Source organism: Mucilaginibacter sp. (genome assembly GCF_965201005.1).
Lineage (GTDB): Bacteria > Bacteroidota > Bacteroidia > Sphingobacteriales > Sphingobacteriaceae > Mucilaginibacter_A.
Map to the genome: position 1 here is coordinate 2,304,405 of NZ_OZ241747.1, position 57,671 is coordinate 2,362,075.

Below are 57,671 nucleotides of genomic sequence, written 5' to 3' on the forward strand. Positions count from 1 at the left end.
AATTTTAAACTGATTCTGGCTTACTATATTTGCTGCCGATGAATTTGTTCAACCAGGTCAAGTTTTTACTGCGGAAGGAAATCCTGCTCGAATGGCGTGCTAAATACGCTTTCAACGGTGTGCTGCTTTACGTGGTCTCTACTGTTTTTGTGTGCTATATTTCGTTCAATTTATCACCGGGCTTCAGCCAAAACCAGGGTTATCCAATTGTATGGAACGTACTTTTCTGGATTATTTTATTGTTTGCTTCTGTTAATGCCATTGCCAAAAGTTTTATGCAGGAAAACAGCAACCGGCTTTTATATTACTACACCATCGCCAGTGCAAAAGCCATTATCCTGGCCAAAATAATTTATAACTGTTTACTGATGATGCTGTTGAGTACGATGGCTTTAATCGTTTATTTATTGTTTTTTACAAATAATTTAGGCGATCCGTTGTGTTATTATCTGGCCGTTTTAAGCGGCAGCATCAGTTTTTCGATGGTTTTTACCATGCTTTCGGCCATCGCTTCCAAAGCCGGGAACAACGGCACACTAATGGCGGTTTTGTGTTTCCCGATCATCATTCCGGTTATTTTGGTTTTGGTCCGTTTCTCCAAAAACGCCATGGACGGTTTGGACAGAAGTGCCAGTCAGCACGATATTATTGTGCTGGCGGGCATCAATGCCATTGTGGTTGCAACTTCACTGATCCTGTTTCCATATTTGTGGCGCGACTGATGCTTCTTTTACCGGTATAAATTAGTCGTCATCATCTTTTTTCTTCTTCTCCAAAATCACAAAAGCACTGCGGCGCGGCGCGGGCATCACGGCATTTTCGCCTTTTACGGCTTTCCAAACTACATCGTTCAGCTCCAAATCCGGCACAGCATCTTCTTTTGCCAGATTAAAAGTTGCAGAGCGTTCGGCACTTTTGTTCCAGGCCACATTTCGTTTTTGGAGATCAACTTGCGCAGCTTTAGCTTGATACAGAGAAAAATCCGGCTTGGCAGAAAAACAGCTGAACAACGGCACGGCCGCGGCATCGTACTGGCTCATCGGCGGCAAACCCAGTATCAGTTCCATTGTGCGCAAAATGCCGGAAGTGGAATACATGGTATGGTTTACAGAACCCTTTTTGATGTACGGACTAATCACAAAAGCTGGCGAACGGTGCGCATCTACATGATCAGAACCATTTTGCGCATCATCTTCCAGCACAAAAATCACAGATTCTTTCCAGATCGGGCTTTCTGCGATGTGCTCAACCAGTTTGCCCAAAGCCAGATCATTATCGCCCAAAGCCGAAATAACACTGATGGCCCCTTTGCGCTGTCCGCTGGTATGGTCATTGCTTAAACGGATGCTGCTGAACTGCGGCACGGCATTTTTTTGCAGTAAAGAATCAAAATCATGCGCCCAGATCCGCTCGCGTTCAACATCCGGAATACTTAAATCAAAATCCGGCGAAGCATTGCAAATGTGATTTTCCAACGCTTTGATATTCGCTTTTCCATCGCCTGCAAACTCGCCGTAGCTGCGGTAAGTGATGCCGGCGCGCTGACAATAATCCCAGATAAAACCTTTTTTCGGAAAAGCTGCCGGCCGCGTTCCTTCAAAATCATAATTGCCGCCACGGCCGCCGTAACTGGTTGGCCAGGTTTTCTCCACAAAATCCGTGGCATACGCGGCCGTGCTCCAGTTATGTCCGTCGGCACTCACTTCGGCATCTACATAAAAGTTGTCCAGCAGCACAAATTCGCGCGCCAAAGCATGATGGTTTGGAGTGATTTTTTCGGGGAAAATGCACAGGCTGGTATCGCCGTTCCCTTCTTTCATATCGCCCAAAACCTGATCGTAAGTGCGGTTTTCTTTGATGATGTAAAAAACGTGTTTGATGGGCGAGTTTTGTTTAGCATTGCGCGGAATCGGGTTTCCTGCTTCGCCTAAAGCTTCTTTTTCTACCTTTTTATTATAAGGCGTGTTGGCATAAACCCGGCGCGAATATTTTTTAAGCTGAACTTCGTTCGGTATTGGGATAAACGACAGAGTCCCTGTAAACAAACCGCCAATATATTCCGATCCTTTTGCGGCCTTGGCACCTGTCTGGTATCCGCTGTCGTCTGCTTTTACAATTGGTTTTGGCCCGTTTGGATTGGGCAGGGAAGAAAAACCTTTTCCGTTGGCCACTAAAATCGTTTTTCCCAAAACTTTCACATTGGTTGGATACCAGCCCGTTGGGATAAAGCCTTTAGAAAAACTTTTCCCCGGTTTGGAAACATCAAAAACAGCCAGACAGTTATTGTCCGCGTTGGCAATGTACAGTGTTTTTTCATCCGCAGAAAGTGCCAGCCCATTTGTGGTAGAACCGGTTAAAGCATCCGGGTACAAAGCTGCCGAAACCGTTTCGATCACTTTATTGGTTTTGGTGTTGATGATGGAAACCGAATTGTCATTTGCATTGGCCACAAACAAATACATACTGTTTTTACTGCGGATAATTTCGTTCGGGTGGTTTCCGGTGGCAATGGTTGCCGTGATTTTTTGGGTCGAAGTGTTGTAAACTGCAACTGCACTGCCGCCCCAAAGCGTGATGTACAATTGCTTTTTATCCGCAGAAAGCAGGCAGCTATATGCCTCGTGGCCCAATGCTGTTTTTACCAGGGTTTTTTTGCTGCGGAGATCAATTTCGTACAGCGAATTATCTTCTTTGGTAACCGCATATAGTTTTCCGGCGGCATCATCAAGCTCGATCCCGGTAGCACAGATTTTATTTTTTGGCCATTTCCGACCTAAAAAAATTGTATCCGGCGTGCCTAATTTTTGCTGACTGACCGGATAATTTAAAATCCAGTTGTCATTTCCGCCGGAAGCAAAAAGGTGCTTTTCATCCGCAGAAAACTTTAAACCGTACCAGGATTTCGGGATCACTTTCTCGTCGAGCAGCCTCTCGGTTTTCGGGTCGATGAGCTGGATGGTTTGTGTACTTTGCCCGTTGTTGGTTACGGCAAGCAGTTTTTTTGAAGCAGAAAGCTGCATGTTCAGTGGCAAATCGCCCAGCGGGATACTTTTTCCGGCGGGCGAAAGTTTCCAGCCGTTGGGCAGCAACACCGTTGGCAGATTTGGATTGTCTGTTGGCATTTGTGCGAACACTTTTCCGGCAAAAAACAACAAAACCACACTTATTTTAACAAGATTTTTCACGGCAGAAAGATTTGAAAACAAATATAGTCAAAGCGTTTTTGTATTGCTTAAAAGGCCGAAAACTTAACAAAACCTTAATCTTCAGGATATTGGCCGATGCTTCTTTTACCGTATAAATTTTGGTGTTTGGTTTAATTTCATCCTAAACATTGGTTCCTTCTTCCTGAACAAAACACTATTTTTGCCGTAAGGATTGCAAATCCGGTTTTTCATTTATGTTCCAGTCCCAAACTTTGTTTCAACAGGCAACACAATTGTTGCAGCAACTGATCGCCACTCCTTCTTTCAGTAAAGAAGAAAACGTTACCGCAGAAATCATCAACCGTTTTCTGACAGAACACGGCGTGCAAACAAACCGGAAAATGAACAACATTTGGGCCTGGAACCGGCATTTTGATCCGGCAAAGCCAACAATTTTGCTCAATTCGCACCACGATACCGTGAAGCCAAATTCCGGTTACACGCGCGATCCTTTTGATGCAAAAATCGAAGACGGCAAACTTTTTGGCCTGGGCAGCAATGATGCCGGCGGTTGCCTGGTTTCGCTGCTTGCTGTTTTTATCCACTATTTTTCGGCAGAAAACCTGAAATATAATTTTTGTTTGGCCGCTACTGCGGAAGAAGAAATTTCGGGCAACAATGGTTTGGAACTGATCCTTCCGGAACTTGGGAAACTGGAGTTTGGCATTGTGGGCGAACCTACACAAATGCAGCTTGCCATTGCCGAACGCGGTTTAATGGTTTTAGATTGCACTGCTTTTGGACGCGCCGGGCACGCCGCGCGCGAAGAAGGCGAAAACGCCATTTACAAAGCTTTGAAGGATATTGAATGGTTCAGAAATTACCGTTTTCCGCAGGAATCGGAAGTTTTCGGGCCGATCAAAATGTCGGTCACCATCATTAATGCCGGTTCGCAGCACAACGTGGTGCCTGCCACCTGCACTTTTACAGTGGATGTGCGCGTAACCGACGCTTACCGCAACGAAGAAGTTTTGGAGATGATCCGCCAGCACGTTGATTGCGAAGTGAAACCGCGTTCTATCCGCCTGAAACCCTCGTCCATCCCAAAAGACCATAAAATGATACAAGCCGGAATTGCCTTAGGCAGAAGCATTTACGGCTCTCCTACCACTTCAGATCAATCACTTTTGGATATTCCATCTGTGAAGCTTGGCCCCGGCGATTCCGGCCGTTCGCACATGGCGGATGAATATATTTATGTAGATGAAATCCGGGAAGGCGTTGAACTATACATCAAAATGCTGGATCAGTTGGTTTTGTAGAAAAGTTTATGGCCGGTGGTCTGTGGGTTATTTTCCTGAAAAAACATCGATAAAAACAGTATCAGGATTTCCAAAAAAACGATTCTAAAAAATTATGAAAATCTGGCAAAAAAATATTTCAGTCAATCAGTTAGTCGAAAATTTTACGGTTGGCCGTGATCGGGAGTTTGACCTGCAACTGGCCGCTTTTGATGTTTTGGGTTCCCTCGCCCACACGCAAATGCTAAAAAGTATCGGTTTGATGAGTGCCGGAGATTTGGTGTTGGTGCAGCAGGAATTAAAATCGATTTACCGGGAAATTGAAGCTGGGGATTTCAGTATTTCTGCGGAAGTGGAAGACGTGCATTCGCAGATCGAATGGCTGTTGACGCAGCGCATTGGCGATGCCGGCAAAAAAATACACAGCGGAAGATCGCGCAACGATCAGGTTTTGGTTGATCTGAAACTGTTTTTCCGCCATGAACTGGAAGAAATTGTAACACAAGTAAAAACCCTTTTTGATCTGCTGATCCAACTCAGCAATCAGCATAAAAACGTGTTACTACCGGGTTATACACATTTGCAAATTGCCATGCCGTCGTCATTCGGTCTGTGGTTTGGCGCTTATGCCGAAAGTTTGACAGACGATCTGGAAATGATTTTGGCCGCTTACAAAATCAGCAATAAAAACCCGCTGGGCGCGGCGGCCGGTTATGGTTCGTCATTTCCGTTGAACCGGACTTTAACCACCAGATTATTAGGTTTTGAAAGCCTGAACTATAACGTGGTTTATGCGTTGATGGGTCGCGGAAAAACAGAGCGGATTATTGCCCAGGCCATATCTTCTGTCTCGGCAACGCTGGCCAAAATGGCGATGGACCAATGTTTATATTTAAGTCAGAATTTTGCTTTTGTGAGCTATCCCGATCAGCTGACAACTGGTTCCAGCATTATGCCACATAAAAAAAACCCGGACGTTTGGGAAATCATGCGCGGAAAATGCAACCGGATCCAGGCTTTGCCCAATGATGTTGCCTTGATGACGGCCAATTTGCCTTCCGGTTATTTCCGGGATTTACAATTGCTGAAAGAACTGCTTTTTCCGGCTTTCGCAGATTTGAAAGATTGTTTGCAGATGGCCACGTTCATGCTCGAAAATATATCGGTAAAAGAAGCAATCCTGGAAGATGACCGCTATAAATATCTGTTCAGCGTAGAAGAAACTAACCGGCGCGTTTTAAGTGGCATACCCTTCCGCGAAGCTTACAAACAAATTGGTGCCGAAATCGAGAATGCTTCTTTTAGCCCTGAAAAAACAGTGAACCATACGCATGAAGGCAGCATTGGCAATTTATGCAACGAGGAAATAACGGAATGTATGGACGAACTGCTGGAGCAATTCCCGTTCAAAAAAGTACAGAAAGCAATCGAAAACCTGTTGAAATAATCATGAAAGGACAAAACAGAAGCGATATTTTTCCGGGTTTGGAAGTAGATATCATCCTGAAGAAGGATCAGCGCAGCGGCAAAAAGACCAGAGGTTTTGTAAAAGATTTGCTCACAAGTTCTGCTTTTCACTCCCGCGGGATAAAAGTGCGGCTTGAAGACGGGCAGGTTGGACGCGTGCTTGAGATTGTGGAGGAAGATTGAGACATTTTTTAAAAAATTATTTGTTTTCATTTTGAAAACTTTTTGTACATTTCAACTATATTTTGTAAATGAATGTAATAACAAAAAGAACCATACTTTATTATATAACCAAATATCCAATGGCTAAAACAGCATTGTTAACTTGGTTAGAAGAATTTAGTAGTTGTGCATTTATTAATCCAAATCAGTTAAAAGAAGTTTATGGTAACGCAAGTATCTTAATCAACCAAAGAGTTATTTTTAATATTAAAGGGAATGATTTCAGATTAACTACCGCGATCAATTTTAAAACTCAAGCCGTTTATATTATTTGGTTTGGTACACACAAAGAATATGATAAAATTGATGCAAACACTATTAAATACATTATAATCAACAATAATTAATTATGCAAAACTGGAAAGTTATTAAATCTGAACCTGATTATCAGCAGGCATTAGAACGCACGATTGAAATTTTTCATGCAGAGCCTGAATCTCCTGATTTTGAAGAATTAGAGCTTTTGCTTGTTTTAGTAAAGGATTATGAAGATAAAAACATTGTTATCCCAAGATTAGACCCGCTCGAGGTGGTTAAACTTAAAATGCAGGAAAAAGGAATTAAGGTTAAAGATTTGGAAAATATTATTGGTAGTAAAGGCCATGTTTCTCTTATTCTATCCGGTAAAAGAGAAATAACATTAAAAATGGCCAAAGCTTTACATTCCTTTTTAGGCATTCCGGCTCATATTTTTTTGTCTGGAAATGTAGCTTAGATAACAGCAATTCTTATCCCATAAAAAAAGCTGCTTCCTTATCAGAAGCAGCTTTTTTAACGATTAATGAATTTTATATCTTGGATTAGATAACTTGTACATTTACCGCGTTCAGGCCTTTTTTGCCACGCTCAACATCGTATTTCACTTTGTCGTTTTCACGGATTTGATCAATCAAACCGGATGAATGAACGAATACATCTTCTTCGCCGGAATTTTCCGGGATAATGAATCCGAATCCTTTTGTTTCGTTAAAAAATTTAACTGTACCTTCTTTTTGCATTGTAATTTTATTTATAATGCCGCTAAGGTAAAGATTTAATTCGGAATATCGTTATTATTATTTTACCATAAAGCTTACTAAATAATCTCCCCAAAGCATGTCCACTTTCCCGCTTTTATCAACGGTATAGGTTACTTTTTCTGCAAAAGACGGTGCCTTTTTACCTTTCACATCAACTTTTAAAGCATCTTCGCCTTTATTTTTTTCATAGTCAAAAGCACCCCATGTTTTCCATGTTTTGTTAAAAATCAGTGTCCATACATTTCCGTTTTTAATGGTAAAAAAAGCATATTTTCCGGCCGGAAGTGCTTTTCCGTTGATTTTAACGTTTTTATCAACCACAAAACTGGTTGCTTCGTTTGCACCTGTACGCCAAACTTTGCCTTCCATCGGCTCAAGGTCTTTACCAATGGTACGGCCTTTTACAGATGGGCGACTGTAATCAATTTCCACATTTACGCCGCTGTTGGTAGTGGTTTTTACAGTGTCCGGCAAACTTGGGCGCGGCCCTTTGTTGGTTTGTGCGTTGGCAGAATAAGTAGTAAATAAAGCACCTGCAAACAGGCACATCAATAATTTTTTCATGGTTTTTTATTTTTTTTGCTGAAACGAAGATGCAGAAAAATTGCGGATGAAAATATTTTATATGGAAATAGCAAACCCATCAGCCTGAAATTTACCTTGTAAAAGAAGTATTACACAAATAGTGTAATTGTTTGTTGCAAAACTTATTGCTTTGTTACCGTGTTCCAAAGAAACTATAAATAATCCCATCATGAAAAAAACCACTATAAAAACAGCATTTGTAGCGGCTGCAATCTCAGGTTCTGCCCTGTTTTTTGCGGCCAAGCCAATTTCTCCACAAACAAATAAAAACTTAAAAGTTGCGGACGACAGCGGTTTAAAACTTCCGGCCGGTTTTTCTGCCTTGATCGTAGCCGATAATTTAGGCCAGGCGCGCCATCTTGCCGTAACCAGTTCCGGCGATGTTTATGTAAAACTGAACCGGCCAAAAAACGGCAAAGGTATTTTAATGCTGCATGATAAAAACGGTGATGGCAAAGCCGATGACATCACCGGTTTTGGCAATTATGGCGGCACCGGCATGGCCATCAAAAATGGTTATTTGTATGCTTCTTCGGATGAAAACGTGTACCGCTATAAATTAGATAACAAGCAGCACGTTATTGACGGGGCAAAACCGGAAGAAATTGTGAAAGGTTTGCTTGCCCGCCATGAGCACGAAAGTAAATCCATCACGCTGGACAATGCCGGAAACATTTATGTAAACGTTGGCGCATACTCCAATTCATGTCAGGAAAAAGACCGTCAGAAAGGATCAATGGGCATGAAACCTTGTCCGATCCTGGATTCTGCAGGTGGCATTTGGCAGTTTAAAGCAGATAAATTAAACCAAACTTATGGCACAGGCACGCATTACGCCACGGGTTTGCGCAACGTGGTTGGTTTGGATTGGAACCAGCAGGACAACCAGCTTTTTGTGATGCAGCACGGCCGTGATCAGCTGCATGATATTTTTCCGGATTTATATACCGTTCAGCAATCTGCCGTTTTGCCCGCCGAGTGTATGTATGCCATCAAAAAAGGGGATGATGCTGGCTGGCCGTATTTGTATTATGACGAATTTCAGAAGAAAAAAATCCTGATGCCGGAATATGGCGGCGACGGCAAAAAAGAAGGTTCGGCAAAAGCGATCAGTCCGGTTATTGCCTTTCCGGGCCATTTGGCACCAAACGGATTGCTGTTTTATACCGGAAACCAGTTTCCGGCCAGGTACAAAAATGGTGCTTTCATCGCATTTCATGGTTCCTGGAACCGCGCGCCCGAACCGCAGGCAGGTTATTACGTGGTTTTTGTTCCGTTTGAAAATGGCAAACCGGCCAGCGATAAATGGGAAGTTTTTGCAGATAATTTTTCAGGCGGACCGGAAAAAACAAAATCCGGCCGTGCAGACCATCGCCCATGCGGTTTGGCGCAAGGCCCGGATGGTTCGATTTATGTTTCGGATGATTCTAAAGGGACAATTTACAAAATCAGTTACAACAAATAATTTATGTCGATCAAAAAAATATTCCTGATACTGTTTTTAGCACCTATTTCTTTGTGCGCCGTAGCGCAAATCAAAAAAAAGCCATCCCATAAACCGGTTGCTGCAGCCGCGATTGTTGATAAAGCTTCCGTAGCAAACGGGTTGATCGTTTTTACCCAAAATTGTGTTTCCTGTCATCAGGCGGATGGCGGCGGCGTTCCTCACATGAACCCGCCGCTGATCAAAACGCCCTGGGTTTTGGGCGATCAGACGCGCCTGATCAATATTGTTTTAAACGGTTTTAAAGAAGATGTAGAAATCAACGGCGACCGCTACTCTAATGTGATGCCTGCTTTCAACTATTTAAAAGATCAGGAAATTGCCGATGTGCTGACTTACGTCCGCAATAATTTTGGCAACAAAGCTTCGGCCGTTACTGTCAAAAAAGTTACGGCAACCCGCGCGGCAAAGAGCAAGTGAAATTTATACCGGTAAAAGAAGCATCAGAACACCACTGTTTGTAATGCTTCTTTTACCGGTATTTTTTACGTCTTGACCTAAATATTTCTATAACTTTCAATTATATATTTCATTTTTACAGGATGATAAAACAACCGATCATCACCGTAAAAAACCTGGTTAAAAAGTACGGTAATTTTGTGGCCGTCAACCAAATCAGTTTTGAAGTTTATGAAGGGGAAATATTTGGTTTGCTTGGCCCGAACGGTGCCGGAAAAACCACTACTTTAGAAATTTTAGAAACCCTGCGCGATAAAACTTCCGGAGAGGTTTTGGTAGATGGTTTTTCGGTTGATCACAATGCCGCTGACATTAAAAAACGGATTGGTGTGCAATTGCAGGCCGCAGGATATTATCCAAATTTGAACTTGACGGAGCTGATCGAACTGTTTTCCGGCCTGTATGGCGTTGCCGTTTCTCCGATGGAAATGCTATCAAAAGTTTCGCTTACAGATAAAGCAAAAGCGAGATATAAAGAGCTTTCCGGCGGACAAAAACAGCGTTTTTCCATCGCCACAACGTTGATCAACAACCCGCGGATTGTGTTTTTAGATGAGCCGACAACCGGTTTGGACCCGCAGGCACGCCGCAATTTATGGGATTTGATCCGCAATATACGTGATGCCGGAACAACGGTTGTCATCACCACACATTATATGGATGAAGCCGAAGTTTTATGCGATCGGGTGGCTTTTGTAGATGCCGGGAAAATTATTGGAATTGATACGCCCGATCATTTTATCGATCAATTGGTTTCTTCCGGTTTTGAACGGGAAAAGCAAGTAAAAAGTGCCAACTTGGAAGATGTATTCATCAATCTGACCGGAAAAGAACTGCGGGAAATGTGATCCTGATTTCAACCGATGCTTCTTTTATCTACCTTAATTTCATCTTCACCTTATGAATCAACCTCAACCCTACAGCAACGTAAAAGCTACACTGGCAATGGCAAAAGCCAGTTTCCGGTCTATTTTGCGCAGTCCGTCGTCCGTAGTTTTTACGCTGGCTTTTCCACTGATTTTTATCCTGGTTTTTGGTTTTATCGGTGGCGGCGGGATTACAGTCGATGTTGGTATCGCGAAAGACAACAATCAGCAAAACCCAATTTATAAAGCCCTGAAAAGTACCAAAGTGATTCATCTGGTGGAAACCGAATCTGCCGATGAAATGAAAAAAGACTTGGAAAAAGGCCGTCTGGATGGCATCATTAGCATCCAAAACAACGCCGGAAAACTGCCTGCTTACATTATTAATGTACAATACACCAAAGCTTCGCTGGAAAAAGGAAATATTCTAAAATCACTTTTAAACAATATTTTTTACCAGATAAATTTACATACGCCCAATGCGCCGCCACCGGTTGCAGAGCTGCGGGAAGTTACCGTGCAAGGCCGCGAGTACAAAACCATCGACTTTATTTTGCCGGGGCAATTAGGCTTTTCTTTGCTGAGTACGGGCGTGTTCGGTACGGCTTTCGTGTTTTTAAGCCTGCGGATTACACTGGTGATCAAACGCTTTTTTGCCACGCCGGTGCAGCGTTTCAGTATTGTTTTGGGTGAAGCTTTGGCGCGCATCACTTTTGCGCTGATTGGTGCTTTAATTATCATCCTGATCGGGCATTTTGCATTCGGTTTTACACTGATCCACGGTTTTATAACAGTAGTCAACATGCTCATTTTGGCAACCATTGGTATCATTGTTTTTATGGGGTTTGGATTTGTGATCTCCGGTATTGCCAAAAACGAAACTTCTGTGCCGCCAATTGCCAATATTGTTACGCTGCCACAATTCCTGCTTTCAGGCACATTTTTTTCGATCAGTGCTTTTCCCTCCTGGCTGCAGCCCATCAGCAAAGCGTTGCCTTTAACCTATTTAAACGATGCCATGCGAAAAGTGGCGTTTGAAGGTGCTGGTTTGTTGGATGTTGGCCATCAATTGCTCATCCTGGCCATTTGGGGGATTATTGTTTATGCAGTAGCCGTAAAAACGTTTAAGTGGGAATGATAAAATTGCAGCCATTAGCATCTGCTTTGAACTTTCTATTAAAATGCTTCTTTTACCATATAAATTATGGCAATTTGTATATTTGGCATCACACGAACAACAGTGTAGAATTTACACTAAGATTTTAAAATTCATTAAAAAACAATAAAAATGAGCTTAATAATTGACGTACATGCCCGCCAGATCCTTGATTCGCGCGGAAACCCTACCATTGAAGTAGATGTTTTAACAGAAAACGGTGCAATGGGCCGTGCCGCCGTTCCTTCCGGTGCTTCTACCGGTGTTCATGAAGCGGTGGAACTTCGCGACAACGACAAATCAAAATATGGTGGCAAAGGCGTATTAAAGGCGGTTGCAAATGTGAATGATAAATTGTCCAAAGAGCTTCAGGGCATGGATGTTTTTGAGCAAAACGAAATCGACAAACTGATGATCGAGATCGACGGCACAGAAAACAAAGGCAATTTGGGCGCAAACGCTATTTTAGGCGTATCACTGGCCGCTGCAAAAGCTGCCGCACAGGAAAGCCGTCAGCCTTTATATCGTTATGTTGGCGGCGTGAACGCAAACACACTTCCGATCCCGATGATGAACATCCTGAACGGTGGTTCTCATGCCGATAACAAAGTTGATTTTCAGGAATTTATGGTGATGCCGGTTGGCGCACCTACTTTTTCTGAAGCTTTGCGTTGGGGCGTGGAGGTTTTTCATACCTTAAAAACAGTACTGAAGAAAAAAGGCTATTCTACAAATGTAGGCGATGAAGGTGGTTTTGCGCCTGATTTTGCTTCTAATGAAGAAGCCATTGAAACTGTTTTGCAAGCCATTGAAGCGGCGGGATATAAGCCTGGCGAAGAAATTTTTATAGCGATGGACCCGGCAGTTTCCGAATTTTACGACAATGCTTCCGGTTTATATACGTTCAAAAAATCTGACGGACGCCAGCTGACCTCAGCGCAAATGGTAGATTACTGGGTTGATTGGGCAAACAAATATCCGATCATTTCTTTGGAAGATGGTTTGGCAGAAGACGATTGGGCCGCTTGGGCAACTTTGACGGAAAAATTGGGTTCCAAGATCCAGTTGGTTGGTGATGATCTTTTTGTAACGAACACCAAACGTTTGCAAAAAGGCATCGACATGCACGTTGCCAATTCTATTTTGGTGAAAGTAAACCAGATTGGTTCGCTGACGGAAACCATTAATGCCGTTACTTTGGCGCAAAACAATGGCTACACTTCGGTGATGAGCCACCGTTCCGGCGAAACTGAAGATTCAACAATCGCCGATTTGGCGGTTGCCTTAAATTGCGGACAAATTAAAACCGGTTCCGCTTCCCGTTCAGACCGGATTGCCAAATACAATCAATTACTGCGTATAGAAGAAGAATTAGGCAGCAATGCACGTTTTATCGGTAAAGATTTTAAGTTTTTGAAGAAGTAAAAATTTATACTGGTAAAAGAAGTATCACAAGCCGACGATGAGTCGGCTTTTTTTGTTTCAAAGGCTTTTATTTAAACCAAAATCCTCATACGGATTTATTCGTATCTTTGCACAATTATTATCCGCTTTATTACCGGCTTTGATCTTAAGCATATCACCTGACCGCTAATACAGTTGTGTTAGCACATTTAGTACAAATTTCAATGTTATTTCAAGAATTAAATTTAATTGAGCCGATCCTTAAGGCTTTAAAACAAGAAGGTTATACCCAGCCCACGCCTATCCAGGAACAATCTATCCCGTTGATTTTGCAGGGAAAAGACTTGCTGGGCTGCGCCCAGACCGGCACCGGCAAAACGGCCGCTTTTGCCATCCCGATTTTGCAGCTTTTATATCAGCAAAAACAGCAGCACAAGGAACAGAAAACTATCAAATCGCTGATTTTGACGCCAACGCGCGAACTGGCCATTCAAATTGAAGAAAGTTTTACCGCTTACGGCCGAAATACCGGATTGAAACATCTGGTGATTTTTGGCGGCGTGTCTCAAAACCCGCAAACTGAAGCTTTGCGACGTGGTGTTGATATTTTGGTTGCCACGCCCGGCCGCCTACTGGATTTGATGAACCAGCGTTTTGTAAACTTGCAGCATGTACAGATTTTGGTTTTGGATGAAGCTGATCGTATGCTGGACATGGGTTTTGTAAACGATGTTAAAAAGGTGATCGCAAAACTTCCGCAGAAAAGGCAAACTTTGTTTTTCTCGGCTACCATGCCCAAAGAAATCCAGAGCTTGGCGGATTCTATACTCAACAAACCTGAAAAAGTAGAAGTTACGCCCGTTTCTTCTACTGCAGAAACCATTGAACAAGCACTTTTCATGGTTGATAAATCAGATAAGCGCGATTTGTTGCTGCACGTTTTAAAGGATAAAAATATCAAAACTGCCTTGGTTTTTACGCGGACAAAACATGGTGCCGATAAAGTGGTGAAAGATTTGCTGCGCGCCAACATCACCGCCGAAGCCATTCACGGAAATAAATCGCAGAATGCAAGGCAGCGCGCTTTGTCGAATTTCAAGGCCAGGACAACGCGTATTTTAGTTGCTACAGATATTGCCGCCCGAGGAATCGATGTGGAAGAATTAACGCATGTAATTAATTACGAGCTGCCAAACATCCCGGAAACTTATGTGCACCGCATTGGGCGAACGGGCCGTGCAGGCGCAAGCGGAATTGCTTTGTCTTTTTGTGATGCGGAAGAATTGGATTTTTTAAAAGATATCCACAAACTCATCAACATCAGCATTCCCGTTTCAGATCATCCTTATCCGCCTAAACAAGGTTCGCTGGCACAAAAAGTTCAAGCTAAAACCGGAGCTGGCAACGTAAAAAGAAATCCTCACGGCGAATTTAGAAGCAGAAAACCAAACAACAACAGCAATCGCCGACCCAGGACCAGCAATTAATTTTCAAAAAACCAATGCTGTTTTTATGGCATAAATTTCAGGCTTTCTCTTCCAGAATCAGGTTTTGTATAATCGAACAAAACCTGATTTTATCCGTATCCGGCATTTGCATTGTTCTGTACAACTTGCTTATCTTTAAATGAAAATTAAAATGGCTTTTATGCAACGGCTGCTCAACCTTTTCAGCAATAAATATTTTTTGATCAGTGCTGTTTTTGTGGTTTGGCTGATTTTTTTCGACCGTAATGATTTGCTTTCTCAATATGAATACCGCCAGCAACTGAATAAGCTGAAAGCAGAACATAATTTTTATACCAAAGAAACGGCCGATGTGCAAAAAGAATTAAATGAGCTGACCTCTAACAAAGAAAAACTGGAAAAATTTGCCCGCGAAAAGTACCTGATGAAAAAAGCTAATGAAGATATTTTTGTCATCATCCCGGAAAAAAAGGAAGAAAAGAAATCCATATTTTAGGTCGATAAAAGAAGCATCGGTTTAAATTTCACCGTTCCGTCTCCGTACAAACCACTCCAAACTCAGCAAAAAAACAATTAAGGCAAAAACCCATTTCTCGTCAATCAACTCTTTATAATTGTTGTCCTGATAAGCAATAGTTTTGATGTTTTCGTTTCTGCGGATCAAATCCGGCAAACGGTTTATTTGTTCCGGAGTAATCATTTCACCACCGTTTTCTTTTGCCAAAGCATACAGAAGTTGTTGGTTTGCAGCACTTTGCAAGTCTTCGGCTACTAAGGCTTTAATAGTGAAATTACCGCTGGCCTTAAAATTTTCATTTCCTAATTTTGTTTGTGCCGAGTAAGAATAATCACCAACGGGCAAAACTCCGGCATCCAACTGATAGGTTGTATTTTGTTTTGAAAACTGAAAATCATACTTTTTACCGCTTGTATTTCTTAGGCTGATGGCCACTTCCGGCTGATTGACAAGTTCAAACGACTGATCGTAAAGTGCTGCGTGCAACATCACGTTTTCATCTTCATCAAAAACCGGTTTTGCAGGCGATACATCAAAGCGTTTCCGGTTGCTTTTACTTGACAGATACTGAATGGATTGCGACAATAACTCATCAAAAGCATGATGATTTCCAAATTGCTGAAACTCGTTTAAACGCCATCGCCATAAACCTTCGCCGGTCAAAACAGCTTTTCGCTGGCCATTTTCTTCAAAAAAAGCAAGCAAAGGATAAGAAGTTGTTACCTGACCAATTTTTTGCCTTAGCAGAACTGAAGCATCGCCAGTGCCATAATTGCCAAAAGGTGCCAGCAGCGGAGGGAAATTATTGATTTTTGTACGGGCAGAATCCGACAAAATAAAGGTGGTAAAAGAAGCATCCGGCGCAGCAAAAACTTCCTGCATAGTTTGATTTGTACTGCTGATCGTGACCGCTTTTTGTATGGAATTGAACTGTGCAACATTACTTTGCGCGCCCAGTAAATACCAAACAGACAATTTAATTTTTTCTGCCTGAATCAATAAAGGCTGCAGATCAACCCGGTTATTGGGCAGCTGTTCTAAAACCAACGCGCTGTAAAGGCTTAGTTTATTCAAGTCAAAATCGCCAAACAAACTGGTTTTTACTTCATAATTTTGGTTGCTTTCTAATGATTGGCGGACGGCGGCTACGTCGGGATGCGGCGCATCGTACAAAATCAGGATTTTTTTGCGGTTATCGATCACTTCAACATAAATGGTGACCACATTATTTGATGTAGAAATTTCGCCGGTAAGCGTTTGTAAGTTAAACTGAAATTTATGGATGCCTTTTTTACCGGAATTTATTTTTACCGGAATATTTTTTTTGAAATCGTTTTCAGGAATACTGATTTGTTGACTTGAAACTGGTTTCCCATCTTCCGAAATTAATAATTGCAGGTTTTTACCTTTGGTTTGCCGCGCTTCCACAAAAACACTGACCAAAAAATCGTTGCCTAAAAAAGTTGTTTTATTATAATCCACATGATCGATCAAAACATCCATCTTCGGGATTGTATCCCCTAAAGCAATCGTGTAAATAGTTGATTTTAAGGTAGATGCTATGCTTAAAGGCGAACTTCCGCGATTAAATAACCCATCTGAAGCTAAAATTACGGCACCAATATTCTGGTTCCCAAAACGATTGTTCAGGTTTTGAAAAGCGTTTGAAATGTCGGTTTGCTTTCCATTCAGGGAATCTGAAAAACCTGCATAAACATTTTTATCAAAATGAAATTCATGCACTTCGTAATTATTACCCAATTTGGTTTTAAGCTGATACAGATCATCTAAAAAAACTTTTGGCTGAAAATTTTTACCAGGAAACTTTTTGATGGAAGCAGAATTATCCTGCAAAACCAGAATCAATGGTTTTTGCAAATGCTTGTCAACCGTTTTTAAAAGCGGGGCAAGCAACAAAAAAGACAGGATAAAAACAGTAAGCGCACGAATTGCAAAAAGTACATTTCTCCAAAGTTTATTAAAACTTGCAGGTTTGTTATATAAAAACCAACTGTACGAAAGTGCAATTGCCAAACATGCCAATGTCCACCAGCCGGAAATTGTTCCCCAGGAAACTGAAAGCAAATACAGCATATCGGTATGTAAACTATTTTTAATGATTATGCAAATCAGTTTTTTCGGTTATAATGCGGATTCTGATTGGTCCTTTAGTAATTTTCGGATCGACTGTTTTTCCTTTTTGCAGGATTTGGATTTTGTTTTGGGCTTGCAGATCAAAAGCCGCATCCCGGACAATTTGCATCTGCGTGCGCCAGTTTTCAGGAAATAATTTTCTGGCAACTTCCGAAGGACAAATGGTTTTATCAGCCCCACGTTCAGTTGCCTGTTGTAAAATTGCTTTTTTAATATCCAACTTGTCCAGTTTTATGCTGAAAACAGCAGCTTAAAGCATTCCGCCATCCACCGGAAAAACCTGCCCTGTAATATAACTGCTCATATCTGAAGCTAAAAAAACACAAGTGTTAGCCACATCTTCTGTTTCACCGGCACGTTTTAACGGAATTGCATCCGTCCAGCCTTGCACCACTTTCGGATCCAAAACTTCTGTCATTTCAGTGCGGATAAAACCAGGAGCTACCACGTTGGTACGTATATTCCTGGAACCCAACTCTTTAGCAATAGATTTTGAAAAACCGATAATCCCCGCTTTTGATGCTGCGTAATTTGCCTGCCCGGCATTGCCCTGCACACCAACCACCGAACTCATGTTGATAAACACACCGCTCCGGTTTTTCATCATAATTTTTGATGCTGCTTTTGTCACGTTAAAAATGGATTTCAGGTTTACGTTCAAAACTTCGTCCCAATTTTGTTCGGTCATACGCATCAGCAAACCATCTTTGGTAATACCAGCATTGTTTACCACAATATCAACCGTACCAAAATCTGCAACAATATCATTAATCAGTTTATCAGCTTCATCAAATTTGGAAGCATCTGACTGATAGCCTTTTACTTGTGTTCCGAAAACTTGTAATTCTTTTTCCAATGCCTGCCCTTTTTCTACAGATGACAAATAAGTGAATGCCACTTTTGCACCATTTTCGACAAATTTTTCGGCAATTTTCCGTCCTATTCCTTTAGAAGCACCGGTTACCAATGCTACTTTTCCTTCTAATAATTTCATTTAATTTAAGCTGATTTGGTGTGAAGTTAGAAAATTTGCCTAAAAGCCGGAAAGATTTTTAGTTTGGATGCAATGCTTCTTTTATCGTGTAAAAATTGAGTCTTTTTTATATAAACAAGATTAACCCTGGTACTAACAAATTTAGTTTTGTATATCTTTACAAACCATAAAACAGCGGAAAAATTTAATATGTACGCAATTGTTGATATTGAAACAACTGGTGGCCATGCCAGCGCAAACGGAATAACCGATATTGCCATCATTTTGCACGATGGTGAAAAAGTTTATCATCGTTATCAATCGCTTATAAATCCTCAGCAACCAATTCCGGTTTATATTCAGGCACTTACCGGCATCAATAATGATATGGTAAAAGAAGCACCGGTTTTTGCTGATGTTGCTTCAGAAATTTTTGAATTATTAAAAGACAAAGTTTTCATCGCACATAATGTAAATTTTGATTATTCTTTTGTCCGGTATCATTTGGCAGCAGCAGGGTTTTCGCTTGATTGTAAAAAGTTGTGTACGGTTAGGTTGAGCCGCAAAATCATTCCCGGTTATCCTTCCTATAGTTTAGGGAAACTCTGCCATCAATTGGGTATTGAAAACGATAGCAGGCATCGTGCTATGGGGGATGCTTTTGCAACAGCAACCTTATTTTCAATGCTTTTAGTACAAGATTTACACGGACATATAAAACAATCATTACTGATTAAATCCAAAGAACAACTATTGCCACCGCATTTGCCCAAAAATATTATGGATGAATTGCCTAAAAATCCCGGTGTTTATTATTTTCATGATCATAAAGGAAAAGTTGTTTATGTGGGTAAAGCAAAAAACATTAAAAAACGAGTTAACTCACATTTTTTAGGAAATAACCCAAACAGGCAGCGGCAAAATTTCCTACGCGATATTCATAACATTACCTGGCAAATTTGCGGCACAGAGTTGATGTCCTTAATTTTAGAAGCTTCAGAAATCAAAAAATTATGGCCTGAACATAACCGATCATTAAAGCGGTTTGATCAATCTTACGCTTTGTACCAGTTTGAAGATCAGAATGGTTATATCCGTTTGGCAATTGGAAAAAAGAAAAAATACCAGCAATCTATTTATAGTTTTGGTTTGATGCTGGAAGGATATGAATCTCTTAGAAAATTAATGATGGATTTTGCTCTTTGTCCAAAATTATGCTTCATACAAAAAAATGAAGAAGCGTGTTCTGGTATCATTAATCAGCATTGTAATGGCGCATGTTCAGGAACAGAATCATCTGAAGTATATAATCAGCGTGTTTTACAGGCAATCAAACATTTACAAACCAATATGCCAACATTTATTATTTATGATGAAGGCCGGGAAGCAGCAGAACAAAGCTTTATTTTAATGGAAAACGGTCAGTTTTATGGTATGGGTTATGCTGAAAAAACTTTTAATACTACTGATTTAACGCTGATAAAAGAAGTATTGAAACCATATCCAGAGAATAACTATGTTAAGAATTTGATTTATCAGTTTGCGGCAAATAATCCAAATAAATTGATTGCAGTTGCATAAAAGCTTTTTAAAATTGATTAAAATATTTTTTAATACTTCTTTTATCACCTGAAATTCGGAAAGTTTATGTTGATAAAAACAGCTCAGCACTAAATTTATAACGATAAAAGAAGCATCAGTATTTATTGCTGATAAACTTAAACAGGCTCTGATTACCCAGTACTATTCAATGAGTACATACTATTAGAGCAGATCATTTTTCGTTTAACGACAGCTATATTTAACGCAAAAACCCCTTTCACTCAATTGTGAAAGGGGTTTTGTAATGGAATTTAAAAGGTTTTGGCACCGACCTACTCTCCCACCTTTTACGGCAGTACCATCGGCTCTGGCGGGCTTAACTTCTCTGTTCGGAATGGGAAGAGGTGGACACCGCCGATATAGGCACCTGAATATTTTTAATGTTGGTTTGAAACTTAGATCGGAGTTTCAGGAGCAGGGACATGTCACTGGTCTTATGTCTTCAGTCTTTTCAGTAACTCAACAATGACATATTATTGAAAGAAGATATTGTAGGGAAAACAACAGTATGTTAATTTGTCTTGCGACATGATTACCTGCTATGAGAAAGCTTCGGGCTATTAGTAATACTTGGCTATGGTGTCGCCACCTTTACACCTGTACCCTATCAACGTGGTCGTCTGCCACGGCCCTCAATGGAAGTCTCATCTTGTGGCTAGTTTCGCACTTAGATGCTTTCAGCGCTTATCTATCCCCAACGTAGCTACTCTGCAGTACACCTGGCGGCATAACAGATTCACCAGAGGTTAGTCCAACCCGGTCCTCTCGTACTAAGGTCAGCCCCACTCAAACTTCCTGCGCCCACAACAGATAGGGACCGAACTGTCTCGCGACGTTCTGAACCCAGCTCGCGTGCCACTTTAATGAGCGAACAGCTCAACCCTTGGGACCTTCTCCAGCCCCAGGATGTGACGAGCCGACATCGAGGTGCCAAACCTCCCCGTCGATATGAGCTCTTGGGGGAGATCAGCCTGTTATCCCCAGCGTACCTTTTATCCTTTGAGCGATGGCCCTTCCATGCAGAACCACCGGATCACTATATCCGTCTTTCGACCCTGCTCGGCTTGTCTGCCTCACAGTCAAGCAAGCTTATGCTATTGCACTCCGCATACGGTTACCAAGCGTATTGAGCTTACCTTTGAAAGCCTCCGTTACTCTTTTGGAGGCGACCACCCCAGTCAAACTACCCGCCAAACAATGTCCCCCGCTATGCAGGGTTAGACACCAAATACAGAAAGGGTGGTATTTCAACGTTGGCTCCACGATGCCTGGCGACACCGCTTCAAAGCCTCCCACCTATCCTACACATCCTGTACCCGATATCAATGTTAAGTTGTAGTGAAGGTGCATGGGGTCTTTCCGTCCCGTTGCGGGTAACCGGCGTCTTCACCGATACCACAATTTCACCGAGCTCATGGCTGAGACAGCGCCCAGATCGTTACACCATTCGTGCAGGTCGGAACTTACCCGACAAGGAATTTCGCTACCTTAGGACCGTTATAGTTACGGCCGCCGTTTACTGGGGCTTCGATTCAATGCTTCGCCTTGCGACTAACATCCCCTCTTAACCTTCCAGCACCGGGCAGGTGTCAGACCTTATACGTCATCTTTCGATTTTGCAAAGCCATGTGTTTTTGTTAAACAGTCGCCTGGGCCTTTTCACTGCGGCTGACATTGCTGTCAGCGCCCCTTCTCCCGAAGTTACAGGGCCATTTTGCCGAGTTCCTTAGCCATGATTCACTCGAGCACCTTAGGATTCTCTCCTCGACTACCTGTGTCGGTTTACGGTACGGGTTTTTATAACCTGAAGCTTAGCAGGTTTTCTTGGAAGTCTGCTTACCTACGCTATCGGCGCCCCCGAAGGTTTGCCGTACTATCAGCTTTCGTCAAATCCTGCGTACTTGACTACAGGACCTATAACTACGGCCTTTAACGAACTATTCCGTCAGTCCGCGGTAGTGTCACTACTCCGTCACTGCATCGCAGTTATAAAAAGTACTGGAATATTGACCAGTTGTCCATCGGCTGCGCCCTTCGGCTTCACCTTAGGCCCCGACTAACCCTGATCCGATTAGCGTTGATCAGGAAACCTTAGTCTTTCGGTGGGCGGGTTTCTCTCCCGCCTTATCGTTACTTATGCCTACATTTGCTTTTCTACGTTCTCCACAGTAACTTACGTACCTGCTTCACCGACCGTAGAATGCTCCCCTACCACTCACGTATATTTTCAACGTAAATCCATAGCTTCGGCAATACACTTGATGCCCGTTTATTATCCATGCCCGATCGCTCGACTAGTGAGCTGTTACGCACTCTTTAAATGAATGGCTGCTTCCAAGCCAACATCCTAGCTGTCTGTGCAACCGGACCTCGTTAGTTCAACTTAGTGTATATTTAGGGGCCTTAGCTGATGGTCTGGGTTCTTTCCCTCTCGGCCCTGGACCTTAGCACCCAGAGCCTCACTGCCGTGTATATTTTATAGCATTCGGAGTTTATCTGGATTTGGTAGGATTTGACTCCCCCGCACCCAATTAGTAGCTCTACCTCTATAAAACTCTACCACGACGCTGTTCCTAAAAACATTTCGGGGAGTACGAGCTATTTCCCAGTTTGATTAGCCTTTCACCCCTACCCACAAATCATCCGGAAACTTTTCAACGTTTATCGGTTCGGTCCTCCAGTACCTGTTACGGCACCTTCAACCTGTCCATGGGTAGATCACAAGGTTTCGCGTCTACCTCCCCTGACTATACGCCCTGTTCAGACTCGCTTTCGCTTCGGCTGCGTGGCTTAACCACTTAACCTTGCCAGGGAAGAGTAACTCGTAGGCTCATTATGCAAAAGGCACGCCGTCACGCAACCTGTACGCTCCGACCGCTTGTAAGCACACGGTTTCAGGTTCTATTTCACTCCCCTGTTCGGGGTTCTTTTCACCTTTCCCTCACGGTACTGGTTCACTATCGGTCTCTCAGGAGTATTTAGCCTTACCAGATGGTGCTGGCAGTTTCCCACAGGGCGTCTCCGACCCCGCGGTACTCAGGATACCACTAATTCAACATCGCTTACGCTTACGCAGCTCTCATGCCCTATGGCCCGGTTTCCCACCCGGTTCTGCTTCACTTTGTCAAATATATTGTGGTCCTACAACCCCGGCCTTGCCGTAACAAGACCGGTTTGGGCTTCTTCCCTTTCGCTCGCCACTACTCAGGAAATCACTATTGTTTTCTCTTCCTCTGCTTACTTAGATGTTTCAGTTCAGCAGGTTTGCGCTTTATGCAATATACCTTCAGTATATTAGGTTTCCCCATTCGGAAATCTGCGGATCAATTCATATTTGCTAATACCCGCAGCTTATCGCAGCTTATCACGTCCTTCATCGCCTCTGAGAGCCAAGGCATCCCCCGTGTGCCCTTTCTTACTTTCTTCTACTCATGCCGCTTTTGCCCGGCATGGTATGCTTTTTTGGTTCGTACTCCGTTTGTTCGTACAAAGTTATTGGTAACAAGTATCAAGATTTACATCTATCCTACTTAAAACTTATAACTGCTTACTTAAAACTTAGTAGTCACCTACTGTTGTTTTCTCTTTCAATTATCTTCTTCCAATATGTCAAAGAACTTTTTTACCTAACTCCGCTAACCTATTGTCCCATATATAGTGTATATAAGATATGATCATCGTTTCAAAGTAAACGTGGAGAATAACGGATTCGAACCGTTGACCCCCTGCGTGCAAGGCAGGTGCTCTAGCCAGCTGAGCTAATCCCCCTAAAAGATTTCGGTCAGAGGTTCCGGGCCTTCGGTTCAGAGTACCCTCTTTACCTTGCCTTTCTGCCTTTAACCTTTGGCCTTTTCTTGTAGTCCCGAGCAGATTTGAACTGCTGACCCCTACATTATCAGTGTAGTGCTCTAACCAAACTGAGCTACGGGACTATTGAGTTGTCAGTCATCAGCGTTCAGTTTTTAGTTAGCTTTTGTTGCCAACTGCTAACTGGTCTATCTGATTACCTTTAAACTGCCAAATGCTTATCCTGTATCCGGTAAATTGGTTACAGCCACTGTGGCCTGTCTTTTTGGGTTTCTTTTTTTTCTTTTTTGATTTAAGAAATATACATGTGCATAGCGGGCCGTTTGCGCCCAAAGAAAGGCCTGCTCTAGAAAGGAGGTATTCCAGCCGCACCTTCCGGTACGGCTACCTTGTTACGACTTAGCCCCAGTTACCGATTTTACCCTAGGACGCTCCTTGCGGTTACGTACTTCAGGTACTCCCAGCTTCCATGGCTTGACGGGCGGTGTGTACAAGGCCCGGGAACGTATTCACCGCGTCATTGCTGATACGCGATTACTAGCGAATCCAACTTCACGGGGTCGAGTTGCAGACCCCGATCCGAACTGTGAACAGCTTTACGAGATTGGCATCCTGTTGCCAGGTAGCTGCCCGCTGTACTGCCCATTGTAGCACGTGTGTAGCCCCGGACGTAAGGGCCATGATGACTTGACGTCGTCCCCTCCTTCCTCTCTGTTTGCACAGGCAGTCTGTTTAGAGTCCCCACCTTGACGTGCTGGCAACTAAACATAGGGGTTGCGCTCGTTGCGGGACTTAACCCAACACCTCACGGCACGAGCTGACGACAGCCATGCAGCACCTAGTTTCGTGTCCCGAAGGACTGTGGCGTCTCTGCCACATTCACTAACTTTCAAGCCCGGGTAAGGTTCCTCGCGTATCATCGAATTAAACCACATGCTCCTCCGCTTGTGCGGGCCCCCGTCAATTCCTTTGAGTTTCACCCTTGCGGGCGTACTCCCCAGGTGGAATACTTAACGCTTTCGCTTGGACGCTAACTGTATATCGCTAACATCGAGTATTCATCGTTTAGGGCGTGGACTACCAGGGTATCTAATCCTGTTTGATCCCCACGCTTTCGTGCCTCAGCGTCAATCACACTTTAGTAAGCTGCCTTCGCAATTGGTGTTCTGTGACATATCTATGCATTTCACCGCTACTTGTCACATTCCGCCTACCTCAGCTGCATTCAAGCCCGTCAGTATCAAAGGCACTGCGATGGTTGAGCCACCGTCTTTCACCCCTGACTTAACAGGCCGCCTACGCACCCTTTAAACCCAATAAATCCGGATAACGCTTGGATCCTCCGTATTACCGCGGCTGCTGGCACGGAGTTAGCCGATCCTTATTCCTACCGTACATTCAACCCTCTACACGTAAAGGGGTTTATTCCGGTATAAAAGCAGTTTACAACCCATAGGACCGTCTTCCTGCACGCGGCATGGCTGGTTCAGGGTTGCCCCCATTGACCAATATTCCTTACTGCTGCCTCCCGTAGGAGTCTGGTCCGTGTCTCAGTACCAGTGTGGGGGGCCATCCTCTCAGATCCCCTAAACATCGTAGCCTTGGTGGGCCGTTACCCCGCCAACTAGCTAATGTCCCGCATGCCCATCTCTATCCTATAAATATTTGATCATTGCACAATGCCGTGCTGTGATTTTATGCGGTGTTAATCTCTCTTTCGAGAGGCTATCCCCCAGATAAAGGTAGGTTACATACGTGTTACGCACCCGTGCGCCACTCTCATGGGGGCAAGCCCCCAATCCCGTCCGACTTGCATGTATTAGGCCTGCCGCTAGCGTTCATCCTGAGCCAGGATCAAACTCTCCATTGTAAAATGTTTTGTTCAATGCTGACCCTACTTTATTAATCATTAAAACAGGATCTGTAAATTACTATATCCAGACCCTTCCTCTTTTTGCAAACGACGACCCAAATAATCAGGCCCCCGCTACGCTACATGTTATATATCTTAAAAGAACTTGTTCGCCCCGCCTCACGGTTTGGCACTTTTATATCCCTATCTGTATCGCTACAGCTAAATCAATCTTTTCATTCGTTAGCTCCGGATCGCCCTTCGCCCATTTTGTTTCCCCCTACACGGCCGTCTTATTTTCTCGCCCGGTTTGGGACTGCAAAGGTAAAAACCATTTTTACATTTCCAAAAAATATTTTTTTTATTTTTTTAAGGCCCTCTTCTAAACTTTTCAAGCCCAATTAAAGCCAAACCTTTGTCCACCCTTTCAACCAATCACCCTCCCCACCAAAGCAGGGCGCAAAAGTAGTTTTTTTGCTGAAATTATGAAGCGGATAGTGCAATTTAGTTTGATTTCATTGCTAAACTTCTGTAAACTAAGTTAATAAATTTTCAGTTTTTCAGTTTTTTAATACTGCCCGGTTGATAACATAACCAATGTACAGGCTTCGATCGTTTCAATTCCTTGTTTTGAAGCCAAGCTTTCCAGTTCAGGATTTTCTGCGCCGGGATTAAAGATTATCCTTTTTGGCTTAGTATTTAATATATATTGATACAAATCTTTCTGATTTTGCGGCCCAACATATAAAGTTAAAGTATCAATATCATCGTGGATTTGATTTGGTTGCTCAATCACAACCCCCGCAACTTCCCCTTTTTTTAAACCTACATTTACAATTGTATGTCCTTTTTCCTTTAATTTATTTATTGCTAAATATGCATATCGGTTTGGATTGGATGTTGCCCCTAACACTAAAGTTTTTTTGTTTGCCATGATGCTGTTTATAGGTAGTAAATTTTGTTGAGATTATCAAATAATGCTTCTTTTATCGCCTAAAAAATAATAAACCAAGATTTACTTTTGTGAAGATAAAACATAAACCAGCAAATTTATAGTGGTAAAAGAAGCATCAGGCTTTTTTGTAAATGAAATTTAAACAAGATAAAAATACTTTAAGTAAAATTATAAAACATTTAACGCAGCTTCTGCACAATTAATGCCATCGATTGCGGCAGAAATAATGCCACCTGCATAGCCTGCACCTTCCCCGCAGGGAAATAAACCCGAGATTTGCGGATGCTGATAGGAAATTTTATCCCGTGGAATTTTAACCGGCGAAGACGTCCGCGATTCAACACCAACCAAAATCGCTTCATTTGTGTAATAACCTTTCATTTTTTTGCCAAATTGCGGCAATGCTTCTTTTAGCCGGTAAAAAACCTTGTCGGGCAATACTTCTTTTAGCATCGTACTTTTTGTGCCCGGAACATAAGAATTTATTGGTAAATCCGCAGAGAGCCTGCCTTCTATAAAATCAATCATCCGCTGGGCGGGTGCAATCTGATTTCCGCCACCGGCAGTAAAAGCGGCTTGTTCTATTTGCTGCTGGAAATTTAATAATCGAAATGGATCTTTTTCATCGCCCGGCACATCTTCCAGATTAATTTGCACAACCGTACCAGAATTGGCAAAAGGATTATTTCGTTTGGACGGGCTCCAGCCATTTACCACAATTTCGCCGGGTTTTGTGGCGCAAGGCGCGATAATTCCGCCTGGACACATACAGAACGAGAAAACGCCGCGCCCGTCAACCTGCTCTACCAAACTATAGTAAGAAGGCGGCAAAAATTCGCCCCGAACGGCGCAATGATATTGAGATTGATCAATAATTTCCTGCGGATGTTCAATCCGCACTCCTAAGGCAAACGGTTTGGCTTCTACTAAAATATTTTGCCGGTGCAACAATCGATACATATCCTGAGCAGAATGGCCGGTTGCCAAAATCACGGCATCGCTTTTAAATGTTTCGCCTGATGCTGTTTTTATGCCATAAATTTTATCAAACGAAACCAGCAGCTCCGTTACTTTTGTGTTGAAGTGGATTTCCCCGCCAGCATTCTGGATAGTTTCGCGGATAGCGGTAATAATCTGCGGCAATTTGTTGGTGCCGATATGTGGCCGCGCATCCACCAAAATATCAGCTGAAGCGCCGTGTGCAACAAAAGTTTGCAAAACAGAATTTATATCGCCGCGCTTGGTAGAACGCGTGTATAATTTGCCATCAGAATACGTTCCGGCACCACCTTCGCCAAAACAATAATTGGATTCGGGATTTACAATTCCTTCTTTATTCAAAATTGCCAGATCGCGGCGGCGGTCTTTCACGTTTTTGCCCCGCTCTAAAAGAACCGGTTTCATTCCTAATCCGATACAACGTAAAGCAGCAAACAATCCGGCCGGACCGGCACCGACAATCAAAACCGGTTTTTTCTGACTGACATTTTGATAGTTTACGTCAAAAGTTTCCTGCGGAGGGTTTTCATCAACATAAACCTTAATTTGCATTCGATATAAAACCTGTTTTCCACGCGCATCGATCGATCTTTTCAGGATTTGAAGCGCAAAAATTCGGTTTAAATTGATTTTTAATTTTAGCGATGCTGTTTTTATCAGTACTTTTTCGTCCTCCCGCTCTTCAGGAAGACAAGTAATTTCTATTTCACTGATCATAATTTGTCAGGTTTTTATCCCGAATTGTAACAAAGGTATGTAAATTGCAATCTATACACATATATCAATAAAAATCAAAACCTTTGACCATGAAAAAAATCGTTTTTGGAATTTTGTGCCTTTTTACGGCCATGTCATTAAGTTCATGCAGTTACAATAGCATGGTAAAAAAAGATGAAAATGTAAAAGCCGCCTGGGGAGCCGTGCAAAGCCAGTATCAGCGCCGTTCGGATTTGATCCCGAATTTGGTAAATACGGTAAAAGGAGCCGCCAATTTTGAAAAAAGTACATTGACCGCTGTAATTGAGGCCCGTGCAAAAGCAACTTCCATTCAGGTTGATCCGTCTAAATTAACGCCCGAATCTATTCAGCAATTTCAGGCCGCGCAAGGGCAATTAGGTTCTGCTTTGGGCAAATTATTGGCAGTTTCCGAAGCTTATCCGGATTTAAAAGCTAACGCCAACTTCCAAAGTTTACAAACACAACTGGAAGGAACAGAAAACCGGATCAATGTTTCCCGTCTGGATTTTAATACTGCCGTACAGGATTATAACAGCACGGTGCGTTCTTTTCCGGCCAATCTGACCGCGAAAATGTTCGGCTTTTCTGAAAAAGGATATTTTGCTGCCGAAGCCGGAGCCGACAAAGCACCAAAAGTTTCGTTTTAAAAATTTGGTGCTTTCACAGATTTTTTAATGATTTCACAGATTTTTGCCATGCTTCTTTTATCGATGTTTTTTAGATACTGAAAAATTGTTGATAAAAGAAGTATATTTTATTTAAAAATTCGTGTAAGTATCTTTAAAAGTCTGTATAATCAATTTAAATAATCTGTGTAATCCTTAAAAATAATGGCACTATTTACAGAACAAGAGCAGCAGCAGATCAGGAAAGCAATAGAATCCGCAGAAAAAAACACTTCTGGCGAGATTCGGATTTGTGTAGAAAAAACCTGCAGCGAAGATGTGCTGGACCGCGCCGTAACGTATTTTAAGCAATTGAACATGCATAAAACCAGACTGCGCAACGGCGTTTTAATTTATCTTTCTACTGTTGACCGTAAATTTGCCATTATCGGTGATTCCGGAATTCATAAAGTTGTGCCGGAAAATTTTTGGGCTGCCACCAAAGAAACGATGCTCGGCCATTTTAAATATGGCAATTTGACTGAAGGGATTTCTGTTGGGGTAAAAATGGCTGGCGAACAATTGCAAAAATATTTCCCGAGTTTGGACACCGACCGAAACGAACTGCCGGACGACATTGCTTTTATGGACGGTAAATAACTAAAAACATGTTAAAAAAACTTTTACTTACCTGGCTGCTTTTAAGCAGTTGCGTATTTTTATTTGCCCAGGATTTCCCTCAAAAATCCAACACGCTGGTTACCGATTATACTAACACGCTCACTGCCGGTCAGAAGCAAAGCCTTGAAAATAAGCTGGTTGCCTTCAACGATTCTACTTCAACCCAAATTGCGGTTGTAATTTTAAAATCTGTTGGCGATTATGATATTAATGAGTACGCCACGCAATTAGGCCGCAAATGGGGCATCGGCCAAAAAGGAAAAAACAACGGTATTTTAATGCTGGTTGCCATTGGCGACCGCAAAGTTTCTATCCAAACCGGTTATGGTGCAGAAGGTGCCGTGCCGGATATCACCACGCACGAAATTATTGAAAACGACCTGAAGCCCAACTTTAAACAAGGAAATTATTATGCCGGGATAGATGCAGGCACTACTTCGCTGATTAAATACATGAAAGGCGAATACAAGGCTGATCCTAAAGCCCGGCAAGAAAACAATGGCGGCGGCGGTTCTGTGTTCGTCATCATTATTATTGTAATTGTGGTGATTATTTTGATCCGCAGAGGCGGTGGTGGTGGCGGAAACCAGGTCATCGGCAGTCGCGGAGGCTCCAGTCCGTTCTGGTGGTTATTGGCCGGGAACGCTTTAGGCAGAAACAGTGGCGGCGGCAGTGGCTGGGGCGGCGGTTTTGGCGGAGGGAGTTCTGGCGGCGGAGGTGGTTTTGGCGGTTTTGGTGGCGGCAGTTTTGGCGGCGGTGGTTCAAGCGGAAGCTGGTGATGCTTCTTTTATCAACCTAAAATTATGATACGAAGAGATTTTATACAAGCCGAAATAGAAAAAATTGCCAAGGCTTTGGCCAAAATTATGGGGCTAAAAGAAGCATCCAACCTACAGGAAGCGGATGATTTGATCAACAAAAGTTTGTTGAACGATTTTGATCTGAAGGCAGACGATTTACTGCTGTTGGATGAAAAACAGTTTAAAAAGCTTTTGGCAGACCGAAAATATCTACCGCAAAAATTGGATTTATTAAGTCAGTTTTTACTGGAAAGCGTTTCTCCGTTTCAACCGAACCCTAAAACATTTCATTTACTCGATCACATTTTGCTCATTTATCAACTATTGGAGCAGGAACATCACACCCAATCCTTTGAAAATTTAAGCCGAAAGCAAAATATAATACAATTTTTAAATCAAAACGAACAACATGGATAACCTGATTTGGGAAACGCTTTCTACCGAATACATTATTCAAAAACCCTGGGCAACGATGCGAAAAGATACTTGCCGGATGCCAAACGGAACAATTGTAGATGATTATTACGTGTTAGAATATGCAGATTGGGCAAATGCCGTAGCGATTACAGAAGACAACGAAATTTTATTGGTGAAGCAATACCGGCACGCTGCCGATGTGGTTTTGCTGGAAATTCCGGGCGGCGTGATTGACAAAGGCGAAGATCCGAAAACGGCCATCAGGCGCGAACTGCTGGAAGAGACCGGCTATCAGTTTGATGATATTGAGCAAATTTCTACCATGTATCCCAATCCTTCAACCGGAAATAACCGCTGCCATGGATTTTTGGCGCGCGGCGGAAAACTGGTACAAGGCCAAAAGCTGGACGCGCACGAAGAAATTATTGTTGAAAAAGTATCGATAAAAGAAGTAAAGCAATTGTTGGCCGAAGGCAAATTTGGGCAGGCTTTGCACATTAGCGCACTGTTTTATGCTTTGGTCAAACTAGGCGAAGTGCAATTGTAATGCTTCTTTTACAGCATAAAAAAAGTCCTGATGAAAAAACCAGGACTTTTTTTTACGAGTAAACTTTTGGCTTAATTCATCTTCAGTTTCTTCTGAATATCAGCAACATAAGTTTTAAACTTTTTATCAGTATCAATTAAGTCCTCAACAGTTTGGCAGGCATAAATTACGGTAGAGTGATCTCTGCCGCCAAAAAACTGGCCAATTGTTTTCAGCGAACTTTTGGTATGCGCTTTAGAAAGGTACATGGAAATCTGGCGTGCCTGAACAATTTCGCGTTTCCGGGTTGATGATTTTACCATCTCGACCGGAACTTCAAAATAATCACAAACCAGTTTTTGGATAGATTCCATCGAAATCTCTTTATTTGAGTTTTTGATGAAGTTTTTAAGCATCTGGCGTGCTAAAGCCAGATCAATTTCTTTTTTGTTTAAGGTAGATTGGGCCAGCAAAGAAACCATCGCACCTTCCAGTTCGCGCACATTGTTGTCAATGTTGTGGGCAACATATTCAATCACTTCCTGCGGCAACTCGATCCCGTCCTGATAAATTTTCTTTTTCAAGATTGCCATCCGGGTTTCCATATCCGGGATTTGCAGATCGGCAGAAAGTCCCCATTTAAAACGTGACAGCAAACGTTCTTCCAGGCCGGAAAGGTCTTTTGGGGATTTATCCGAAGTCAGGATAATCTGTTTACCTGATTGATGCAAGTGGTTAAAAATATGGAAGAAAATATCCTGTGTTTTGTCCCGGCCGGCAAAGTTGTGCACATCGTCCACAATCAGCACGTCCATCGCCTGATAAAAATTTACAAAATCATTGATATTGTTGTTTTTTAAAGATTCTACAAACTGCGTGGTAAACTTCTCGCAGGAGACATATAATACCAGCTTCTCCGGAAAAGATTGCTTGATCTCATTGCCGATGGCCTGCGATAAATGCGTTTTACCTAACCCAACGCCGCCATAAATCATCAGCGGGTTAAATGAGGTGCCGCCGGGTTTTGCAGCAACAGCAAAGCCGGCAGAACGCGCCAAACGGTTGCAGTCGCCTTCTATAAAAGTCTCAAAAGTATAGTTTTGATTTAATTGCGGGTCAACCTGTAATTTGCGCAATCCCGGGATCACAAACGGGTTTTTGATATCCTTGTTGATAGAAACCGGTATTGGCATAGATTGATTTTTACCTTCGCTCCCGTTTCCGTTTGATGGCATGTTTGTGGTGTATGGTTTCGCGGAAGATTGCTCCATTACAATATTGTACTCCAGCCTTCCTTCCTCGCCCAACTGGTTTTTAATTGTTTTACGCAGCAAACCTACGTAATGTTCTTCCAGCCACTCATAAAAAAACAAACTTGGCACCTGGATGGTCAGCACACTTCCTTCCTGCCTGATGGCTTTGATAGGTTCAAACCAGGTTTTAAAACTCTGGACAGGAATATTGTCTTTAATAATGTTAAGACAGTTGTTCCAAATGTGTGTACCAATTTTTTCCATGTTGTTTTTCTTCAAAAGTGCGTTTCCAAACGATTGATAAGGTTTCTTATTCGGCCGTTTCAGAGATCGAAGATTCAAAAAAAAGATGTGGAAAAAAACTATAATTGACGATTTTTTGTAAGCCGCTCAAATGCAAGCAGATAAGAAATTCACTACAAGGTGTGCAAAAAAACCTAATAAAAACGCTTTGTTTTGATTGCTTTTTTTATAACGAAGCAGTTTACACAAATTTAACATGGATTTATGCTGATAAATGTTTTTATCTCAATATCAATTGTTTATGTATTAAGAAAATGTCAACAACATGTTTCAATATTAAAAATCAGGAGATATTTGATGCGGATAACCTGGTTTTTATAAGTAGTTATCCACAATGCTGTTTTTACCGGTATAAATTCAGAAAAGCTGTTCTGCCTCATCACGGATCAGGATGGCGGCAGCCTCGTACGGATTGGTTTCCATTTGGTTTATCTGCTCTAAAACAAGCCTGCAAAACTCCAGTCCTGTAGCATCCTCGGGCAAGGCTTTTATGGCACTATTCATCAGCATTAAAGTATCGTTTTTTACCCTTTTGGTGATTTGCCAGGCAGTGTCGCTTACATATAATTGCTGTGTAATGTTGTGCTGAAACTCATTCCTGATTTCGGCAATCAACAGATAATGCAGTTCCCCGGCAGAAAACCCGGGATTGTTCAAACGCACCAGGATATTAGATGGGTTTATGCGATCGATCAGTAAAAAAAGCCTTTCGTAAGCCTGCAAACGCAGCGGCAAAGTTTCTTTGGTAAAAGTTTGTTTCAGGCCGATCAGCTGCTTTTTTTCAAAACGGTCCAAATACGGGCGACCGATATAAAAAGCGGCCAGCACTACCAACAATCCCGAAACGGTTAATCTGATAATATCAAAAATGTAGTTGTTCAGCATAAAATTGAATGTTAGTAAATGGTCATAAACTTTGGGTGAATAATTAAATTGTGCAATTTCGGTTATATTTGTTATCAAATAAAATTTTGAGGATATGAGCACAATTATAGAAGCCGTTGCAGCACCAGTTTCATTTACACCGGGCGCAGTTGCAGAGTTAAACAAATTGATCGATCAGCAGGAAATAAGTCCGGATTTTGGTTTACGGGTTGGTGTTGAAGGCGGTGGCTGCTCCGGGATGAATTATATTTTAGGTTTTGATCAGAAAAAAGACGGCGATCAGGAATATTTGATTGATGGTGTAAGAACATTTATGCACAAAGCACATGGCATGTATCTGGCGGGAATGCAAATTGATTTTCAGGACGGTTTAAACGCCCGAGGTTTTACTTTTAACAACCCGAATGCGGCCAGCACTTGCGGTTGCGGCACTTCGTTTTCTGTATAATGCTTCTTTTATCACCTAAAAAATGCGCTGGATTTTATTGTTCAACGCATTTTTTGTTTTATAGCAGCAACGCATTTTTTAAAGGATAATCAAAAAGCAGTTTTTCCAAGTAAGTTGTTTGGAGTGCCCGCTCCAGGGCAGCAGCGTGCCGAACGTGGTGCATATCGCTTGAAATAAAATCCACTAAGTTATGATCGATCATCGCTTCGGCCATTTCCTTTGTTTTGCCGCCGTAATAACCGGTCAACGAAATCGTGTTCATCTGCAGATCACAACCCCAGCTTTTTAAGTTCTCACAGTTATCAAGGGTAAAATAAGGATAGCGCTCCGGATGTGCCAAAATAGGTTTGTACCCTTTGTCTTTCATTTTTTGCACCAGCGGAACCAGGTTAGGATGCGCATCAATAAAAGACATTTCAAACAATAAGTAATTATCTTTCATTGGCATCACCCTGCCAGTGTCTAACAAAACTTCAAAGCCTTCATCCAGCAAATGTTCTGCTGAGGCAAAAAGTTCTATTTCGAGATGCTGTTTTTGCAGCTCATTTTTCAGGGTGGAATGCGCATTGCTGATAGTTTCCGGTGTATTGCGGTAATAATCAACCATAATATGTGGCGTGGCGATAATTTTTTTGATGCCCAAATCCATCATCGCCCTGACTAACACAACCGATTCTTCCACGTTTTGCGCACCATCATCAATACCCGGCAAAACGTGCGAGTGCATATCTACCCCAAGCGTGCTTAAATCAAAACGCCTAACCTGTTCAACTTTTTTCCTGCTAAAAAGCCCAAACATTGTTAGCGGTTTTCGTACTGATCCAGATAATATTGCTGGTAGTTGCCAGAAGTGATGTTGTTGAGCCATTGCTGGTTGGCCAAATACCAGTCAACAGTTTTTTCCAAGCCCTGCTCAAAAGTAACGCTTGGTGTCCATCCCAACTCATTTTTTAGTTTGGTTGCATCAATGGCGTAACGCAAATCGTGCCCGGCGCGGTCTTTTACATAAGTAATCAGTTCTGCAGATTCTCCTGGCTTTCTGCCTAATTTTTCATCCATAATTTTACACAGCAGATTAACCAGGTCGATGTTTTTCCACTCGTTATGGCCGCCGATGTTATAGGTTTTGCCGGATGCAGCATTGTGAAAAATCACATCGATAGCGCGGGCATGATCTTCCACCCAAAGCCAATCGCGGATATTTTCACCTTTGCCGTAAACCGGGATTGGCTTTTTCTCCTGGATATTATGGATGGTTAACGGGATTAATTTTTCGGGAAAATGATTGGAACCATAGTTGTTAGAACAGTTGGAAATCACGGTGTCCATGCCGTAAGTATCCTGATAAGCGCGGACCAGATGATCAGATCCGGCTTTGGAAGCAGAATATGGCGAATGCGGATCGTAAGCAGTTTCTTCGGTAAACATGCCATCTTCACCTAAAGTTCCGTAAACTTCATCCGTAGAAACATGATAAAAACGGGTCTTGTCATATCTGTCTTTCCAAGTTTCGCGCGCTGCATTAAGCAGGTTTGCCGTGCCGATCACATTCGTCATCACAAACTCAATCGGATTAGTGATTGAACGGTCCACATGAGATTCTGCCGCCAGATGGATTACGGCATCCGGCTGTTCTTTCACAAAAAAATCATGGATAAAAGAAGCATCCACAATATCGCCTTTTACAAAACGGTAGTTGGGCTCGTTTTTAATATCCAGTAAATTCTCCAGGTTTCCGGCATAAGTAAGTTTGTCCAAGTTAATGATTTGATACTGCGGATAGTTTTTTACAAAACGGCGTACCACATGCGAACCGATGAAACCTGCGCCTCCGGTAATAATTATTTTCTTTTCCATTAAGTTATAAAGGATTGTCTTTGATATATTTTTCCCAGTTCCACGCTGTAAGCATCATGGCATCAACATCCAGTTCGGTTTTCCAATGAAGTTGTCCGGCGGCTTTGGTTACATCGCCCCAAACCTGTTCCACATCACCGCCGCGGCGCGGTCCAATTTCATAATTCAGCTTTACACCGGTGGTTTTTTCAAATGCGTGGATCACTTCCAGCACTGAACTTCCCCTGCCGGTGCCGATATTAAACACATCATACCCTCCAAAATCAACACCCGATTCCATATATTTTAGGGCTGCCACATGTGCTTTTGCCAAATCTACCACATGAATATAATCGCGCACGTTGCTGCCATCGGGCGTGTTGTAATCGTCACCAAAAACAGTCAGTTTTTGCCTTTTACCAATTGCGGTTTGAGTAATAAAAGGAACCAGGTTTTGTGGTACACCGATCGGTAATTCGCCAATCAAAGCAGAAGAATGCGCACCAACGGGATTAAAATAACGCAAAGAAATAATTTTGTTAGAACTGCCGGAAGCAACCACGTCCCGCAAAATTTCTTCTGAAACCTGCTTGGTATTGCCGTATGGCGAGGTTGCTGTTTTTATCGGTGCTTTTTCGGTAACCGGCAGTTCGTCCGGCTGGCCATAAACGGTACAGCTTGAAGAAAATACAAAATTCAGCTTTTTACCTTTGTAAGCTTCCAGCAGGTTTATCAGCGAAAAAAAATTGTTCTGATAATATTTTAACGGTTCCTTTACTGATTCGCCTACTGCTTTTGAGGCAGCAAAATGAATGATACCAGCCAGTTCGGGCTCCTTGTCATGCAATTCTGTAATATCAGCTTGACTGCAAAGGTCCAGTTTATAAAAAGCGGGTTTACGGCCAATTATCTTTCCCAACTGATCCAGGATTTTTGGATTAGAGTTGGAAAGATTATCCACAATAACCGGTTCATAACCGGCATTAATCAATTCTACAACCGTGTGCGAACCGATAAAGCCCAAGCCACCGGTAACCAAAATTTTTGCCATGATTATTTGTTATAATAAGCGAAATCTTTATGCTGAATTTCAATATCCGGCAAAGATTTAAAGTATTCATAAGTAATTTTTAAACCTTCCGCACGGGAAACTTTCGGTTCCCAGCCCAGAATGGCCTTTGCTTTGGTAATGTCTGGTCGGCGTTGCTTTGGGTCATCTGTTGGCAGCGGTTTGCTTACCAGTTCCTGATCGGTTCCGGTAAGTTTGATAATTTCTTCCACAAACTGCCGGATGGTAATCTCATCCGGGTTGCCGATGTTCATTGGCTGCGTGTAATCGCTCATCAACAAACGATGGATGCCTTCGATCAAATCATCTACATAACAAAAAGAACGTGTTTGCGAGCCATCACCAAAAACCGTTAGCTCCTCGCCTCTTAAAGCCTGGCCGATAAATGCAGGCAAAACCCGACCATCGTTCAATCGCATCCTCGGTCCGTAAGTATTAAAAATCCGGATAATACGGGTTTCTACCTGATGGAAAGTATGATAAGCCATCGTAATTGCTTCCTGGAAACGCTTGGCCTCATCATATACACCGCGCGGGCCAACCGGGTTTACATTTCCCCAGTATTCTTCAGGCTGAGGGTTTACGCTTGGGTCGCCATAAACCTCTGAAGTTGAGGCAACTAAAATCCTGGCTTTTTTATCTTTTGCCAAACCCAATAAATTATGGGTGCCCAATGAACCAACTTTTAAAGTCTGGATCGGGATTTTCAAATAATCAATCGGGCTTGCAGGCGATGCAAAGTGCAAAATGTAATCCAGTTTGCCGGAAACATGCACATATTTAGATACATCGTGGTTATAAAACTCAAAGTTTTCTAAAGGAAAAAGATGTTCGATATTGCGCAAATCGCCTGTAATCAGGTTGTCCATCGCAATCACATGGAAATCTTCTTTAATATATCTGTCGCACAAATGCGAACCCAAAAAACCGGCTGCACCGGTTATCAAAATGCGTTTTCTGTTTTCCATTATTGTTCGATGGTTTTTCTGCCGATACTGCTGTAATAAAATCCTGATTTGCTCATTTTGTCCAGATCGTATAAGTTACGGCCGTCAAAAATAACATTATTCTTAAGCTTCTCTTTTACATAACTGAAATCCGGCGTTCTGAAAACAGACCATTCCGTAACGATCAGCAGCGCATCAGCACCTTCCAAAGCAGCGTAACGATCTGTGGCATAAGTAATTTTATCGCCCAGCAACTTTTGTACGTTTGGCATTCCTTCCGGATCATAAGCTACAATTGCTGCTCCGGCTTTAACCAGTTCATCAATAATATACAAAGCCGGTGCTTCGCGGATATCGTCGGTTTCGGGTTTAAAAGCCAGGCCCCAAAGCGCGAATTTTTTGCCGACCACATTGCCTTTAAAATATTCCAATACTTTTTTTACCAGCTTAATTTTCTGGGCTTCGTTCACTTCCATAACCGAATCCAGGATTTTAAAATCGTAGCCGTACTCTTTGGCCGATTTAAACATCGCCTGCACATCTTTGGGGAAACAACTGCCGCCATAACCTACGCCCGGAAACAAAAAGCGTTTGCCAATCCGCGCATCGGCACCAATCCCGGCGCGCACCATATCTACATTGGCACCAACCAGTTCGCACATGTTGGCCACTTCGTTCATAAAAGTAATTTTTGTGGCGAGGAAAGAATTTGCCGCATATTTGGTTAGTTCTGATGACCGTTCGTCCATAAACAAAATCGGGTTCCCCTGGCGCACGTAAGGGCCGTACAATTCGCCCAGAATTTCCCTGGCTCGCTCGTCCATTGTACCGATCACTACGCGGTCAGGTTTCATAAAGTCTTCAACAGCAACTCCTTCCCGTAAAAACTCCGGATTAGAAACCACTGCTACCTCAACAGAAGAATGTTCCTGAAAAGCAGCCTTCACTTTATCCGCAGTACCCACCGGAACGGTAGATTTGGTGATGATCACTTTATAATCGGTTACAATTTTGGCAATATCTTTGGCAGCACCCAACACATAACTCAAATCCGCAGAACCATCACCGCCCGGAGGCGTTGGCAAGGCCAGGAAAATCACCTGTGCATCTTTGATAGCTTCGGCCAGGTCCTGTGTAAAATGCAGGCGTTCCTGTTTAATGTTCCGGTGAAAAAGTAAATCTAAGCCCGGTTCGTAAATTGGCAATACACCATTTTGCATGGCCTTTACTTTTTCTTCGTTAATATCCACGCAGATCACATCATTCCCGGTTTCTGCCAGGCATGTTCCGGTTACCAATCCTACATAACCTGTACCAACAACAGCAATTTTCATATTTGAAATTTAATTAAAAAATTAAGTTTTACCTTCGACGAATATATAGATTTTTGAATTGAGATGCACTTTTTATACTATATAAGCGTACAATTATACCAATTTGCTATTTGGCTTGCTTCGTTTTTTAACACAAAAGCAAAGCTTTGGATAGCTGGCCGCCGCAACCAAAAGCTTGTTACGGCAGATGCCAGCATTTGGTTCCATTTTGCTTCATTGGGCGAATTTGAGCAAGGCCGCCCGGTGCTGGAAAAACTCCGCGCCGAAAATAATACGCTAAAAACAGTAGTCACCTTTTTTTCCCCTTCAGGATACGAAATCCGTAAAAACACGCCACTGGCCGATTACGTTTATTATTTGCCTGCAGACACACGGCAAAACGCCAAAAAGTTTATCCAAACCATCAACCCTAAAATTGCGGTTTTTACCAAATATGAATACTGGTTTTTTTATTTTGAGGAATTGCATCAGCGGCAAATCCCGCTGTATTTGATTTCGGCCATTTTCCGGCCGCAGCAAATATTTTTTAGGACTTATGGTGGTTTTTACCGGAAGATGCTGCTTTTAGTGCAACATTTTTTTGTTCAGGACGAAAACTCTAAACAACTGCTGGCCAGTATCAATATCAAAAATGTTTTGGTGAGCGGCGATACGCGGTTTGACCGGGTTTGGGAAAATGCGCAACATGTTGAACCGGTTGCAATTATAGATATTTTTAAAGATAAGCGGCCGGTTTTTATTGCCGGAAGCACCTGGCCGCCCGACGAAATTTTGATTGGCGATCTGGTTTTTACCTACCCGAATTGGAAATTCATCATTGCGCCGCACGAAATCAGCCCGGAAAAAATCAATAATCTGCTGCAAAAACTTCCCGCAGAAAAAACAATCCGCTATACTGAAATAAATATTGATTTGAAAATTTTAAAGCAGAAACAGGTTTTGGTGATCGACAATATCGGCCTGCTTTCCAAACTGTATCAATACGGAAACCTGACTTACATTGGCGGCGGTTTTGGCACCGGCATCCACAACACGCTGGAAGCGGCGGCTTTTGGGTTGCCGGTGATATTTGGCCCGGTTTACCACAAATTTAAAGAGGCGCAGGATTTGATCGGGCTGCAGGCCGGATTTTCCATCATAAACGAAGCATCGCTGCAAAGTACCGTTTCAAAATTGATGAACGATAAAAATTTTTATGCGGAAGCTTCGGCCAAAGCCAAAAACTATACGCGGCATAATACAGGTGCAACGGAAATCATCTGCAATTATATCCGAAAACATAATTTTGATAACTGCTGAACAGGTGCTTTTTTAAGTTTTACAATGCTTCTTTTACTGCCTAAAATTTGCTGAAACACATTATGTTTTCTGTAAAGCTATACTCAAACCACCAGATTTATAGTGCTAAAAGAAGCATCAGGTTTTTTTTAGAAAAAATTTGAACAGGCTTCATAAAAATTAAAAACTTGTTTCAAACAAAAAAATCCTGCATCGTTTGCAGGATTTTTTTTGTTTGAAACGGTTGAAGCACGATGCTTCTTTTACCGGTATAATTTCGGTCAGTGTTTTCTTTTCACAATCATTTGGTTCAGTTCATTTCTGGAGAAATCCCTTGCTACATGGTTCAATTGCTCTTCGGATAAAGCCGTTCCGCTCCTGGAAGCATTCAGGGTTTTTACCTGTGGATTAGCAACCGAATATGTCCCTTTTACGGTATAACTGATCGCTTTGGCCAGCAATGCTTCGTTTACATCACCAAAATCATGGGTAACATCATCTGCAGCCTGCACGCCCGGATAAGTTGCAGAACCCGGCGTCATCCCGGCATAATAACCACCCTGACCGGCGGAATTTTTACTTTCAAATTCCGGTGTGTAATATTGATAAGCCCCGATCGGGATGGCAAAAAAACCAACCGGTTTGCCATAAGTTGTGGTTCCGATCAATTGCACGTTCATTTCAGGGATTAAATTGTTGATGGTCAGTTCGCTGGCGGAAGCGGTAGAACCCGTTACAATAAAAAATACGCGACCAATGTTTAAAGTACCTTGCTTTGAAAACAATGCCTTGTTATTGCCTGGTTTAAAATCACCTGGTTTTATCAGATATTTTTTTTCCAATAGCGGATATTTGTCATTCTGCAATTTATCATTATAATATTCAGTGTACATCAACGTATTGGTTTTTGCAGTAGGCACAATCAGGTTTGATAAATATTCTGCCGTTTCTACGGCACCACCACCATTGTAACGCAAATCAACCACTAAATCTGTAATTCCTGCGGCTGTAAAACTGGCAAAAGCGGGGTCTAAATAACCTTTTGCGTTTTTAGTCAAATCTGTAAAACTGTTAAATACCAGATAACCCATTTTTTTTCCATTTCCCAAATCAAGCACTTTGCTGCTCAAAACGGGGTTTACGGTATAACTGCCTGTGGCCATGGTTACATCAAAAGTGGTATTGTCAGGTTTTTTAAGGGTCATATTTATAGTTGTAGAATTAAAAAAAGCATCAACCACAAAATCGTAATTAGGTGAAGGATTGGCATTTGCATCGTAATCCAAAGCAGTTCTTCCGTTGATTTTAACAACCTGATAACCTCTGACCAATGCTGCTTTATCGGCAGGAGAACCCGGATATACATATTTTACCCTTAAATCTGAAACGGCTATCCAAACCGGTGTAAAACCATAATCACCTTTTGTCCCGCCCAAAGCGGTTGCCGTTTGGCCCTGATCGATAAAAGAATATTTAGCTTCGCCCGCATGGGCTGCATCATATTCGTAAGGCTTGCCGGTTGCGGGGTTTTTGCTGTATTGAGATAGCGCATCTACTTCACTTTGCAAAGCTTCCAAATCTGTTTTGCCTGTAAAACTCCGCGGATTTACGGTGCTGTACCCCGGCAAAGCATCGTACCACAAATTGTCTTCCCGGGTAAATAAATAAACCGAATCTTTTAGTTTATCCAAAGCTGTGCCCGTGTTTGGGATAGCATCCGGATTGCTGGCTGTGGGCAGCGGCTGGTTTTTTTTACAGGCCGAAAAATATATGACCGAAAACAACAAAGCAGTTAAGTAAAAATTATACTTCTTCATATTTTATTTTTTTACAATATACAAGTAATCAATAATTTGTAGAAACGGTTTTAGCCGGATTTTATTCTTTTTCAACAAAATCAAAAACCGTTGCATAATCAATCCCCGCGGCCTGCGCGCAAAGTTCATCTGCCTGATTGTTGCCGATCATCACCAAATCCCGACGCTGCAATTGATGTTCTGCCAGGATCAGGTGCAGCGCGTCCGGTTCCGGTTTTGGTTTGATTTCGGCAGCGAAATAACAAATCAGGTATTTTTCCAAACCGTTCCATTCCGTTTGCCGGATTTTGTTGAGCTGCTGTTTCCGGATCGCCGTTAGTTAAAATAAACAACTGTTTCCGGTCGATCACAATTTGCTGCAGCAGTTCCAATATTTGTTTGTACAACAATAGTTTAAGCGGAAGCCGGGCAGTTTTCAGCAAACGTTCAAAATTTTCCTGATACTTTCCATCCAGATTAAATGCTGTTTTTATCGAGGTAAAAACAGCATCCTCACCTTGCGTTTGATAGGTTTGCAGCATCAAAGCCAGCGTTTCTTTGCTGTTTAATTGTTCGGTATGTTCCAAAAAAGCGGCAAACAGATAATACACCTGCAAATAATAATCCTGCCTGGGGAAAAGCACATCATCCAGCTCAAAAACGAAAGCTTTTTTCTGCGGATCCAAGTCGGCATAACGAAAAATCATTGTACAAATAGCGGTTTTAGGTTGAACAATTCTTTCTGCTGGAATTGGATTTCAAACAAACCGTTCAGCTGCAATTGTGATCCAAGTTCAGCAATTTTTTCTTCGGATATAGAATCCAAATTCCAAATATATCCCAATTTTCCATCGATAAAAGAAGCATACATTTTTTGGTTTGAAACATTAAACTTTCGCAGGAAAAGCAATTCATCCGCAGCAAATAATTTGGCTGCTTTGATAAAAGTAATCACCGGTTTTCCATCTAAGTTATTCTTTTTAAATTGATCGTTGATGATCCAAACCAAATCCAAATTTTGCAAATTGGCAACCGCGATATTTTCCGTTGGATAACCTAATTGCAAACAAGCCTTGGAAAACTCAGCGAAGGAAGAAGTGATCTGGAACGATACTGTTTTTATGCCATTAAAATTGAGGTTTTCAAAAAGTTCTTTTGGATCAAACAATAATTTTCGGGTGATCAAATCCGGCAAATGAAGCTTAATATTGAATTCAGAAAATAATTCCACCGCTTCGGCCAGCAATTCCTGTTCTGCAAAACTCATCGCAAAAACAGCATCAATTTGCTGATCCAGACAAATATTTAACAACTGATGAATGTAATCCGCATCGGAAACTTTCGGCAACAACACTTGCTGCGATGCCAAAATTTGTGCGATAAAAGAAGCATCGCCATAAATAAACTCCAATTGCGGAAACCATTTTTGCAGAAAATAAACGCCCGGATTTTGTCCGCAGGTAATTAACACTTTCGTCATGCTTCGATCAGGCCGTCTTTCATCAGCACTTTGCGGTCGCTCATTTCGGCCAGTTCTTCGTTGTGCGTTACGATGATAAAAGTTTGGTTAAACTGATCGCGCAGCGAAAAAAACAACTGGTGCAGTTCCATTGCGTTTTTAGAATCCAAATTCCCCGAAGGTTCATCAGCCAAAATTAAAGCCGGACTGTTAATTAAAGCACGCGCTACGGCCACACGCTGCGCCTCGCCGCCAGAAAGCTGACTGGGTTTATGCGTTTTCCGATGACCGAGATTGAGCATTTCCAATAATTCCGAAGCACGCGTTTCCGCTTCCGGTTTTGTTTTTCCGGCGATGTAAGCCGGGATACAAACATTTTCTATCGCATTAAATTCGGCCAGCAAATGATGAAACTGGAAGATAAAACCAATTTTTTTATTGCGGAACGCGCTTAATTGTTTGGCGTTCATCACGCTTGTATCTTCATCGTTGAGCAAAACGCGGCCAGAATCCGGCTTGTCCAGCGTACCGATTATATTTAACAACGAACTTTTGCCAGCACCGGAAGCACCGACAATACTTACAATTTCCCCGGTTTTAACATCCAGGTCAACGCCTTTTAAAATGGCCAATGTACCGTAGGATTTTTTGATGGAACGCGCTTTCAGCATCCTGCAAAAATAGTGATATGGTTTTTAGGGTGCAATGCGGGAAAAATTGGTTTTTAATAAAGAATATGTTTAAAGGTTAAAGCAATGCTTAAATAACTTTTCGGTGTTGCTTTCCCCAAGTAATCATTTCCCCTAATAGCGGCCACAAAGTTCTACAATAGTCGGTCAATTCGTAATCAATGGTTATCGGCGTGCCATTACCAACTGTTCTGGACACCAGTTTATTCATCTCCATTTCTTTCAATTCTTTGGACAGCATCCGGAAAGTGATGTTTGGTATGCTTTTGGCAATTTCGCGGTAACGCCTGTTTCCGTTTCTTAAAGAAATGATAATGAGCATTTTCCATTTTCCACTAATGACGTACATGGTATCGTGAATGTATTTCATATCTGGGCAGGCATTGTCGTAATCGCATGCTGTTTTCATTTACAATCTATTTTGGTACTGCTATACTTTGGTATACTGCACACAAATATATAGCATCTTGTAGATACCTTTGGCATCAAAGAAAATATAAATGAAAAAGTTAGAAAACAAAGTAGCTGTTATCACAGGTGGCAACAGCGGTATTGGATTAGCAACAGCCATATTATTTGCAGAACAAGGTGCCGAAGTAGCGATCACAGGGCGTAACCAATCCTCTTTAAAAAGTGCGGCCGAAACCATTGGCGAGGGAGCAATCAGCATCATTAGTGATGTATCAGATTTAAACAGTATTAAAAATGCTTATCAGGAAGTAAGTGCAAAACTTGGCCAAATTGATGTGCTGGTAGTAAATGCAGGGGTAGATACTGCAGCGCCATTGGCTGATTTTACCGAAGAACTGTTTGACCAGGTGAGTAATATTAATTTTAAAGGGGCATTTTTTTCTGTTCAATTGGCCTTGCCTTATTTAAATGACGGTGCTTCCGTTATTTTCACTTCCAGTGCCACTAATGAAAAAAGTTTTAGTACTTATAGTGCTTACGCTGCTACAAAAGCTGCGGTACGGTCTTTGGCCAGAAGCTTTTCTACTGAATTGCTGGACAGGAACATCCGGGTAAATGTTTTATCGCCCGGTGCCATTGATACGCCACTTTATGAAAGGTCTGGTGCTTCAAAAGAGCAAGTTGCCGGTATAAAAGATTACATGGCTGCCAACATGATCCCTATGAAACGTTTAGGTACTTCAGAAGAAATTGCGGAAGGCTTCCTGTATTTGGCATCCGATGCCTCTAAATATATGGTAGGTGCTGAACTGGTGTTGGATGGCGGTGTAAAAACACTTTAATATTTTGACTTGTAAACTGGCTGGGCTTTCACAAGTTCGGCCAGTTTTTTTGAAAATTCATACTTTTCTTAGAAAAACTCAAGGGTTTCAGGTGCTTCTTTTAACACTAAAAAATTGGTGTTATCCTTTTTTGTTTAAATAAAAACGAAAGAAGCTTAATGATTTTTATGGCATAAAAGAAGCATTACAAACAAAATTAAAAATACTAAACAGCCTAAAAGCAAGTGTCGCACTAATCAATTTCGAATTTTTAATTCTAACCCTAAATTGTAGCTTTACCCAAAATCTCAACAAAATGAACATTCACGAATATCAGGGCAAAGCCATCCTCAAAAGCTACGGCGTTAGGGTTCAGGAAGGCATTCTTGCCGAGAACGTTGAACAGGCGGTGGAAGCAGCCAAAAAATTAAAGGAAGAATATGGTTCTGACTGGGTGGTGGTGAAAGCCCAAATCCATGCAGGCGGACGCGGTAAAGGCGGCGGTGTTAAAGTGGCCAAAAACCTGGACGATGTACGCGAAAAAACCAATGCCATTTTGGGGATGCAGCTAATTACGCCGCAAACCGGCCCAGAAGGCAAGAAAGTGAACAAGGTTTTGATTGCGCAGGATGTTTATTATCCCGGCCAAACGGAAACGAAAGAATTTTATGTTTCTGTGTTGATGGACCGCGCAAAAGGCCGCAACGTGATTATGTATTCTACCGAAGGCGGGATGGACATCGAAGAAGTGGCACATTCCACGCCGGAACTGATCCACAAGGAAGAAATCGACCCAAAAGTTGGTCTGCAAGGTTTCCAGGCACGTAAAATTGCTTTCAATTTAGGTTTGTCTGGCGATGCTTTTAAAGATATGGTGAAATTTATCACTGCGTTATACAAAGCTTATGAAGCCACGGATTCTTCCCAGTTTGAGATCAACCCGGTTTTAAAAACTTCCGACAATAAAATCCTGGCGGTTGATGCCAAGGTGAACATTGATGACAACGCCTTGTACCGTCATCCTGATTTTGCCGCAATGCGCGATACTGCTGAGGAAGATCCGATGGAAGTGGAAGCCAGCGAATCGAACTTAAACTATGTAAAACTCGATGGAAACGTCGGTTGCATGGTTAACGGTGCTGGTTTGGCAATGGCTACGATGGACATTATTAAAATTGCCGGCGGCGAGCCTGCCAACTTTTTAGACGTTGGCGGAACAGCAAATGCACAAACGGTAAAAGCGGCTTTTGGCATCATCCTGAAAGACCCAAATGTGAAAGCAATTTTGATCAATATTTTTGGTGGAATTGTGCGCTGCGACCGCGTGGCGCAAGGCGTTATTGATGCTTACAAAGAAATGGGCGATATCCCGGTTCCGATCATTGTGCGTTTGCAGGGCACAAATGCCGTGGAAGCCAAGAAACTGATCGATGAGTCCGGGTTAAAAGTTTTTTCCGCTATTTTACTGAAGGAAGCTGCGGATTTGGTTAAAGAAGTTTTGGCGGCATAAGAAGCTTCAACTTAAAACATATATGCAGGCTGTCTTGAAAGAGACGGCCTTTTTTGTGGATGCTGTTTTTATCAGATAAAAATTGGTGTTGAAAGGCAAAGGGTTTAAGGTGAAAAGTAATAGTTAGAAAGGTTGCGAACTTTGGCTCCCTCTCTTTTGGAGAGGGCTGGGGTGAGGCAAACTGCTGCATAAAAGAAGCATCTATCCACCGCAAACCTTTTTCTTTTAAAATTATTACAACATTATGCTGTTAAAAATCTATCCTGAAAATCCAAACCCAAAAGCGATAGCACAAGTTGCTGAAGTGCTGCGCAAAGGTGGTCTGGTTATTTATCCAACCGATACGGTTTACGGTTTGGGCTGCGATATCACCAACCACAAAGCCATCGAAGCCGTTTGCCAGCTGCGGAAAATGAACTGCAACAAGGCCAATTTATCGTTTATCTGCTACGATCTCAGCCACATTTCGGATTACATCAAACCCATTGACAATACTGTTTTTAGGGTGCTAAAAAAAGCATTGCCCGGTCCGTTCACTTTTATTTTTAACGCAAGCGGTTTGGTGCCTAAGCTGATCAGTTCCAACAAAAAAACGGTTGGCATCCGTATCCCGGATAATAATATCCCGCGGGAAATTGTGAAAGCACTGGGCAACCCGATCCTCACCACTTCCATTAAAGATGACGATGACATCCTGGAATATTCTACCGATCCGGAACTGATTTATGAAAAATACCAGGATTTGGTTGACATTGTCATCGATGGCGGCTACGGCGACAACATTGCTTCTACCGTTGTAGATTGCACTTCCGGCGGCTTTGAGACCGTCCGCGAAGGCAAAGGCGACCTGCAGGAATTTTTATAATGCTGTTTTTAGCACGGTTTTTTCTATATGGAGATTTTACTATTTGCTGATTTATGAAAATTGCCTTCTCCATCCTGAAAATAGCTGTAATTTGTTTCCTGATTTATAAATGTCTGTTCAATTCTTTCCTGTTTTTAATTGCCGGAATGTGGATCATACCTTTTTTACTGCTCATTTTGTTTGTTTATCTATGCAAAAGTTTTTTAGCTGAGGCCGGTTTGATTGCACGTCATTTTAAAAGTTTTCCACAATTAAATTTGAAAGACAAGCTGCCAAAATTAAATTTCAAAAATAAATTTGCTAAACATTTTACTTCCGAAACTATCTGAAACTCAACTTTACTTAGGCCCGGATTTTAATTTTGATACTGTTTTTATTCCCTGTTTTTCAGCCTGAAAAATACCTGATAAAAACAGCATTGTCGTAATTTTAACTTTCGTAACGTTCCGCATTCGCCAAAAACCGAAAAAAATCTTAATTTTGAATCCCGTACACAAGGATTTGTTTTGATACTCCATCAGCAGCAAATCCCTCAAAATTAAGCATGACTAAGTATATTTTTGTTACGGGCGGCGTTACCTCTTCGCTGGGTAAAGGCATTATTTCAGCTTCTTTGGCCAAACTTTTACAAGCCCGCGGCTATCGGGTTACAATCCAAAAATTTGATCCATACATCAACATTGATCCGGGAACGATGAACCCATACGAACATGGCGAATGCTATGTAACCGAAGATGGTGCCGAAACAGATCTGGATTTGGGCCATTACGAGCGTTTTTTGAACACGCCAACTTCTCAGGCCAACAATATTACTACCGGAAGGATTTATCAAAACGTGATCAGCCGCGAACGTGAGGGCGATTATCTGGGGAAAACTGTGCAGGTTGTGCCGCATATCACCGACGAGATTAAACGGAATTTTAAGATTTTGGGCGAAAATGGCGAAAACGACATCGTAATAACTGAAATTGGCGGCACCGTTGGCGATATTGAATCGTTGCCTTTTGTGGAAGCGGTGCGGCAGTTTCGCTGGGAAACCGGTTCGGGCAATTCGCTGGTCATTCACTTGACTTTGGTTCCGTATCTGGCCGCGGCAGGCGAACTGAAGACCAAACCCACACAGCACTCGGTAAAAATGCTGCTGGAATATGGCATCCAGCCGGATATTTTGGTTTGCCGCACCGAACATCATCTAAACCAGGAACTGCGGAAGAAAATTGCTCTTTTTTGCAACGTAAACATTAATGCGGTTATCGAATCCATCGATGCTTCTACCATTTATGATGTGCCGCTTTTAATGCTGAAAGAACAGCTGGATAAAACGGTTTTGACCAAATTGAAACTGCCGCACAACAAAGAACCGGACTTAGACAGCTGGAAAGATTTTTTAGGCAGATTAAAAAACCCGACCGGCGAAATCAGGATTGGTTTGGTTGGAAAATACGTAGAACTGCCGGACGCTTATAAATCAATTACCGAAGCTTTTATTCATGCCGGTGCCAAAAACGAGTGCAAAGTCCAGGTAAAATTTATTCATTCGGAAAATTTAACGGTTGAAAATGCGGCCGAAAAGATGCGCGGCCTTCATGGTGTTTTGGTGGCACCGGGGTTTGGGCAGCGTGGTATTGAAGGAAAAATCGAAGCCATCCGTTTCGTGCGTGAAAACGAAATCCCGTTTTTTGGCATTTGCTTGGGTATGCAATGTGCCGTGATCGAATACGGCCGTAATGTGTTGAAAATCAGCGATGCCAACAGCAGCGAAATGGACGAAAGCACGCCAAACCCCGTGATTTCAATGATGGAAGAACAAAAATCCATCACTATAAAAGGCGGTACGATGAGGTTAGGCTCCTACCCTTGCGATCTGCGTAAAAACTCTAAATCGGCATTGGCTTATGGCAAAAACCATATTACTGAACGCCATCGCCACCGTTACGAATTCAACAATCAATACCTTAAACAATACGAAGACGGCGGCATGGTCCCGGCCGGCATTAATCCGGAAAACGGACTGGTGGAAATTGTGGAACTGAAAAACCACCCGTTTTTTATCGGCTCACAATTTCACCCCGAATTAAAATCAACAGTTGCCAATCCGCACCCGCTTTTTGTTAACTTTGTCGCCGCTTCAATGGCTTATGCCAAAAAGAAGCAGATTGCTATTTAATTGGTACTTTAAAATAATGGATAGAAACACATTTACAGGATTATTCCTGATCCTGGTGATCCTGGTTGGCTCCACATTTTTGCTCAAGCCGTCACAAGAAGAAATCAGAAAAGAACAACAAAGAAAAACCCAGGATTCGCTCCGCAGACTGGGTGGCGTCAATCGTAAAGCACCAACTGCCGCTGCTTCTTTTACGCCACAAAAACCGGCAATTGATTCGGCTGCGTTAAAAGGTCCGCTGGGCAAAGCTGTTATTGCAGCACCAAAACTAATCTCCTTAGAAAACAAACAGCTGAAAGTTATTTTATCAACGCAAGGTGGACGTATTGTTTCTGTGGAACTTAAAAACGAAAGAACGTTTGATAAACAACCTTTAATCCTGCAAAACCCGGAACAAGCCAAGTTTGGGTTAACGCTGAACGTGGAAGGCAAACAGGTTCAAACCAATGATTTAAATTTTACCCCAAGTGCATCAACTTTAAACGTAAGCGGCTCCGATTCAAGCTCGCTGACCATGCATCTGGCTTACGGCAGCAATCAATCCATCGATTACGTTTATACGCTGAAAGGCGACGGTTACAAAGTTGGCTACAATTTGGTGCTAAACAATATGAACAATGTTGTCCAAACCAAAAACAATCAGGTCACCTTGGATTGGGAAGCCAGTTTGCGCAAGCAGGAGCGAGACATGAAAATGGAGCGCACGTATTCCACCGTTTATTTGGAGGATGTAGAAGGCGGGATCAAAGATTTAAGTTTGACAAAAGACGAGGAAAAAACTTATGCCGAGAAAAAAATCCAATGGGTTTCTTTCAAGCAACGCTTTTTCTCCAACGTATTGATTGCGAAAGATGGTTTTACCAGCGCAGATGTTTCGGTTGGAACGGATATCAATTCTAACGATGTTAAGCAAATGTCGGCCAAAATGCAATTGCCGTTTTCCGGTGCTGCTTCGGTCAATTATCCGATGGAATTTTACTTCGGGCCCAACAAATTTGATTTGTTAAAAGAACAAGGTTATCATTTAGACAGCCAGATCGATTTGGGCTGGGGGCCATTAAAATACATCAACCGTTTTGCGGTTTTGCCGGTATTTGATTTCCTTAAAAACTTTAACTGGAACTATGGGCTGATTATTTTGGTTTTAACAATCCTGCTAAAACTGGTTTTGTTCCCGCTTACGTACAAATCCTATCTTTCTATGGCTAAAATGCGGGTTTTAAAGCCGGAGATGGACGAAATTAAAGGTAAAGTAGGCGATGACAACCCAACTTTATTACAACAGGAATACCTGAAATTGTATAAAAAAGCCGGTGTAAATCCTTTGGGCGGTTGTTTGCCATTGGTGATCCAGATGCCGATTATCCTGGCGTTTTTTCGCTTTTTCCCGAATTTATTTGAACTGCGCGGACAAGCGTTTTTATGGATGCACGATCTTTCCACTTATGATTCGGTATTGAGTTTTCCGCTGATTCCGTTTTTAAACTGGGACCACATCAGTTTAATGTGTCTGCTGATGACGATTTCAACCTTAATCCAAACTTACTTTAACAATCAGACTTCGGGTGCAACCGGGCAGATGAAATATATCGGTTACATCACGCCGCTTATTTTCTTTGGTGTGCTGAACAGTTATCCTGCCGGTTTGAATTACTATTATTTTTGTGCGAATATTTTGACTTTCTCGCAGCAATACTTTATCCGGTTTATGGTGGACGACAAAAAAATCCATGCCCAAATCCAGGAAAACAAAAAGAAACCGGAAGACCCAAACAAAAAGAAATCAGGTTTTGCCGCAAAAATGGAAGAAATGATGCGTCAGCAACGGCAAACACCAGCCATCCAAGCCAAGAAAAAGTAAACCATTTTTTAGGTGATAAAAGAAGCATCGGGACTTGGTTCCGATGCTTCGCTGTTTGAAACCGCTCCTTGTGAATTAGGTTGAAAAAAGTTGACAAATAATTTTTATCTTCGATCAGAACTAAAAGTGTGGTTATGAAAAAAATGTCTGTTGGGGAATTTAAAACCAACTTTTCTCAAGTGATTGAAGAAGTAAAAGCAGGAGAAAAAATAGTTGTAACTTTTGGAAGAAAAAAAAAAGTTATCGGATATTTTCTACCTGAAAATTCAGCAGAAAAGCCTAAAAGAAAACTCAGTATTTTGGCAGGTAAATCGGAAGTAATATTTGAAAAAGATTTTGAAATGACTGAAGAAGAGTTTTTGAACTTATGAATTATTTATTAGATACTCATGTATTACTTTGGGCGATAAATGACGATACGAAGTTGTCTGAAAACGTGAAAGAAAGAATTAAGGATATTGAAAATAGTATTTTTGTAAGTGCAATAAGCTTCTGGGAGATTTCATTAAAGTTCTCATTAGGGAAATTAAAACTTAAAGGTTTTATGCCTGATGATCTTACTGAATTATCTACCAAAATTGGATTCAAATTGATTCCACTTTTGCATGATGTATGTGGTTCTTACCATCATTTAATTAGTACAATACATCGAGATCCATTTGATAGAATGTTGATATGGCAAGCGATAAAACAAAATTATATACTGATAACAAAAGATAATAAGGCAAATCTTTATATTGGTTCGGGGCTAAAAACACTTTGGTAATCATCATCTGTAACATTTTTATTCATCACCAAAATTTATCCAGTAAAAACAGCATATTTAAACTGTAACAAAAGTTTAGATCATGTGCAAAATTTTACTTTTCCCCTTTTTATGGTTTTTGTTTGAGTCGGCATCGGCACAAACAACCACTAAAAAACCATTAGACCAATCGGTTTATGATGGCTGGCAAAACATCACAAATGAACATATCAGTGATGATGGCAGATGGGTTTTGTATGTGATCAAGCCGCAGCAAGGCGATGCAACTTTGGTAATTTCTACCGCTAAAAACAGCAACAAATTTCTGGTTTCGCGGGCAGATACGGCACGTTTTACGGCCGATTCTAAATATGCTGCTTTTTTAATCCGTCCTTTTTATAAAGACCTGCGCATGGCCAGGATCAAGAAAAAGAAGCAAAATGAATTTCCTAAAGACACTTTGGGGTTGATGACTTTGGGTTCAGCCAAAATCACCAAAATCCCGGCGGTCAGATCATTTAAAATTGCAGAAAAGGCTTCTGTAATTGCCTATCTTGCCCCCAGCGATACGTTAAAAAAACCAATTGCTTCAGACACTGCAAAAAAAGCGGTTGCCCAAACTATTGCGCCGCCAACACGTGAAGGTGCAGATCTCACCCTGAAACAACTCAGCAATAACAAGCAGCGTACTTTTAAATATGTAACTGATTATCAGCTGGATAAAAAAGGAAAAATGCTGGTTTTTGCCGTTACCGCCCCACGGAGAAGTAAGGAAGTAAAATCGGGTTTGTATGTGTACGACATTGAAAAAGATGTGCTAAAAACAGTAAGCACCGGTCGTGGCAATTACCGTAACCCAACGTTTGATGAAACCGGGAAACAACTGGCTTTTACGGCAGAAAAGAATCCGGAAAAAGCGCAGGTGAAACCGTTCAAACTTTATTATTATAATGCTGCAAAAGATTCTGCGGAAGTGATTGCAGCAGCAAACTCCGCCGGGATGCCGGAAAAATGGGCGGTGAGCGGTGATGGCCGTGTTTATTTCAGCAAAAACGGAAGCCGTTTATTGTTTGGCACGGCACCAATCCCAAAACCGGCGGACACAACTTTGGTAGATTTTGAACACGCCAAACTCGACATCTGGAATTATAAAGACGATTACCTGCAGCCCCAGCAATTGAACACGTTACAGCGCGATTTACGCCGGAATTATCTCGCGGTGATCGTTCCCTCCGAAGAAAACCACAAAATGACGCAACTGGCCAACAAATATGTGCAGGATGTTGTGCTGCCAGAAAACAACGATGCGCGATATGCTTTGGGCATCACGGATACCGGATCGCGCGTGCAGGCACAATGGGAAGGCGGCGGCAGTCAGGAAGCGTATTTAATCGACCTTAAAACCGGCGGTTATAAAAAGATAAATTCCAGGTTAAAAGCACGTTATCAGCTATCACCGGGAGGAAATTATGTAATCTGGTTTGACCCGAAAACGCAGAACTGGTATAGTTATGCTGTTTTTACAGGTAAAAAAACGGAACTGAAAACCGGTACAAAAATGGGCCAGGAAGATAACGATGTGCCTGATCTGCCAAATGCTTATGGCGTTTCCGGCTGGACGGAAGGCGATAAAAACGTGTTGATTTACGATCGTTATGACATCTGGGACATCAACCCGGAAACCGGTGCGGCCACCAATTTTACAGATGGTTTTGGCCGGAAAAACAAACTGATTTTCCGATATCCGTTGCAAGCCGGAAACCGCCGCGCAAATGCTTCGGGCAGTGATGAAGAGAAATTTGTCCCAGCCAAGAAACCGCTGATGCTGCTGGTTCAAAACGAAGAAAACAAACAATGGGGATATTACAAGAAAGCGTTAGACAGTAAAAAACTACCTGAAAAAATAACGATGGAACCTTGCAGTTTTGGTGCTTTGCAGAAAGCCAAAAACAGTAATGAATACATCTACACCAAGCAAAATTATCAGCATTCGCCGGATTTGTATGTTTCTGCCAATCTGCAAAACGAAACAAAACTTAGTGCGATCAATCCGCAGCAAAACGGATACAACTGGGGAACGGCAGAACTGGTGGGCTGGACTACACCAAAAGGTTATCAATCCAAAGGGATTTTGTATAAACCGGAAAATTTTGACCCGCAAAAGAAGTATCCGATGCTGGTTTACTTTTATGAAAAACTATCGGAAGGATTATATAGTTATGTGCCGCCTGCGCCGACACCTTCCCGCTTGCCGATTTCGTTTTTTGTGAGCAATGGTTACCTTGTTTTTGCGCCGGATATTAGTTATCAACGCGGACAGCCCGGTGCTTCTGCGGTAGAATTTATCAATTCAGGCGTTGAAAGTTTGAAGAAAAATTCCTGGGTTGATGGCGCGCATATCGGTATCCAGGGCCAAAGCTGGGGCGGTTATCAAGTTGCTTTCCTCATCACCCAAACCAATATGTATGCAGCGGCTTGGGCGGGTGCGCCGGTGGCCAACATGACTTCTGCTTATGGTGGCATCCGTTGGGAAAGCGGTAATTCGCGCGAAAGTCAATACGAAAAAGGCCAGAGCCGCATCGGTGCCAATTTGTGGGACAGCACCGAGTTGTACATCCGTAATTCACCGTTGTTTCAATTGCCAAAGGTTAAAACGCCGGTAGTTATTATGTCCAACGATGCAGACGGTGCCGTGCCATGGTATCAGGGCATAGAAATGTTTACCGCTTTGCGCCGTTTAAACAAACCTGTTTGGCTGCTGCAGTACAACGGCGAAGCGCATAACCTGGTACAGCGGCAAAACCGTAAAGATATTTCCATCCGCGAGCAGCAATTTTTTGATCACTATTTAAAAGGTGCGCCAATGCCCGTTTGGATGGCGACGGGTGTTCCGGCGGTTGATAAGGGCAAAGATTGGGGACTGGAATTAGTAAAATAGAACACTGTTTTTAGGTACAAAAATCCGGCAAAGAAGCTTATTTGCCGGATTTTTTTGTTTAAAGTTTATATTTGAAAGATTTATATTTAATTGACAAATAAGAAAAACATCTTATGAAACAACAATTTGATTTGATCGTGGTAATCCCAATTGGCCCAAATTGTAAGTTACCCTTTATAGAAGATACTTTAAACAGTATCGTGCATTATTGCTCGTGTACTTATAAAATTGTGTTGATTGATGATTCAAATAAAAATTATGGTACCATTTTAAAACAGCGTTATACTGATGTAGATGTTATCATTAACAAACAACAATACGGGTTGTTAGGTGGTTTATACATTGCGTTGAGCCATGCTTTTGTTTATGTATTAGATAACTACGGGTTCAAGGCTTTGCTGCGTATGGATACTGATGCATTGATAACAGGCTACAATCCGCAAGCAGAAGCTATACAAATGTTTGAGAAAAACCCGAGGATTGGTTTAGCAGGTTTTATAAAACGCGGTAAAGAACCCAGGGATTTTGCCGGTAATCCAATAGAAAACTACTGGCCGATGCACCAGATCACTACTTATGCTTTAACCTGGAGGTTTTTATCAAAACCAAAAGCAAACCTTGCTTTACGAAAACTATTGCTTAAAGCCTTGTTGAACGGTTATGCAATGGGCGAAAATGTTTTTGGAGGGGCTTATATCGTGAGCGAATTGTATCTGCAAAAATTACGTGAGGCCAATATGCTGCCTGATTATGGTATCCAAAAAATATATTTAGAGGAAGATCATATATTTGGATTGCTGACTAAAGCCATCGATTTTGAATTTGGTGATTTGGAAACCGGTGATCTTCCTTTTGGGGTTGCTTGGCGAGGGCTGCCAACCTCACCGGAAGAACTATATAAACGCGGAAAAAAAATCATACACTCCACAAAACGCTACAATGATTTAAGTGAAACTGATATAAGGCAGTTTTTTAGTGATAAAAGAAGTATGGACTAAATGTTTCAACCTTAATCATTTCCAATTTTATACCGATAAAAACAGCATCAACTTTCCATCAAACTGCCACCGTTTTCATCAACTGATAATTGATGCTTTATACCGCATTTTAAAGCAAAATTATTTTTTTGGTGCCCTACGGGGAAATCAAAACAAACCGGATAATGGTAATCTTTTACTTTTTCCAGTACAATTTCTTCAATCGTTTTGCCAAATTCTTCGCCTGCATCATCCGGTTTTGGGTTGAAACTGCCGATGATCAAACCTTGCAGATGATCCAGTTTACCGCTTCGTTTCAGGTTGAAGAAAAGGCGGTCTAAGTTGTACAATTGTTCATGTGTATCTTCCAGGAACAGGATTTTGTTTTTGGTGATCAGATCGGATTTGCTTCCGGCCAAAGCGGCAATCAGACTCAAATTGCCGCCAACCAATTCGCCATTTGCTTTCCCTAAACGGTTAAATTTGGAAGCTGGCGAAATATAACTTAGCTGCTCCCCGATCAATGCTTTTTTTATCGATAAAATTGTTTCTACTTGTACCGGTTCTGCCGAACTCCAATCCAAAGGAAAACTGTTGCACATTTTTGAGTGCAAAGTTGCTGTACGAAAGTTTCGGTTGATATGATTGTGCAAAACCGTAATATCACTAAAACCAATGATCCATTTCGGATAACGTTTGAAGGTTTGAAAATCCAAATCATCAATAATCCTTACCGCGCCATAACCGCCTCTGGCACACATAATTGCTTTTATATTAGGATCGTCCAGCATGGATTGGAAATCCGCCAAGCGTTCTTCATCCGTGCCGCCGAACGTGAAGCTTCTTTTACCAACTGTT

51 protein-coding genes, 2 tRNA genes and 3 rRNA genes (1 of these 56 only partly in view) are annotated in these 57,671 nt (G+C 42.1%); 30 read left to right on the top strand and 26 right to left on the bottom strand.

The window, feature by feature from the left end; all coding sequences use genetic code 11:
* Window positions 1-38: 38 nt before the first annotated feature.
* Window positions 39-722, top strand: coding sequence for a heme exporter protein CcmB (locus ACOFKR_RS10695; protein WP_419800793.1), 684 nt, complete (start codon window positions 39-41; stop codon window positions 720-722).
* A gap of 21 nt (window positions 723-743) precedes the next feature.
* Here the strand turns inward: ACOFKR_RS10695 and ACOFKR_RS10700 are convergent, their stop codons facing one another.
* Window positions 744-3,185 carry a bifunctional YncE family protein/alkaline phosphatase family protein gene (locus ACOFKR_RS10700; RefSeq protein ID WP_419800794.1) on the bottom strand — a complete coding sequence of 814 codons (2,442 nt, stop codon included), beginning with the start codon at window positions 3,183-3,185 and terminating at the stop codon, window positions 744-746.
* Between the two features lie 215 nt (window positions 3,186-3,400).
* Between ACOFKR_RS10700 and ACOFKR_RS10705 the strand changes: the two genes are divergently transcribed.
* The 5 genes from ACOFKR_RS10705 to ACOFKR_RS10725 all read left to right on the top strand — a co-directional run bounded on the left by ACOFKR_RS10705 (window position 3,401) and on the right by ACOFKR_RS10725 (window position 6,851).
* Window positions 3,401-4,468: a M20 family metallo-hydrolase gene (locus ACOFKR_RS10705; RefSeq protein WP_419800795.1), complete on the top strand. Its 1,068-nt coding sequence runs from the start codon at window positions 3,401-3,403 to the stop codon at window positions 4,466-4,468.
* Between the two features lie 94 nt (window positions 4,469-4,562).
* The gene (gene argH / locus ACOFKR_RS10710; RefSeq protein WP_419800796.1) at window positions 4,563-5,894 is read left to right on the top strand and encodes an argininosuccinate lyase; all 1,332 of its coding nucleotides are present in this window, start codon (window positions 4,563-4,565) and stop codon (window positions 5,892-5,894) included.
* Window positions 5,895-5,896: 2 nt separating this feature from the next.
* Window positions 5,897-6,097: a YwbE family protein gene (locus ACOFKR_RS10715; protein ID WP_419800797.1), complete on the top strand. Its 201-nt coding sequence runs from the start codon at window positions 5,897-5,899 to the stop codon at window positions 6,095-6,097.
* Window positions 6,098-6,216: 119 nt separating this feature from the next.
* A complete protein-coding gene (locus ACOFKR_RS10720) occupies window positions 6,217-6,483 on the top strand; it encodes a type II toxin-antitoxin system HigB family toxin (protein ID WP_419800798.1) in 267 nt (88 codons plus the stop codon).
* A gap of 2 nt (window positions 6,484-6,485) precedes the next feature.
* Window positions 6,486-6,851 carry a helix-turn-helix domain-containing protein gene (locus ACOFKR_RS10725; protein WP_419800799.1) on the top strand — a complete coding sequence of 122 codons (366 nt, stop codon included), beginning with the start codon at window positions 6,486-6,488 and terminating at the stop codon, window positions 6,849-6,851.
* 85 nt (window positions 6,852-6,936) lie between these two features.
* Here the strand turns inward: ACOFKR_RS10725 and ACOFKR_RS10730 are convergent, their stop codons facing one another.
* Both ACOFKR_RS10730 and ACOFKR_RS10735 read right to left on the bottom strand, forming a co-directional pair.
* On the bottom strand, window positions 6,937-7,134 hold the full coding sequence (locus ACOFKR_RS10730) for a cold-shock protein (protein ID WP_174290567.1): 198 nt from the start codon (window positions 7,132-7,134) through the stop codon (window positions 6,937-6,939).
* Between the two features lie 57 nt (window positions 7,135-7,191).
* The gene (locus ACOFKR_RS10735) at window positions 7,192-7,719 is read right to left on the bottom strand and encodes a DUF2911 domain-containing protein (protein WP_419800800.1); all 528 of its coding nucleotides are present in this window, start codon (window positions 7,717-7,719) and stop codon (window positions 7,192-7,194) included.
* Between the two features lie 190 nt (window positions 7,720-7,909).
* Between ACOFKR_RS10735 and ACOFKR_RS10740 the strand changes: the two genes are divergently transcribed.
* From ACOFKR_RS10740 to ACOFKR_RS10770, 7 genes are all read left to right on the top strand, one after another.
* Window positions 7,910-9,205 (top strand): PQQ-dependent sugar dehydrogenase, encoded by a 1,296-nt coding sequence (locus ACOFKR_RS10740; RefSeq protein WP_419800801.1) that lies wholly within the window; start codon window positions 7,910-7,912, stop codon window positions 9,203-9,205.
* 3 nt (window positions 9,206-9,208) lie between these two features.
* Entirely contained in the window at window positions 9,209-9,664 is a 456-nt protein-coding gene (locus tag ACOFKR_RS10745; RefSeq protein WP_419800802.1) for a c-type cytochrome, read from the top strand.
* A gap of 122 nt (window positions 9,665-9,786) precedes the next feature.
* Window positions 9,787-10,551 (top strand): ABC transporter ATP-binding protein, encoded by a 765-nt coding sequence (locus tag ACOFKR_RS10750; RefSeq protein ID WP_419800803.1) that lies wholly within the window; start codon window positions 9,787-9,789, stop codon window positions 10,549-10,551.
* Window positions 10,552-10,603: 52 nt separating this feature from the next.
* On the top strand, window positions 10,604-11,707 hold the full coding sequence (locus ACOFKR_RS10755) for an ABC transporter permease (RefSeq protein ID WP_419800804.1): 1,104 nt from the start codon (window positions 10,604-10,606) through the stop codon (window positions 11,705-11,707).
* A gap of 150 nt (window positions 11,708-11,857) precedes the next feature.
* Window positions 11,858-13,150 carry a phosphopyruvate hydratase gene (gene eno / locus ACOFKR_RS10760; protein ID WP_419800805.1) on the top strand — a complete coding sequence of 431 codons (1,293 nt, stop codon included), beginning with the start codon at window positions 11,858-11,860 and terminating at the stop codon, window positions 13,148-13,150.
* 203 nt (window positions 13,151-13,353) lie between these two features.
* Window positions 13,354-14,616: a DEAD/DEAH box helicase gene (locus ACOFKR_RS10765; protein WP_419800806.1), complete on the top strand. Its 1,263-nt coding sequence runs from the start codon at window positions 13,354-13,356 to the stop codon at window positions 14,614-14,616.
* A gap of 139 nt (window positions 14,617-14,755) precedes the next feature.
* Window positions 14,756-15,091 (top strand): FtsB family cell division protein, encoded by a 336-nt coding sequence (locus tag ACOFKR_RS10770; protein ID WP_419800807.1) that lies wholly within the window; start codon window positions 14,756-14,758, stop codon window positions 15,089-15,091.
* A gap of 21 nt (window positions 15,092-15,112) precedes the next feature.
* Here the strand turns inward: ACOFKR_RS10770 and ACOFKR_RS10775 are convergent, their stop codons facing one another.
* Genes ACOFKR_RS10775 through fabG form a run of 3 tightly spaced genes read right to left on the bottom strand, consistent with a single transcriptional unit; the run spans window position 15,113 to window position 18,260 of the window.
* Complete coding sequence (locus tag ACOFKR_RS10775) at window positions 15,113-17,206, bottom strand: hypothetical protein (RefSeq protein WP_419800808.1); 2,094 nt, start codon at window positions 17,204-17,206, stop codon at window positions 15,113-15,115.
* 19 nt (window positions 17,207-17,225) lie between these two features.
* Window positions 17,226-17,486, bottom strand: coding sequence for a DUF3253 domain-containing protein (locus tag ACOFKR_RS10780; RefSeq protein ID WP_419800809.1), 261 nt, complete (start codon window positions 17,484-17,486; stop codon window positions 17,226-17,228).
* A 30-nt stretch (window positions 17,487-17,516) separates the two neighbouring features.
* A complete protein-coding gene (gene fabG, locus ACOFKR_RS10785) occupies window positions 17,517-18,260 on the bottom strand; it encodes a 3-oxoacyl-[acyl-carrier-protein] reductase (protein WP_419800810.1) in 744 nt (247 codons plus the stop codon).
* 189 nt (window positions 18,261-18,449) lie between these two features.
* On the opposite strand from fabG, the gene ACOFKR_RS10790 reads away from it, so the two are divergent.
* Window positions 18,450-19,820, top strand: coding sequence for an exonuclease domain-containing protein (locus tag ACOFKR_RS10790; RefSeq protein ID WP_419800811.1), 1,371 nt, complete (start codon window positions 18,450-18,452; stop codon window positions 19,818-19,820).
* Between the two features lie 280 nt (window positions 19,821-20,100).
* Here the strand turns inward: ACOFKR_RS10790 and rrf are convergent.
* The 7 genes from rrf to ACOFKR_RS10825 all read right to left on the bottom strand — a co-directional run bounded on the left by rrf (window position 20,101) and on the right by ACOFKR_RS10825 (window position 28,171).
* Window positions 20,101-20,212 (bottom strand): 5S ribosomal RNA (gene rrf, locus ACOFKR_RS10795).
* A 170-nt stretch (window positions 20,213-20,382) separates the two neighbouring features.
* Window positions 20,383-23,266 (bottom strand): 23S ribosomal RNA (locus tag ACOFKR_RS10800).
* A 269-nt stretch (window positions 23,267-23,535) separates the two neighbouring features.
* A tRNA-Ala gene (locus ACOFKR_RS10805) sits at window positions 23,536-23,609 on the bottom strand.
* 89 nt (window positions 23,610-23,698) lie between these two features.
* Window positions 23,699-23,773, bottom strand: a tRNA-Ile gene (locus tag ACOFKR_RS10810).
* Between the two features lie 225 nt (window positions 23,774-23,998).
* Window positions 23,999-25,518, bottom strand: a 16S ribosomal RNA gene (locus tag ACOFKR_RS10815).
* The 16S, 23S and 5S rRNA genes sit together here with 2 tRNA genes alongside, the layout of an rRNA operon.
* A 550-nt stretch (window positions 25,519-26,068) precedes the next feature.
* The gene (locus tag ACOFKR_RS10820; protein ID WP_419800812.1) at window positions 26,069-26,434 is read right to left on the bottom strand and encodes a CoA-binding protein; all 366 of its coding nucleotides are present in this window, start codon (window positions 26,432-26,434) and stop codon (window positions 26,069-26,071) included.
* A gap of 189 nt (window positions 26,435-26,623) precedes the next feature.
* Complete coding sequence (locus ACOFKR_RS10825) at window positions 26,624-28,171, bottom strand: NAD(P)/FAD-dependent oxidoreductase (RefSeq protein WP_419800813.1); 1,548 nt, start codon at window positions 28,169-28,171, stop codon at window positions 26,624-26,626.
* 89 nt (window positions 28,172-28,260) lie between these two features.
* Here ACOFKR_RS10825 and ACOFKR_RS10830 point away from each other — a divergent pair, with 89 nt between their 5' ends.
* From ACOFKR_RS10830 to ACOFKR_RS10850, 5 genes are all read left to right on the top strand, one after another.
* Window positions 28,261-28,839: a LemA family protein gene (locus ACOFKR_RS10830; protein WP_419800814.1), complete on the top strand. Its 579-nt coding sequence runs from the start codon at window positions 28,261-28,263 to the stop codon at window positions 28,837-28,839.
* Window positions 28,840-29,022: 183 nt separating this feature from the next.
* Window positions 29,023-29,457: a TPM domain-containing protein gene (locus ACOFKR_RS10835; protein ID WP_419800815.1), complete on the top strand. Its 435-nt coding sequence runs from the start codon at window positions 29,023-29,025 to the stop codon at window positions 29,455-29,457.
* Window positions 29,458-29,465: 8 nt separating this feature from the next.
* Window positions 29,466-30,257, top strand: a complete 792-nt coding sequence (locus ACOFKR_RS10840; protein ID WP_419800816.1) for a TPM domain-containing protein — start codon at window positions 29,466-29,468, stop codon at window positions 30,255-30,257.
* Between the two features lie 24 nt (window positions 30,258-30,281).
* On the top strand, window positions 30,282-30,695 hold the full coding sequence (locus tag ACOFKR_RS10845; protein WP_419800817.1) for a hypothetical protein: 414 nt from the start codon (window positions 30,282-30,284) through the stop codon (window positions 30,693-30,695).
* The gene (locus ACOFKR_RS10850) at window positions 30,688-31,242 is read left to right on the top strand and encodes an NUDIX hydrolase (protein WP_419800818.1); all 555 of its coding nucleotides are present in this window, start codon (window positions 30,688-30,690) and stop codon (window positions 31,240-31,242) included. The genes ACOFKR_RS10845 and ACOFKR_RS10850 overlap by 8 nt, the downstream gene beginning before the upstream one ends.
* 71 nt (window positions 31,243-31,313) lie before the next feature.
* On the opposite strand, the gene dnaA is transcribed toward ACOFKR_RS10850, so the two are convergent.
* Both dnaA and ACOFKR_RS10860 read right to left on the bottom strand, forming a co-directional pair.
* Complete coding sequence (gene dnaA, locus ACOFKR_RS10855; protein WP_419800819.1) at window positions 31,314-32,738, bottom strand: chromosomal replication initiator protein DnaA; 1,425 nt, start codon at window positions 32,736-32,738, stop codon at window positions 31,314-31,316.
* A 396-nt stretch (window positions 32,739-33,134) separates the two neighbouring features.
* On the bottom strand, window positions 33,135-33,662 hold the full coding sequence (locus tag ACOFKR_RS10860; protein ID WP_419800820.1) for a hypothetical protein: 528 nt from the start codon (window positions 33,660-33,662) through the stop codon (window positions 33,135-33,137).
* Between the two features lie 94 nt (window positions 33,663-33,756).
* Between ACOFKR_RS10860 and ACOFKR_RS10865 the strand changes: the two genes are divergently transcribed.
* Window positions 33,757-34,110, top strand: coding sequence for a HesB/IscA family protein (locus ACOFKR_RS10865; protein WP_419800821.1), 354 nt, complete (start codon window positions 33,757-33,759; stop codon window positions 34,108-34,110).
* Between the two features lie 58 nt (window positions 34,111-34,168).
* Here the strand turns inward: ACOFKR_RS10865 and ACOFKR_RS10870 are convergent, their stop codons facing one another.
* Genes ACOFKR_RS10870 through ACOFKR_RS10890 form a run of 5 tightly spaced genes read right to left on the bottom strand, consistent with a single transcriptional unit; the run spans window position 34,169 to window position 39,296 of the window.
* Complete coding sequence (locus ACOFKR_RS10870; protein WP_419800822.1) at window positions 34,169-34,909, bottom strand: tyrosine-protein phosphatase; 741 nt, start codon at window positions 34,907-34,909, stop codon at window positions 34,169-34,171.
* A 2-nt stretch (window positions 34,910-34,911) separates the two neighbouring features.
* Window positions 34,912-35,967, bottom strand: coding sequence for a dTDP-glucose 4,6-dehydratase (rfbB, locus tag ACOFKR_RS10875; RefSeq protein WP_419800823.1), 1,056 nt, complete (start codon window positions 35,965-35,967; stop codon window positions 34,912-34,914).
* A 4-nt stretch (window positions 35,968-35,971) separates the two neighbouring features.
* Entirely contained in the window at window positions 35,972-36,997 is a 1,026-nt protein-coding gene (galE, locus tag ACOFKR_RS10880; protein WP_419800824.1) for a UDP-glucose 4-epimerase GalE, read from the bottom strand.
* A gap of 2 nt (window positions 36,998-36,999) precedes the next feature.
* Complete coding sequence (locus ACOFKR_RS10885) at window positions 37,000-37,983, bottom strand: UDP-glucuronic acid decarboxylase family protein (protein ID WP_419800825.1); 984 nt, start codon at window positions 37,981-37,983, stop codon at window positions 37,000-37,002.
* Window positions 37,983-39,296, bottom strand: a complete 1,314-nt coding sequence (locus tag ACOFKR_RS10890; protein WP_419800826.1) for a UDP-glucose dehydrogenase family protein — start codon at window positions 39,294-39,296, stop codon at window positions 37,983-37,985. Before ACOFKR_RS10890 ends, ACOFKR_RS10885 begins: the two co-directional genes overlap by 1 nt.
* A 63-nt stretch (window positions 39,297-39,359) precedes the next feature.
* On the opposite strand from ACOFKR_RS10890, the gene ACOFKR_RS10895 reads away from it, so the two are divergent.
* Entirely contained in the window at window positions 39,360-40,595 is a 1,236-nt protein-coding gene (locus ACOFKR_RS10895) for a 3-deoxy-D-manno-octulosonic acid transferase (protein WP_419800827.1), read from the top strand.
* 260 nt (window positions 40,596-40,855) lie between these two features.
* Here the strand turns inward: ACOFKR_RS10895 and ACOFKR_RS10900 are convergent, their stop codons facing one another.
* The 5 genes from ACOFKR_RS10900 to ACOFKR_RS10920 form a co-directional block, all read right to left on the bottom strand.
* The gene (locus ACOFKR_RS10900) at window positions 40,856-42,391 is read right to left on the bottom strand and encodes a S41 family peptidase (protein WP_419800828.1); all 1,536 of its coding nucleotides are present in this window, start codon (window positions 42,389-42,391) and stop codon (window positions 40,856-40,858) included.
* 61 nt (window positions 42,392-42,452) lie between these two features.
* Window positions 42,453-42,653 (bottom strand): HAD hydrolase-like protein, encoded by a 201-nt coding sequence (locus tag ACOFKR_RS10905; RefSeq protein WP_419800829.1) that lies wholly within the window; start codon window positions 42,651-42,653, stop codon window positions 42,453-42,455.
* Between the two features lie 420 nt (window positions 42,654-43,073).
* Window positions 43,074-43,850, bottom strand: a complete 777-nt coding sequence (locus ACOFKR_RS10910; protein ID WP_419800830.1) for a hypothetical protein — start codon at window positions 43,848-43,850, stop codon at window positions 43,074-43,076.
* On the bottom strand, window positions 43,847-44,500 hold the full coding sequence (locus ACOFKR_RS10915; protein WP_419800831.1) for an ABC transporter ATP-binding protein: 654 nt from the start codon (window positions 44,498-44,500) through the stop codon (window positions 43,847-43,849). Before ACOFKR_RS10915 ends, ACOFKR_RS10910 begins: the two co-directional genes overlap by 4 nt.
* Before the next feature lie 88 nt (window positions 44,501-44,588).
* The gene (locus ACOFKR_RS10920; RefSeq protein WP_419800832.1) at window positions 44,589-44,927 is read right to left on the bottom strand and encodes a winged helix-turn-helix transcriptional regulator; all 339 of its coding nucleotides are present in this window, start codon (window positions 44,925-44,927) and stop codon (window positions 44,589-44,591) included.
* Window positions 44,928-45,018: 91 nt separating this feature from the next.
* Between ACOFKR_RS10920 and ACOFKR_RS10925 the strand changes: the two genes are divergently transcribed.
* The 9 genes from ACOFKR_RS10925 to ACOFKR_RS10965 all read left to right on the top strand — a co-directional run bounded on the left by ACOFKR_RS10925 (window position 45,019) and on the right by ACOFKR_RS10965 (window position 56,834).
* Window positions 45,019-45,771, top strand: coding sequence for an SDR family oxidoreductase (locus ACOFKR_RS10925; RefSeq protein WP_419800833.1), 753 nt, complete (start codon window positions 45,019-45,021; stop codon window positions 45,769-45,771).
* A 295-nt stretch (window positions 45,772-46,066) separates the two neighbouring features.
* Window positions 46,067-47,260: an ADP-forming succinate--CoA ligase subunit beta gene (sucC, locus tag ACOFKR_RS10930; RefSeq protein WP_419800834.1), complete on the top strand. Its 1,194-nt coding sequence runs from the start codon at window positions 46,067-46,069 to the stop codon at window positions 47,258-47,260.
* A gap of 244 nt (window positions 47,261-47,504) precedes the next feature.
* Window positions 47,505-48,125, top strand: coding sequence for an L-threonylcarbamoyladenylate synthase (locus tag ACOFKR_RS10935; protein ID WP_419800835.1), 621 nt, complete (start codon window positions 47,505-47,507; stop codon window positions 48,123-48,125).
* Window positions 48,126-48,669: 544 nt separating this feature from the next.
* Entirely contained in the window at window positions 48,670-50,292 is a 1,623-nt protein-coding gene (locus ACOFKR_RS10940; RefSeq protein WP_419800836.1) for a CTP synthase, read from the top strand.
* A gap of 16 nt (window positions 50,293-50,308) precedes the next feature.
* Entirely contained in the window at window positions 50,309-52,153 is a 1,845-nt protein-coding gene (gene yidC / locus ACOFKR_RS10945; RefSeq protein ID WP_419800837.1) for a membrane protein insertase YidC, read from the top strand.
* 134 nt (window positions 52,154-52,287) lie between these two features.
* Window positions 52,288-52,524, top strand: coding sequence for a type II toxin-antitoxin system Phd/YefM family antitoxin (locus ACOFKR_RS10950; protein WP_419800838.1), 237 nt, complete (start codon window positions 52,288-52,290; stop codon window positions 52,522-52,524).
* A complete protein-coding gene (locus ACOFKR_RS10955) occupies window positions 52,521-52,919 on the top strand; it encodes a type II toxin-antitoxin system VapC family toxin (protein ID WP_419800839.1) in 399 nt (132 codons plus the stop codon). Before ACOFKR_RS10950 ends, ACOFKR_RS10955 begins: the two co-directional genes overlap by 4 nt.
* Before the next feature lie 82 nt (window positions 52,920-53,001).
* The gene (locus tag ACOFKR_RS10960) at window positions 53,002-55,836 is read left to right on the top strand and encodes a prolyl oligopeptidase family serine peptidase (RefSeq protein WP_419800840.1); all 2,835 of its coding nucleotides are present in this window, start codon (window positions 53,002-53,004) and stop codon (window positions 55,834-55,836) included.
* A gap of 113 nt (window positions 55,837-55,949) precedes the next feature.
* On the top strand, window positions 55,950-56,834 hold the full coding sequence (locus ACOFKR_RS10965; protein ID WP_419800841.1) for a hypothetical protein: 885 nt from the start codon (window positions 55,950-55,952) through the stop codon (window positions 56,832-56,834).
* Between the two features lie 47 nt (window positions 56,835-56,881).
* Here the strand turns inward: ACOFKR_RS10965 and ACOFKR_RS10970 are convergent, their stop codons facing one another.
* Window positions 56,882-57,671, bottom strand: partial view of a S66 peptidase family protein gene (locus ACOFKR_RS10970; protein ID WP_419800842.1) — the 3' portion only. 230 nt of this gene lie beyond the right edge of the window; the window shows 790 of its 1,020 coding nt (coding positions 231-1,020); the start codon falls outside the window, past its right edge — the gene reads right to left on this strand; it ends in the stop codon at window positions 56,882-56,884.

What these genes read in the sequence shown, in the direction of transcription:
- ACOFKR_RS10730 (WP_174290567.1), bottom strand. Translation starts at nt 7,134, where the DNA reads ATGCAAAAAGAAGGTACAGTTAAATTTTTTAACGAAACAAAAGGATTC.
- ACOFKR_RS10720 (WP_419800798.1), top strand. Translation starts at nt 6,217, where the DNA reads ATGGCTAAAACAGCATTGTTAACTTGGTTAGAAGAATTTAGTAGTTGT.
- ACOFKR_RS10920 (WP_419800832.1), bottom strand. Translation starts at nt 44,927, where the DNA reads ATGAAAACAGCATGCGATTACGACAATGCCTGCCCAGATATGAAATAC.
- ACOFKR_RS10770 (WP_419800807.1), top strand. Translation starts at nt 14,756, where the DNA reads ATGAAAATTAAAATGGCTTTTATGCAACGGCTGCTCAACCTTTTCAGC.
- yidC (WP_419800837.1), top strand. Translation starts at nt 50,309, where the DNA reads ATGGATAGAAACACATTTACAGGATTATTCCTGATCCTGGTGATCCTG.
- ACOFKR_RS10845 (WP_419800817.1), top strand. Translation starts at nt 30,282, where the DNA reads ATGATACGAAGAGATTTTATACAAGCCGAAATAGAAAAAATTGCCAAG.
- ACOFKR_RS10960 (WP_419800840.1), top strand. Translation starts at nt 53,002, where the DNA reads ATGTGCAAAATTTTACTTTTCCCCTTTTTATGGTTTTTGTTTGAGTCG.
- ACOFKR_RS10860 (WP_419800820.1), bottom strand. Translation starts at nt 33,662, where the DNA reads ATGCTGAACAACTACATTTTTGATATTATCAGATTAACCGTTTCGGGA.
- ACOFKR_RS10715 (WP_419800797.1), top strand. Translation starts at nt 5,897, where the DNA reads ATGAAAGGACAAAACAGAAGCGATATTTTTCCGGGTTTGGAAGTAGAT.
- ACOFKR_RS10825 (WP_419800813.1), bottom strand. Translation starts at nt 28,171, where the DNA reads ATGATCAGTGAAATAGAAATTACTTGTCTTCCTGAAGAGCGGGAGGAC.
- ACOFKR_RS10890 (WP_419800826.1), bottom strand. Translation starts at nt 39,296, where the DNA reads ATGAAAATTGCTGTTGTTGGTACAGGTTATGTAGGATTGGTAACCGGA.
- dnaA (WP_419800819.1), bottom strand. Translation starts at nt 32,738, where the DNA reads ATGGAAAAAATTGGTACACACATTTGGAACAACTGTCTTAACATTATT.
- ACOFKR_RS10885 (WP_419800825.1), bottom strand. Translation starts at nt 37,983, where the DNA reads ATGGAAAACAGAAAACGCATTTTGATAACCGGTGCAGCCGGTTTTTTG.
- ACOFKR_RS10965 (WP_419800841.1), top strand. Translation starts at nt 55,950, where the DNA reads ATGAAACAACAATTTGATTTGATCGTGGTAATCCCAATTGGCCCAAAT.
- ACOFKR_RS10940 (WP_419800836.1), top strand. Translation starts at nt 48,670, where the DNA reads ATGACTAAGTATATTTTTGTTACGGGCGGCGTTACCTCTTCGCTGGGT.
- fabG (WP_419800810.1), bottom strand. Translation starts at nt 18,260, where the DNA reads ATGAAATTATTAGAAGGAAAAGTAGCATTGGTAACCGGTGCTTCTAAA.
- ACOFKR_RS10925 (WP_419800833.1), top strand. Translation starts at nt 45,019, where the DNA reads ATGAAAAAGTTAGAAAACAAAGTAGCTGTTATCACAGGTGGCAACAGC.
- ACOFKR_RS10850 (WP_419800818.1), top strand. Translation starts at nt 30,688, where the DNA reads ATGGATAACCTGATTTGGGAAACGCTTTCTACCGAATACATTATTCAA.
- ACOFKR_RS10735 (WP_419800800.1), bottom strand. Translation starts at nt 7,719, where the DNA reads ATGAAAAAATTATTGATGTGCCTGTTTGCAGGTGCTTTATTTACTACT.
- ACOFKR_RS10900 (WP_419800828.1), bottom strand. Translation starts at nt 42,391, where the DNA reads ATGAAGAAGTATAATTTTTACTTAACTGCTTTGTTGTTTTCGGTCATA.
- ACOFKR_RS10790 (WP_419800811.1), top strand. Translation starts at nt 18,450, where the DNA reads ATGTACGCAATTGTTGATATTGAAACAACTGGTGGCCATGCCAGCGCA.
- galE (WP_419800824.1), bottom strand. Translation starts at nt 36,997, where the DNA reads ATGGCAAAAATTTTGGTTACCGGTGGCTTGGGCTTTATCGGTTCGCAC.
- ACOFKR_RS10695 (WP_419800793.1), top strand. Translation starts at nt 39, where the DNA reads ATGAATTTGTTCAACCAGGTCAAGTTTTTACTGCGGAAGGAAATCCTG.
- ACOFKR_RS10835 (WP_419800815.1), top strand. Translation starts at nt 29,023, where the DNA reads ATGGCACTATTTACAGAACAAGAGCAGCAGCAGATCAGGAAAGCAATA.
- ACOFKR_RS10745 (WP_419800802.1), top strand. Translation starts at nt 9,209, where the DNA reads ATGTCGATCAAAAAAATATTCCTGATACTGTTTTTAGCACCTATTTCT.
- ACOFKR_RS10955 (WP_419800839.1), top strand. Translation starts at nt 52,521, where the DNA reads ATGAATTATTTATTAGATACTCATGTATTACTTTGGGCGATAAATGAC.
- eno (WP_419800805.1), top strand. Translation starts at nt 11,858, where the DNA reads ATGAGCTTAATAATTGACGTACATGCCCGCCAGATCCTTGATTCGCGC.
- ACOFKR_RS10755 (WP_419800804.1), top strand. Translation starts at nt 10,604, where the DNA reads ATGAATCAACCTCAACCCTACAGCAACGTAAAAGCTACACTGGCAATG.
- ACOFKR_RS10870 (WP_419800822.1), bottom strand. Translation starts at nt 34,909, where the DNA reads ATGTTTGGGCTTTTTAGCAGGAAAAAAGTTGAACAGGTTAGGCGTTTT.
- ACOFKR_RS10725 (WP_419800799.1), top strand. Translation starts at nt 6,486, where the DNA reads ATGCAAAACTGGAAAGTTATTAAATCTGAACCTGATTATCAGCAGGCA.
- argH (WP_419800796.1), top strand. Translation starts at nt 4,563, where the DNA reads ATGAAAATCTGGCAAAAAAATATTTCAGTCAATCAGTTAGTCGAAAAT.
- ACOFKR_RS10865 (WP_419800821.1), top strand. Translation starts at nt 33,757, where the DNA reads ATGAGCACAATTATAGAAGCCGTTGCAGCACCAGTTTCATTTACACCG.
- ACOFKR_RS10895 (WP_419800827.1), top strand. Translation starts at nt 39,360, where the DNA reads ATGCACTTTTTATACTATATAAGCGTACAATTATACCAATTTGCTATT.
- rfbB (WP_419800823.1), bottom strand. Translation starts at nt 35,967, where the DNA reads ATGGAAAAGAAAATAATTATTACCGGAGGCGCAGGTTTCATCGGTTCG.
- ACOFKR_RS10820 (WP_419800812.1), bottom strand. Translation starts at nt 26,434, where the DNA reads ATGGCAAACAAAAAAACTTTAGTGTTAGGGGCAACATCCAATCCAAAC.
- ACOFKR_RS10935 (WP_419800835.1), top strand. Translation starts at nt 47,505, where the DNA reads ATGCTGTTAAAAATCTATCCTGAAAATCCAAACCCAAAAGCGATAGCA.
- ACOFKR_RS10775 (WP_419800808.1), bottom strand. Translation starts at nt 17,206, where the DNA reads ATGCTGTATTTGCTTTCAGTTTCCTGGGGAACAATTTCCGGCTGGTGG.
- sucC (WP_419800834.1), top strand. Translation starts at nt 46,067, where the DNA reads ATGAACATTCACGAATATCAGGGCAAAGCCATCCTCAAAAGCTACGGC.
- ACOFKR_RS10765 (WP_419800806.1), top strand. Translation starts at nt 13,354, where the DNA reads ATGTTATTTCAAGAATTAAATTTAATTGAGCCGATCCTTAAGGCTTTA.
- ACOFKR_RS10950 (WP_419800838.1), top strand. Translation starts at nt 52,288, where the DNA reads ATGAAAAAAATGTCTGTTGGGGAATTTAAAACCAACTTTTCTCAAGTG.
- ACOFKR_RS10740 (WP_419800801.1), top strand. Translation starts at nt 7,910, where the DNA reads ATGAAAAAAACCACTATAAAAACAGCATTTGTAGCGGCTGCAATCTCA.
- ACOFKR_RS10915 (WP_419800831.1), bottom strand. Translation starts at nt 44,500, where the DNA reads ATGCTGAAAGCGCGTTCCATCAAAAAATCCTACGGTACATTGGCCATT.
- ACOFKR_RS10705 (WP_419800795.1), top strand. Translation starts at nt 3,401, where the DNA reads ATGTTCCAGTCCCAAACTTTGTTTCAACAGGCAACACAATTGTTGCAG.
- ACOFKR_RS10910 (WP_419800830.1), bottom strand. Translation starts at nt 43,850, where the DNA reads ATGACGAAAGTGTTAATTACCTGCGGACAAAATCCGGGCGTTTATTTT.
- ACOFKR_RS10840 (WP_419800816.1), top strand. Translation starts at nt 29,466, where the DNA reads ATGTTAAAAAAACTTTTACTTACCTGGCTGCTTTTAAGCAGTTGCGTA.
- ACOFKR_RS10750 (WP_419800803.1), top strand. Translation starts at nt 9,787, where the DNA reads ATGATAAAACAACCGATCATCACCGTAAAAAACCTGGTTAAAAAGTAC.
- ACOFKR_RS10830 (WP_419800814.1), top strand. Translation starts at nt 28,261, where the DNA reads ATGAAAAAAATCGTTTTTGGAATTTTGTGCCTTTTTACGGCCATGTCA.